General features: G+C 40.4%; 57 protein-coding genes and 1 tRNA gene (2 of these 58 only partly in view). 11 read left to right on the top strand and 47 right to left on the bottom strand.

The features are described from left to right. On the bottom strand, positions 1-579 hold the 5' portion of the coding sequence (locus tag MSC25_RS08355) for a TetR/AcrR family transcriptional regulator (protein ID WP_248443156.1). Its footprint begins 15 nt before the window's first position; only the first 579 of its 594 coding nucleotides appear in the window; its start codon is at positions 577-579; its stop codon lies off the left edge, out of view. 161 nt (positions 580-740) lie between these two features. Between MSC25_RS08355 and MSC25_RS08350 the strand changes: the two genes are divergently transcribed. Continuing rightward, on the top strand, positions 741-1,826 hold the full coding sequence (locus MSC25_RS08350; RefSeq protein ID WP_248443155.1) for an MBL fold metallo-hydrolase: 1,086 nt from the start codon (positions 741-743) through the stop codon (positions 1,824-1,826). 55 nt (positions 1,827-1,881) lie between these two features. On the opposite strand, the gene MSC25_RS08345 is transcribed toward MSC25_RS08350, so the two are convergent. Then, a complete protein-coding gene (locus MSC25_RS08345) occupies positions 1,882-2,031 on the bottom strand; it encodes a hypothetical protein (protein WP_024033773.1) in 150 nt (49 codons plus the stop codon). Between the two features lie 155 nt (positions 2,032-2,186). Here MSC25_RS08345 and MSC25_RS08340 point away from each other — a divergent pair, with 155 nt between their 5' ends. Next, the gene (locus MSC25_RS08340; protein ID WP_248443154.1) at positions 2,187-3,809 is read left to right on the top strand and encodes a M28 family metallopeptidase; all 1,623 of its coding nucleotides are present in this window, start codon (positions 2,187-2,189) and stop codon (positions 3,807-3,809) included. 52 nt (positions 3,810-3,861) lie between these two features. Here MSC25_RS08340 and MSC25_RS08335 read toward each other — a convergent pair whose 3' ends face one another. The 25 genes from MSC25_RS08335 to MSC25_RS08215 all read right to left on the bottom strand — a co-directional run bounded on the left by MSC25_RS08335 (position 3,862) and on the right by MSC25_RS08215 (position 28,583). Further along, the gene (locus MSC25_RS08335; protein WP_248443153.1) at positions 3,862-4,806 is read right to left on the bottom strand and encodes an EAL-associated domain-containing protein; all 945 of its coding nucleotides are present in this window, start codon (positions 4,804-4,806) and stop codon (positions 3,862-3,864) included. 232 nt (positions 4,807-5,038) lie between these two features. Further along, positions 5,039-5,245, bottom strand: coding sequence for an EF-hand domain-containing protein (locus tag MSC25_RS08330; RefSeq protein ID WP_029772194.1), 207 nt, complete (start codon positions 5,243-5,245; stop codon positions 5,039-5,041). Between the two features lie 73 nt (positions 5,246-5,318). Further along, positions 5,319-5,522, bottom strand: coding sequence for a hypothetical protein (locus tag MSC25_RS08325; RefSeq protein WP_024033777.1), 204 nt, complete (start codon positions 5,520-5,522; stop codon positions 5,319-5,321). A 420-nt stretch (positions 5,523-5,942) separates the two neighbouring features. Then, a complete protein-coding gene (locus tag MSC25_RS08320) occupies positions 5,943-6,155 on the bottom strand; it encodes a calmodulin-like protein (RefSeq protein ID WP_004585903.1) in 213 nt (70 codons plus the stop codon). Positions 6,156-6,696: 541 nt separating this feature from the next. After that, entirely contained in the window at positions 6,697-6,912 is a 216-nt protein-coding gene (locus MSC25_RS08315; protein ID WP_024033778.1) for a TIGR02450 family Trp-rich protein, read from the bottom strand. Between the two features lie 101 nt (positions 6,913-7,013). Further along, entirely contained in the window at positions 7,014-7,364 is a 351-nt protein-coding gene (locus MSC25_RS08310; RefSeq protein WP_248443152.1) for a cupredoxin domain-containing protein, read from the bottom strand. Between the two features lie 10 nt (positions 7,365-7,374). Beyond that, on the bottom strand, positions 7,375-9,618 hold the full coding sequence (locus MSC25_RS08305) for a heavy metal translocating P-type ATPase (RefSeq protein WP_248443150.1): 2,244 nt from the start codon (positions 9,616-9,618) through the stop codon (positions 7,375-7,377). Then, entirely contained in the window at positions 9,615-10,052 is a 438-nt protein-coding gene (locus MSC25_RS08300) for a MerR family transcriptional regulator (protein WP_024033781.1), read from the bottom strand. Before MSC25_RS08300 ends, MSC25_RS08305 begins: the two co-directional genes overlap by 4 nt. Positions 10,053-10,202: 150 nt before the next feature. Beyond that, the gene (locus MSC25_RS08295; RefSeq protein WP_054982209.1) at positions 10,203-10,700 is read right to left on the bottom strand and encodes a DUF2059 domain-containing protein; all 498 of its coding nucleotides are present in this window, start codon (positions 10,698-10,700) and stop codon (positions 10,203-10,205) included. 291 nt (positions 10,701-10,991) lie between these two features. Next, a complete protein-coding gene (locus MSC25_RS08290; protein WP_004585897.1) occupies positions 10,992-11,324 on the bottom strand; it encodes a Na+/H+ antiporter subunit G in 333 nt (110 codons plus the stop codon). Positions 11,325-11,333: 9 nt separating this feature from the next. After that, positions 11,334-11,603: a K+/H+ antiporter subunit F gene (locus tag MSC25_RS08285; protein WP_004585896.1), complete on the bottom strand. Its 270-nt coding sequence runs from the start codon at positions 11,601-11,603 to the stop codon at positions 11,334-11,336. Beyond that, entirely contained in the window at positions 11,597-12,133 is a 537-nt protein-coding gene (locus tag MSC25_RS08280; protein ID WP_248443148.1) for a Na+/H+ antiporter subunit E, read from the bottom strand. Before MSC25_RS08280 ends, MSC25_RS08285 begins: the two co-directional genes overlap by 7 nt. Further along, a complete protein-coding gene (locus tag MSC25_RS08275; RefSeq protein ID WP_248443147.1) occupies positions 12,133-13,650 on the bottom strand; it encodes a monovalent cation/H+ antiporter subunit D in 1,518 nt (505 codons plus the stop codon). Before MSC25_RS08275 ends, MSC25_RS08280 begins: the two co-directional genes overlap by 1 nt. After that, positions 13,647-14,000, bottom strand: coding sequence for a Na+/H+ antiporter subunit C (locus tag MSC25_RS08270; protein ID WP_024033785.1), 354 nt, complete (start codon positions 13,998-14,000; stop codon positions 13,647-13,649). Before MSC25_RS08270 ends, MSC25_RS08275 begins: the two co-directional genes overlap by 4 nt. Beyond that, positions 14,000-16,792 carry a monovalent cation/H+ antiporter subunit A gene (locus tag MSC25_RS08265; protein WP_024033786.1) on the bottom strand — a complete coding sequence of 931 codons (2,793 nt, stop codon included), beginning with the start codon at positions 16,790-16,792 and terminating at the stop codon, positions 14,000-14,002. The genes MSC25_RS08270 and MSC25_RS08265 overlap by 1 nt, the downstream gene beginning before the upstream one ends. 154 nt (positions 16,793-16,946) lie before the next feature. Further along, the gene (locus MSC25_RS08260; RefSeq protein ID WP_248443145.1) at positions 16,947-18,080 is read right to left on the bottom strand and encodes a hypothetical protein; all 1,134 of its coding nucleotides are present in this window, start codon (positions 18,078-18,080) and stop codon (positions 16,947-16,949) included. Beyond that, entirely contained in the window at positions 18,064-18,942 is an 879-nt protein-coding gene (nlpI, locus tag MSC25_RS08255) for a lipoprotein NlpI (RefSeq protein WP_029773956.1), read from the bottom strand. Before nlpI ends, MSC25_RS08260 begins: the two co-directional genes overlap by 17 nt. A 140-nt stretch (positions 18,943-19,082) precedes the next feature. Further along, a complete protein-coding gene (gene pnp, locus MSC25_RS08250; protein ID WP_004585889.1) occupies positions 19,083-21,209 on the bottom strand; it encodes a polyribonucleotide nucleotidyltransferase in 2,127 nt (708 codons plus the stop codon). A gap of 500 nt (positions 21,210-21,709) precedes the next feature. Further along, positions 21,710-21,979, bottom strand: coding sequence for a 30S ribosomal protein S15 (rpsO, locus tag MSC25_RS08245; RefSeq protein ID WP_004585888.1), 270 nt, complete (start codon positions 21,977-21,979; stop codon positions 21,710-21,712). Positions 21,980-22,088: 109 nt separating this feature from the next. After that, complete coding sequence (gene truB, locus MSC25_RS08240) at positions 22,089-23,033, bottom strand: tRNA pseudouridine(55) synthase TruB (protein ID WP_248443143.1); 945 nt, start codon at positions 23,031-23,033, stop codon at positions 22,089-22,091. Further along, the gene (gene rbfA, locus MSC25_RS08235) at positions 23,033-23,440 is read right to left on the bottom strand and encodes a 30S ribosome-binding factor RbfA (protein WP_004585886.1); all 408 of its coding nucleotides are present in this window, start codon (positions 23,438-23,440) and stop codon (positions 23,033-23,035) included. The genes truB and rbfA overlap by 1 nt, the downstream gene beginning before the upstream one ends. A gap of 109 nt (positions 23,441-23,549) precedes the next feature. Continuing rightward, on the bottom strand, positions 23,550-26,207 hold the full coding sequence (infB, locus tag MSC25_RS08230; RefSeq protein WP_004585885.1) for a translation initiation factor IF-2: 2,658 nt from the start codon (positions 26,205-26,207) through the stop codon (positions 23,550-23,552). A 25-nt stretch (positions 26,208-26,232) separates the two neighbouring features. Next, positions 26,233-27,732: a transcription termination factor NusA gene (nusA, locus tag MSC25_RS08225; RefSeq protein WP_004585884.1), complete on the bottom strand. Its 1,500-nt coding sequence runs from the start codon at positions 27,730-27,732 to the stop codon at positions 26,233-26,235. Positions 27,733-27,770: 38 nt separating this feature from the next. After that, positions 27,771-28,226, bottom strand: coding sequence for a ribosome maturation factor RimP (rimP, locus tag MSC25_RS08220; RefSeq protein ID WP_004585883.1), 456 nt, complete (start codon positions 28,224-28,226; stop codon positions 27,771-27,773). A 280-nt stretch (positions 28,227-28,506) separates the two neighbouring features. Then, a tRNA-Met gene (locus tag MSC25_RS08215) sits at positions 28,507-28,583 on the bottom strand. 376 nt (positions 28,584-28,959) lie between these two features. On the opposite strand from MSC25_RS08215, the gene MSC25_RS08210 reads away from it, so the two are divergent. Continuing rightward, on the top strand, positions 28,960-29,421 hold the full coding sequence (locus MSC25_RS08210; RefSeq protein WP_121637199.1) for a globin: 462 nt from the start codon (positions 28,960-28,962) through the stop codon (positions 29,419-29,421). Positions 29,422-29,511: 90 nt separating this feature from the next. After that, positions 29,512-31,068, top strand: a complete 1,557-nt coding sequence (locus MSC25_RS08205) for a cryptochrome/photolyase family protein (RefSeq protein ID WP_248443141.1) — start codon at positions 29,512-29,514, stop codon at positions 31,066-31,068. 58 nt (positions 31,069-31,126) lie between these two features. Here the strand turns inward: MSC25_RS08205 and MSC25_RS08200 are convergent, their stop codons facing one another. The 10 genes from MSC25_RS08200 to MSC25_RS08160 all read right to left on the bottom strand — a co-directional run bounded on the left by MSC25_RS08200 (position 31,127) and on the right by MSC25_RS08160 (position 40,884). Then, the gene (locus MSC25_RS08200) at positions 31,127-31,573 is read right to left on the bottom strand and encodes an Hsp20 family protein (protein ID WP_004585880.1); all 447 of its coding nucleotides are present in this window, start codon (positions 31,571-31,573) and stop codon (positions 31,127-31,129) included. A 246-nt stretch (positions 31,574-31,819) separates the two neighbouring features. Next, on the bottom strand, positions 31,820-32,350 hold the full coding sequence (locus tag MSC25_RS08195) for a peroxiredoxin-like family protein (RefSeq protein ID WP_248443140.1): 531 nt from the start codon (positions 32,348-32,350) through the stop codon (positions 31,820-31,822). Between the two features lie 258 nt (positions 32,351-32,608). Further along, positions 32,609-33,277, bottom strand: a complete 669-nt coding sequence (locus tag MSC25_RS20330) for a sigma 54-interacting transcriptional regulator (protein WP_348983532.1) — start codon at positions 33,275-33,277, stop codon at positions 32,609-32,611. Continuing rightward, positions 33,207-34,004, bottom strand: coding sequence for a sigma 54-interacting transcriptional regulator (locus tag MSC25_RS20325; RefSeq protein WP_348983531.1), 798 nt, complete (start codon positions 34,002-34,004; stop codon positions 33,207-33,209). Before MSC25_RS20325 ends, MSC25_RS20330 begins: the two co-directional genes overlap by 71 nt. An 11-nt stretch (positions 34,005-34,015) precedes the next feature. Further along, entirely contained in the window at positions 34,016-34,387 is a 372-nt protein-coding gene (locus tag MSC25_RS08185; protein ID WP_138577442.1) for an Hpt domain-containing protein, read from the bottom strand. Positions 34,388-34,474: 87 nt separating this feature from the next. Further along, positions 34,475-35,296: an EAL domain-containing protein gene (locus tag MSC25_RS08180; protein ID WP_248443138.1), complete on the bottom strand. Its 822-nt coding sequence runs from the start codon at positions 35,294-35,296 to the stop codon at positions 34,475-34,477. Positions 35,297-35,594: 298 nt separating this feature from the next. Next, positions 35,595-35,885, bottom strand: coding sequence for a hypothetical protein (locus tag MSC25_RS08175; RefSeq protein ID WP_024033795.1), 291 nt, complete (start codon positions 35,883-35,885; stop codon positions 35,595-35,597). 540 nt (positions 35,886-36,425) lie between these two features. Continuing rightward, on the bottom strand, positions 36,426-39,245 hold the full coding sequence (locus MSC25_RS08170; RefSeq protein ID WP_248443136.1) for a PAS domain-containing hybrid sensor histidine kinase/response regulator: 2,820 nt from the start codon (positions 39,243-39,245) through the stop codon (positions 36,426-36,428). After that, positions 39,238-39,834 (bottom strand): isochorismatase family cysteine hydrolase, encoded by a 597-nt coding sequence (locus MSC25_RS08165; protein WP_004585874.1) that lies wholly within the window; start codon positions 39,832-39,834, stop codon positions 39,238-39,240. Before MSC25_RS08165 ends, MSC25_RS08170 begins: the two co-directional genes overlap by 8 nt. 21 nt (positions 39,835-39,855) lie before the next feature. After that, positions 39,856-40,884 (bottom strand): response regulator, encoded by a 1,029-nt coding sequence (locus MSC25_RS08160; protein ID WP_248443134.1) that lies wholly within the window; start codon positions 40,882-40,884, stop codon positions 39,856-39,858. Between the two features lie 264 nt (positions 40,885-41,148). Here MSC25_RS08160 and MSC25_RS08155 point away from each other — a divergent pair, with 264 nt between their 5' ends. The 3 genes from MSC25_RS08155 to MSC25_RS08145 all read left to right on the top strand — a co-directional run bounded on the left by MSC25_RS08155 (position 41,149) and on the right by MSC25_RS08145 (position 44,116). Next, positions 41,149-41,412, top strand: a complete 264-nt coding sequence (locus tag MSC25_RS08155; RefSeq protein WP_248443133.1) for a GrxA family glutaredoxin — start codon at positions 41,149-41,151, stop codon at positions 41,410-41,412. 162 nt (positions 41,413-41,574) lie between these two features. After that, positions 41,575-43,392, top strand: coding sequence for a DEAD/DEAH box helicase (locus MSC25_RS08150; protein WP_004587284.1), 1,818 nt, complete (start codon positions 41,575-41,577; stop codon positions 43,390-43,392). Positions 43,393-43,780: 388 nt separating this feature from the next. Further along, the gene (locus MSC25_RS08145) at positions 43,781-44,116 is read left to right on the top strand and encodes a hypothetical protein (RefSeq protein WP_232510934.1); all 336 of its coding nucleotides are present in this window, start codon (positions 43,781-43,783) and stop codon (positions 44,114-44,116) included. A gap of 80 nt (positions 44,117-44,196) precedes the next feature. Here MSC25_RS08145 and MSC25_RS08140 read toward each other — a convergent pair whose 3' ends face one another. From MSC25_RS08140 to prmB, 8 genes are all read right to left on the bottom strand, one after another. After that, positions 44,197-45,753, bottom strand: coding sequence for an AbgT family transporter (locus MSC25_RS08140; RefSeq protein WP_248443132.1), 1,557 nt, complete (start codon positions 45,751-45,753; stop codon positions 44,197-44,199). Positions 45,754-45,904: 151 nt separating this feature from the next. Continuing rightward, positions 45,905-46,180, bottom strand: a complete 276-nt coding sequence (locus MSC25_RS08135) for a YfcL family protein (RefSeq protein WP_004587288.1) — start codon at positions 46,178-46,180, stop codon at positions 45,905-45,907. A gap of 4 nt (positions 46,181-46,184) precedes the next feature. Further along, positions 46,185-47,315, bottom strand: coding sequence for an ATP-NAD kinase family protein (locus MSC25_RS08130; RefSeq protein ID WP_029773968.1), 1,131 nt, complete (start codon positions 47,313-47,315; stop codon positions 46,185-46,187). Next, complete coding sequence (locus tag MSC25_RS08125; RefSeq protein ID WP_248443131.1) at positions 47,305-47,859, bottom strand: elongation factor P hydroxylase; 555 nt, start codon at positions 47,857-47,859, stop codon at positions 47,305-47,307. Before MSC25_RS08125 ends, MSC25_RS08130 begins: the two co-directional genes overlap by 11 nt. A gap of 101 nt (positions 47,860-47,960) precedes the next feature. Beyond that, positions 47,961-48,608 (bottom strand): glutathione S-transferase family protein, encoded by a 648-nt coding sequence (locus tag MSC25_RS08120; protein ID WP_248443130.1) that lies wholly within the window; start codon positions 48,606-48,608, stop codon positions 47,961-47,963. 117 nt (positions 48,609-48,725) lie between these two features. Then, the gene (locus MSC25_RS08115) at positions 48,726-49,103 is read right to left on the bottom strand and encodes a DUF4112 domain-containing protein (RefSeq protein WP_004587292.1); all 378 of its coding nucleotides are present in this window, start codon (positions 49,101-49,103) and stop codon (positions 48,726-48,728) included. 118 nt (positions 49,104-49,221) lie between these two features. Next, positions 49,222-50,319: a chorismate synthase gene (gene aroC, locus MSC25_RS08110; protein WP_024031890.1), complete on the bottom strand. Its 1,098-nt coding sequence runs from the start codon at positions 50,317-50,319 to the stop codon at positions 49,222-49,224. A 58-nt stretch (positions 50,320-50,377) separates the two neighbouring features. Beyond that, positions 50,378-51,313, bottom strand: coding sequence for a 50S ribosomal protein L3 N(5)-glutamine methyltransferase (gene prmB / locus MSC25_RS08105; protein WP_004587294.1), 936 nt, complete (start codon positions 51,311-51,313; stop codon positions 50,378-50,380). Positions 51,314-51,464: 151 nt separating this feature from the next. Between prmB and smrB the strand changes: the two genes are divergently transcribed. Continuing rightward, entirely contained in the window at positions 51,465-52,022 is a 558-nt protein-coding gene (gene smrB / locus MSC25_RS08100; protein ID WP_024031888.1) for an endonuclease SmrB, read from the top strand. Positions 52,023-52,037: 15 nt separating this feature from the next. Continuing rightward, positions 52,038-52,970 (top strand): AEC family transporter, encoded by a 933-nt coding sequence (locus tag MSC25_RS08095; protein WP_248443129.1) that lies wholly within the window; start codon positions 52,038-52,040, stop codon positions 52,968-52,970. A 5-nt stretch (positions 52,971-52,975) separates the two neighbouring features. Here MSC25_RS08095 and MSC25_RS08090 read toward each other — a convergent pair whose 3' ends face one another. Continuing rightward, complete coding sequence (locus MSC25_RS08090) at positions 52,976-53,326, bottom strand: RidA family protein (RefSeq protein WP_121637188.1); 351 nt, start codon at positions 53,324-53,326, stop codon at positions 52,976-52,978. A gap of 15 nt (positions 53,327-53,341) precedes the next feature. Beyond that, positions 53,342-53,812, bottom strand: coding sequence for a phosphohistidine phosphatase SixA (gene sixA / locus MSC25_RS08085; RefSeq protein WP_004587298.1), 471 nt, complete (start codon positions 53,810-53,812; stop codon positions 53,342-53,344). Between the two features lie 183 nt (positions 53,813-53,995). Here sixA and MSC25_RS08080 point away from each other — a divergent pair, with 183 nt between their 5' ends. Together MSC25_RS08080 and MSC25_RS08075 are read left to right on the top strand one after the other, a co-directional pair. Then, the gene (locus tag MSC25_RS08080; RefSeq protein WP_096739928.1) at positions 53,996-56,719 is read left to right on the top strand and encodes an insulinase family protein; all 2,724 of its coding nucleotides are present in this window, start codon (positions 53,996-53,998) and stop codon (positions 56,717-56,719) included. A gap of 55 nt (positions 56,720-56,774) precedes the next feature. Next, a protein-coding gene (locus MSC25_RS08075) for an EAL domain-containing protein (protein ID WP_248443128.1) crosses the window boundary here: on the top strand, positions 56,775-57,671 show its beginning. The gene runs 1,362 nt beyond the window's last position; 897 of the gene's 2,259 nt are visible here — the first part of the coding sequence; the start codon lies at positions 56,775-56,777; the stop codon falls past the right edge of the window.

Here is a 57,671-nt window from a genome sequence, read left to right as displayed (position 1 = left end):
AGCCAGAAATAAGCTGACTGTTTGTTCAATTACTTTATTATTTTGCTGCTCTGTTATTGTTTCAAACCCATAAAGTAGCGGATAAAACACAAACGATTTTAATTGATACACAAACTGTTTAGCAGCTATATTTAGCTCATCACCTTTTAAAATACCTGCTGTTCTAGCTTGCTCTAAAAAATCTTCTAAATAAGTCATACACCCCATAGTATTATTACTTAAAGACTTTGCTAGCTGCGGCTCTTGTAGCATTTGCATAAAGGCAATTTTAGCTAAACGTAAAAAATCAGGCGATGTAAGCATAGCCACTTCTTGCTCGGCAATAGCAGTAAGCTGCAAATCAATTGGTTGATTTTTATTAAAGTAAATAACATCACCATGATTAATTTTAGCCAGCATAGTCGTTAAAATAGCCTGAAATAGCTCTTCTTTTGTCGCAAAGTGATTATAAACAGTTCGCTTAGAAGCCTCCGCTTTTGCAGCAACTTGATCCATACTAGTGTGCTCTACACCTTTTTCAAAAAACAGATGCTCTGCTGCTTGAAGAATATTTATGCGTTTTTTTTCTGATAATTTCATAATGGGTTCTGCAATTGTTAATAGCTACATTTTAACTAAACAATAAAAAAATGCACTGTATAGTTTACTTTTCATCAAAACAATAAAAAATGCACTGTATAGTTTACTTTTCATCAAAACAATGAAAAACTACACTCATTAGTTTACTTTAAGGTTTAACGATGACATTTATAAAATGGGTAGTTGTGATCATCGCCATCATTGTTTTTGGAGGTTGTAGCGTGAATAAACAGATAGTTGCGCAAGGTGTTAATGAAGCACCTAATGTAGATAACTACGAAAATGGTAGATTTCATAACCATCAACAGGTTGAGCCGAATAGCTTTAAGAAAACACTCGGAATTTTAGGGCGTTACATAACAGAAAAGCGTACCAACATTACACCTAAAAAGCCCATTGCAATTAAAAGTGTTACAGCAAAAATGCTTAACTCCCTTGCAAATAATACTGTGCATGTCATTAAACTTGGCCACTCTAGCGTGCTTTTAAAAGTGCATGGCGAATACTGGTTACTCGATCCGGTATTTAGTGAGCGCGCATCTCCTTTTTCTTTTGTAGGGCCAAAGCGCTTTTCTAAATTACCTATTAGTATTAGCGAACTGCCACCAATCGATAAGGTGCTTATTTCGCACAACCATTACGATCACCTTGATAAATCAGCTATTAAAAAGCTGTCTGCAAAAACTAAGCAGTTTTATGTGCCACTTGGTGTAGATACCGATTTAGTTAAGTGGGGAGTGAATGAAAACAAAATTAGCACATTTAACTGGTGGCAGGAGTTACAAACCGAACATGCATTAGTTGCCTTTACTCCTACCCAGCATTTTTCGGGCCGTGGATTAAGTGATGCAAACAACACACTTTGGGGTTCGTGGGTTATTAAAACCTCCCAGCAAAGTGTTTATTTTAGTGGTGATTCGGGTTATTTCGCAGGCTTTAAAGAAATTGGTAACAAGTACGGTCCTTTTGATTTAACCCTAATTGAGACAGGCGCCTACGACAAAAATTGGGCCGATATACACATGACACCAGAGCAATCGGTTCAAGCTCATATTGATTTACAAGGTAAAACTTTAGTGCCTATTCATAACGGTACGTTTGACTTGGCGTTTCATGCTTGGGTTGACCCATTTGAACGAGTAACGGCTGCAAGCAACATAAATAACGTAACATTGAGTACACCCGAGTTTGGACAAATATTTACCCCTACCGACGCTGCAATAACCCATAAATGGTGGAAAAACTAATTTGGTAGGTGTTTTAAAGGTATTTATTACAAGGTGTTAATTAAATAAGCGGCTATTAAGCCGCTTTTTTTATACTAATTGTACCTAACACTACAAAAGATGCAGCTAAAGCAAAAAACATCGCTTGCTGTGCGAGCAAAGCTGCTGCAAAAAATGCTACGCCGCTGCCTATAAACAGGTATCCGCTTTTTTTAGATTGGCTCATTGTGTGTGCTCCATTTATTGTTGTCGATTATTTATACACCCTACACCGGCAATTTTCAATTTTTGAAAAATAGAACTGGCAAGATGATAAATATTCGACTCACATCAGTGCTTCCTTTATATTAAAAGCCAATTTTTAAAACTATTCAGAAAACTATGGCCTCTACTTTTTTTAAAAGCGCTAGCCTAAGCCTGCTAGTCGCTCTCTTTGGTTGCTCTGAACCTGCAAGCGAGCATTCTTCTTTAGAAAATACGCCCGGCGTAAGCCTAAATAACGTTAAACAGCATATAAAAACGCTAGCCTCTGATGACTTTCAAGGTCGCGGCCCACTTACACATGGTGAAGTAAAAACAGTGGGTTACTTGAGCGAGCAATACGAAGCTATGGGTTTAACTGGGGCGTATAATGGTAAGTTTTTACAGCCGGTAAAAATGGCAATGGTCACGGCCAATCAAAATATGCAATTGCAGGTGGGCGACTTAAAGTTTAAAGCAGGTAACGATTTTACCGCCCGTACAGAGCAATTACAGCCAGTAATAGATGTACGAAACTCTGACATTGTATTTGTGGGCTACGGTATTAATGCCCCCGAATACAACTGGAACGATTACGAAAACATTAATGTTGAAGGTAAAACCGTTATTGTATTGGTAAACGACCCAGGCTTTGCTACACAAAACGATGCGTTATTTACAGGTAATGCTATGACCTACTACGGCCGCTGGACTTACAAATACGAAGAAGCCGCACGCCAAGGTGCCAAAGCGGTATTTATTGTGCACGAAACTGCCCCTGCGGCTTACCCTTGGGGCGTGGTTGAAAGCTCAAACACAGGGACTAAATACACCCTGATGGACAATAACCTAAACGCTTCTAAGCTCCCAGTTATGGGCTGGCTAACACTTAATACTACTGAGCAAATTTTTAATGCCGCACAGCTTAACTATCAAAATTTAAAACAAAAGGCTTTAAGTGATGACTTTAAAGCCACAGCGCTTAATTTAACAGCCAACCTTTCATTTAAAAACGAAGTATCGCATGCCAAATCACATAACGTAGTTGCGCAAATTACAGGAAGCGACGCCCCTAATGAGTACGTGGTAATAGGTGCTCATTGGGATCATTTTGGTACCAAGCAAACCGACAGCGGCCCTAAAATTTATAACGGCGCAGTGGATAATGCCTCTGGCACAGCGGCCACACTTGAAATTGCCCGCATTATGAATCAAATCCACCAGCAAACACCGTTTAAACGCTCTATTTTATTTGCTAATTTTACCGCAGAAGAAACTGGCCTCATTGGCTCGCAAGAGTTTGCAACCGGTGGCGTTGTGCCCACTAAACAAATGGTCGGGCTATTAAATATTGACGGAATGAACGTGCTAGATGGCACCGATTACATTTTGCAATACGGTAACGATTTATCCACCCTAGAAAACTACCTAGCAAACGCGGCAAAAGCGCAAGGTCGCGTTGTTAAAATGGACCCTCGCCCGCAAAACGGTTTGTTTTTTAGATCAGATCATTTTTCTTTAGCTAAGCAAGGTGTGCCGAGTTTATTATTTATGAGCCTTGGCGATACCGACCCTGATTACATTGCGCATAAATACCATAAAGAAGCCGACGATTTCTCGCCGCAGTGGTCATTAGGTGGCGTAAAGCAAGACATAGAGCTTATTGTTGATATAGCCACGCAGCTTGCTAACAATGGCGATTGGCCTACATGGACGAGTGACTCAGACTTTAAAGCAAAGCGCGAGCAAGATAAGCCGCATTAGCAGGTAAAGTTTAAAGCTAAATAATAATCATACCAATCGCATTAAAATCCTCCTACTTGGAGGATTTTAATTTTGAGCGCGCCCGCATTAGTAAGGTTTCGGCTTTTGCTCCTAAATACACATAAATAGCCAAGGCTATTAAAAGCCCTACCACCGCAAGCATCATCGCAATGGCCGGTAATAAGTATTCAGCCTGCCCCAACGCTGCCTTAAACATGGTTAATAGCGCCTCAATAGATATTGCAATTAGCACGGTAGATATAAACCGGGTAATTGTGCGCCGTGTAGAAGAGTGCCTAAATATATCCTTATGCATTAAAATCTCTTCTTCGAGAATGGTCTTTCCTAAATCAAACACGGCCAACGCTAAAGTAATATATATAATAATGCTAAAGGGCTCGAGGGGATCAGACGCTGAGTCAAAGTGGGTTAATAATGCATATATATCGTTAAATACTATGCTCAGTAAAAAGAGTACCAAAGTAAATAAACACGCCACAATCACCCCATAACCCGCTTTAAAATAAGGCGAAATACCGGCACGCGCGCTGTCTCCCATTACAAACTCAATTAACTGGGTTAAGCATACGTCTAACACTAAATAATGCTGCTGGTTAATTGGCTTTTTTAGCTCTTTAATAGCCGAAATACATAAATGATTAGTTGCGATAGAAATATACGGATCGGTAAAGCACACCGAATCGGTTTGTTTAGATTGTAAAAAGTAAGGGCGCTCACTTAAATCTTGCTGATTACCTTGCTCGGCTAATTTTTTATAGGCACGCTTAAAGCAAACGTTATTGCCTTGCTGAAGCCCAGATTCGTTTAAACAATATTGCAGCTCTAAAAAGGGATATTGCTTTACTAAAAAACGTGTATCTCGACTTTTGTTAAGCCCATCTTCAATACTCATTAAAATAGAGTCAAGCAAGCTGTGTATTACTTGCTCATACTCATGGTAGCGCTCAACACTACTTATATAACTCATTCGCGCCATAATTGTGTACTCACTCAGTTGCTATAGCGTTAACTAAGCAAGTTTAAAACCAAGTATAAAAAATGTTTACATTCATAAGGTTAAGATTTTAACTTGTGCTCATTTGCACCTATTTGGTGAAAAAGCCGTTATGCCTGCGCCATGCACAAAAAAAGCAGCTAAGTAAATGTTACTTAACTGCTTTGTGAGTATGACCTGATAAATTTTAAGCGCGTAAAACTACGCCATAAAATTATTGTACTTTAGAAAACTCTTGCTGTGAAAGCTCACCATTTTTATCTGTATCGAGCTTATCAAACAACCGTGCTAACTGTGCGTTGGCTTGTGCTTCTGTTTTGCTAATTACGCCATCACCATTGGCATCAAAACTGTTAAAGTCGACCGCGGCAAACGCCGCTGATGAAGAGGCAAGGGCTAGAAGTGCGATAAATTTTTTCATAATCATTTCCTTAGGCTAAGTGCTTGGCAAAGGGGAAGAAATCCTTTTCTGAGATCCATAAAGGGAGAATCGGTTATTTGTATTCAAAAAAATCGTTTTCGGTTAGGCCATTTCGGCTTTGCATATTTAATTGCTGCATTATTTGTTCTGCTGATTGATCACTTTGGTTTGTTAAACCACCTTCGCCTTGCATAGGTGTTTTAAACTCTGTATTTGCCAATACCACCGATGATGACACCAAGGTGATAAGTACAAGTGTTGTTTTCAGCTTAGTCATAATGTAATCCTTCAATAATATGCATTACCTGTATAAATTTGCACTGAGGTGGTTACAATTCACTTCCTTGTTATTCTTTTTAATAGGCTCCCTTGCCTATTTAGGTTGTCTTTGGCAACTCAGAATTATGCTTACACCACAGCGCATTAATCGTCTACGCTTGTAAAACCTCTGCTTTAAAAAGTTTACCGTTTGTTGGTGTCAAACTTTGCAAATGTGCCAGAAAATACCAGCGCTATTGCAAGCAAAGTTGGGTATCGCTTTTACATAACGATTCCTTCGCTATGTGTTTATAATAAAGTGCCCTGTGTATTACACTATCCTTGTTATTCTTTATGGTAAGCTCCCTTGCCTACTTAGGTTGTCTTTGGCAACTCAGAATTAACGTGCCACTGGGCGTTAACTACTCAAAGCACTCACTTATGCTTTGTCGAACTCACTCTTAGATAGCTCGTTGTTTTTGTCAGTATCAAGTTTTGTAAACTGACTCATTAATTCAGCATCAGCAGATGCTTCTAACGGGCTTAATGTGCCACTACCATCTTTATCGAGTGTGTCAAAATCTGTTACTGCAAAAGCCGCTGATGAAGAGGCTAAAGCCATTAATACCAATGTTGATTGTGCCTTTTTCATAATGAAATCCTTCATAGGGTTAGGGGAGTAGCCAATTGGCGTTACCCACGTTTTGCTTAATACAGCTTAACTATTACAATTTCAGTGCCATGTTTTATTTTTACTTAATAAACAATAAGTTACATTTTTAGTTTATGAAAAGGTTAAGTTACAAGAGGTGTTTTTGTTGCTTTTTAGCAACAGCTAGATGAGCCACTTAAAATAAAACAATAGAATCAACAGCTTATGATTTATAAAAAAGCCACACATGAGCTAAAAGTTAACTAAAAACATAATGTGGGGAAGTTTAAGAATAAACTAAAGCTGAACAACTTAATTAAAACAATTAAACGTCATAAAACATAAAACATAACCAATTGAAATGTATTGATATTTATAAAATTTTTAGCGTTTATTTTTTAAAAGCATGGCAAGCCTGTAAAAAACAGGCATTTGTTGCCAAATGGCGAATTTAGTAAAAGACAGGGGTTTTAAAAAGGGTGCGCATTGCATTTAGTTGGGCATAACAAATTGGCGTTTTTAAAGTATAAAAACAATTTAACTACTTCCAGCCTTGACGCCATTTTTGTGTGTCTTTTAAATCTCGCCAGCGTATTGAGTACTGATTTTTAGAAAATACCGACTCGGTAATGCATTCAATTACATTACCCTCTTCATCGTATTCTACTTCTACAATGATAAAGTGTTTTTCTTTGTTGATAGCTGGAGTGGCAGTCCACTTACTGTTTAGTAATTTTTTAGGGTTTAAGTTATTCATTAAATAATCTAGTGTGCTTAATTAACACTAATACGACATAACCCGTTGTTTAGCTCAACATAAAGTTAGACCGTATTAATGTTACTTCATCAACTCACTGGTTACTCAGCGATTAACTTACCTTTATACATTTTCATTTGGCAATGAAAGTCGTACTCACCTGCTTTAAGTGCAGGCAAAGTGATTTTATTATCTCCCATTGCAAGGCTTTCACTTACATCAAGCTGCGGGAACACCATAGTTTCGGCGCACGGTGCACTGTCTTTTCTATCAAATGTAAGCGTTACTTTTTTATTAGCCGCCACCTTTATATGACTTGGTTGATAAACGCAGTTATCTACCACTATGGTTTGCGTATTATCATTACTGTGTATTTGCTTTGGCTTATAAAGCCAAAACCAATAAATAATGGCTACTATTAATACTGCACCAAGTAAATTTATCATTAACATTATCGACTCCTTAGCGCTTATTGGGTTTATAAAAACGTAAGCGATTAGCATTGGTGACTACTGTCAGTGATGAAAGCGCCATAGCTGCGCCCGCTACTACTGGGTTTAGTAGTACACCAATAAACGGATACAACACACCAGCTGCAATAGGGATGCCCGCAACATTATAAATAAATGCACCAAACAAGTTTTGTTTAATGTTTTTAATTGTTGCGCTGCTAATGGCAATAGCATCGGCAAGGCCATGCAGTGAGCCACGCATTAAGGTAATATCGGCGCTTTCTATGGCTACATCTGTACCTGTGCCAATTGCAAAACCGACATCTGCTTTAGCAAGCGCGGGGGCATCATTGATCCCATCACCCGTCATGCCTACAATCTCGCCTTGCTGTTGACGTTTAGTAACTTCGTTTACTTTATCTTCTGGCAACACTTCTGCGATAAAATCATCAATACCGACTTTTTTAGCCACAGCGTGTGCGGTCGCTTTATTATCGCCAGTGAGCATTACTAGATGAATACCTTCATTTTGCAGGCGCTTAATTGCCTGTACTGAGTCTTCTTTTAGCGGGTCCGCCACCGCAATTAAGGCCATAAGTTGGTTATTACAGGCAAAGTACATCGGGGTTTTTGCATCATTTGCAAAGCTGTGCGCTTGCTCAGCAGCGTCATCAACTGCAATCTCGTATTTATCCATAAGCGCTTTATTGCCAAATAACAGTGTTTGCTCATTCACCGTTCCACTTACACCTTTACCGGTAATGGCATCAAAGTCGGTAACTTTACTCAAGGTTACGCTTTGTTTTTTAGCGTACTGTGTAATCGCCTCCGCAAGTGGGTGCTCAGAGCTACTCTCGAGGCTTGCAACTAATTGCATTACGTTATTTTCATCTGCGTTATTAAACGTTACAACATCTGTTACCTGTGGTGCACCTTGGGTGATGGTGCCGGTTTTATCTAAAATCATGGTAGTAATTTTAGAGGTAGTTTGCAGTGACTCGCCATTGCGAATTAATATGCCAAACTCGGCGGCTTTACCTATTCCCACCATTACCGACATAGGCGTTGCTAAACCCAGCGCACACGGGCATGCAATAATCAGCACGGTGGTTAACGCCACCACTGCATAAGCAATTGAAGGGGCTGGGCCAAAATTCAACCATGCAAGGGCTGCTAGTATCGCAATTATCATTACTGTGGGGACAAAAATGCCCGATATAACATCGGCTAATCGCCCTATTGAAGGCTTAGAGTTTTGTGCGCGTTTTACCATATTAATGATATTGGCAAGGGTTGTTTCTTGGCCTATATGTGTGGCTTCAAATAATAATGTACCACTTTTATTAATGCTGCCAGCAACCACTTTATCACCAGCTTGTTTACTCACAGGCATAGGCTCACCCGTGAGCATAGATTCATCTAATCTGCTGCTACCTTCGAGCACATCACCATCTACCGGGATTTTTTCGCCTGGGCGTACCCTTACATGATCGCCCTTTTGCACATCACTAATGTCTATATCTTGCTCTGCGCCATCGCGTATTACACGGGCTGTTTTTGCTTGTAAGCCAATTAAACGCTTAATAGCCTGCGAAGTACGTCCACGCGCTTTCACTTCAAAAGCTAGGCCTAAACTAATTAACCCAATTATCATTGAAGAAGCTTCAAAATAAACGTGCCTTGCAACCTCAGGTAGTAAGCTAGGCGCAAGTACAACAAACATTGAATATAACCACGCAGTGCCAGTTCCCAAAGCAATAAGCGTATCCATGTTAGCACCATGATTTTTAAATGACTGCCAAGCACCTTTATAAAATTGCTTACCTGCTACAGCCATAACGACAAACGTGATAATACCGACCACACCCCATGCAATTCGCTGGTTAGTGGTTGTCACGCTCATATCAAAAATAAGCCCATAAATCATAAGCGGTACGCCCACACTTAAAGCCAGCATCATATTGCGCATTAGCTTTTTGTAATGTGCCTCGTCTGACTTGGCTTTTTCATCAAGCGCATCTTGCTCTGATGTGTTATCCATAGGTTTTGCGCCATAACCTATATTTTCAACGGCGCTAATTAATGTGCTTTGCTGCGCGCTGCCCTCTACTCGTACCGTGCGATCTGCAAAGTTCATTTCGACATTGTTTGCGCCTTGCACACTATTGAGGGCTTTTTCTATTTTGGCTACACAACTGCCACAATTAGCACCTTCAATAATAAAGTTTTGCTCTGTTGTTTTACTGCTACTCATTGCACATCTCCGCTTTTATTTGGCTCAACAAGTGGGTCAACAAACGTCTCTATTAAGCTACACACATCACTTGCAACAGCGCCGTCTGCCGATGTTTCCCACTGTTTTAACGCCGCTTGCATACGCACTCGTAATTTAAGGGTTTCTTGAAACAAGGCTTCGGTTTCTTCTAAACGTTTTGCAATAATTTGCCGTGTAAGTGGGCATGGGCAATGCCCTTGTTCTGACTCGCCAATGATATGCTGTATATCTTTTAGGGAAAACCCGAGCTTTCGGGCGCTTATAATAAACTGTAAACGTTGGCGGTCTGCTTTTGTATATTGTTGATAACCATTACTTTGGCTACGTATGGGCGTTAAAAGGCCTATTCGTGTGTAATGACGAACTGTATCAGGCGTTACACCCATTAACTTCGCTAATTGCTTAACATACATAATTTAGCCCCCTTAGATTTTAGAGCTCAATTGTAAACCTATGTGTGACACACAGGTCAATAGAGGGGAGCATTAAAGCATAATTTAAATTTACTGGAGCTGATAAAATAAAAGCGCGCTAATGAGCGCGCTTAAAAAGAGGCAGAGAGATTAATTTTCTTGTTGGCGAGAGGCTTTTAGCTCTTCACTTAGCTCACCGGCTATTTGCTGAATTTTTGGCATTGCATCTTGCACTAGGCTTTGCGACATTTGCATAGACTCTTGCATTACTACTGGCATTTTTTGGAGAATTTTTTGCCCTGTTTCAGTTTTATAAAACGCCAGCATGTCGGCAATTTCTTGCTCGTTAAAATGTTTGTCGTAAACGTTAACCATCATCGGCTGCATTTTTTTCCAGCTCATTTCGGTTTTAAGTACGTTGGTCATATCTGCATAGTATTTATCAAAAATAGCTTGCTCAGAGGGCTTAACACCCATTTGTGCAGACATGTTTTTCATCATGCCTTCAACTTGCCCGTACATAGAGTCAACCATAGCATCCATGTTCATCACGTTTATCAGCTCATCTATTTTTTGCTGCTTAGTTGCCTCGTCAGCCAATACGCTGCCAGAAAATATAAGTAACGAAAGTAATAGTGCCTTAGCCATTGTCATATCCTTAAATATAAAAAGTAAGACCATACTCACATGATTAATATCAATCCGCAATAATACTTACTCATTTTGCGGGGCTAAACGGGTTGCTACTTACGTTAAAAAATGCTCATTCAGAACAACTAAATAGCTAATTTTTTACTAAATTATCAACACGTTTTACCAGCCTCAGAATAAATTACTTAATTATGCGAACGGGTATAAAATAGTTTGTAAATGTGTAAACCCATACTAAAAAGGCCAAATAAAACATGTTTATTTGGCCTTTTTATCAGTGCACTGGGGCTAATCGTCTTCTACGTTATCGAGCCCTTTTGTGCCTTCTTTTGCTTTAAGCTTATGATGAATCGCTGATTTTATTAACATATACCCACTAATAGGGGCAGTGATTAATAAAAACACGGTAATTAAAATCTCTTTTACGCTTATGGTGTGCACCGACGTTGCAAAAAACACCATTGCAGCAATTAATATGCTGGCCATACCCAATGTTGTTGCTTTAGTTGGGCCGTGTAAGCGCATGTAAAAATCAGGTAATTTAATTAAGCCCAGCGATCCTATTAAAATAAATAGCCCACCAAAAAGTAGTAATATTGATACAACCCACTCGCTTATCATTTTAATATCCTATTCAATTAAGTCGCCGCGTAGTAAATACTTACACACTGCAACAGTACTTATAAAGCCAAGCATCGCGATTAATAACGCGGCTTCAAAGTACAAACCAGTGCCCATACTAATACTGTATAAAATAATTAACGCGATAACATTAATGTACATAGTATCTAGGGCTAAAACTCTATCAGGCACTGAGGGGCCAATAATTAATCGCCATAGGTTTAATAGTAACGATAAACCAATCATGGCAAATACAATAAGTAATACAGTATCTAACATTGAAATATCTCCTTTAGGGGAGCTTCGTAGCGCTGTTTAATTTGTTTAATAAGTGCCTCTTCATCTTTTAAATCAAGCACATGTATAAGTAAATAGCGCTGTTTAGGCTTTTCGCCTTCCTCTAGTGACTCAGGAATAGGATATACCTCGGCACTTACTGTACCAGGTGTAAGAGATACACAACTGGCAAGAATTGTAATGGGCATATCGTGTATTAAATCTATAGGCACTTTAACAAAAGCAGGGCGTAACTTTTTAGCTGGGCCAACGATTAATAAGGCTACCTGTAAATTAGCAACCACTATATCGTAAAGTACAATGAGTAATTGTTTTAGTGCCAAACCTGGTTTTAGTATTAAAGGTTGCGGATCACGTAATGAAACACTTAATAGCGGTATAAATATCGCAAAAAACGAAGCTAATACTATATGCCCTGCGGATACACTATTATTAAGCAACAACCAAATTAAAAATAAAAACAAACTACGAAACGGCGTTGGCAACCAACGATAACGGGCTTGTAACCTCATTACTCACCTCCCTTCATAACTGCATTAATGCCACCACTTATGTCATGCAATTGCGTAGCAGCACTAACCATGTATTCACTTATTGGTCCACCAAAAACAACTAACAAAGGTGAGCACGCAAGTAGCCCTACAATTATCATCACCTGTAATGGGTGAGCATTTTCGCCCTCTGCGCTTTCTGTTTTATTGCCTTTTCTTTCCCAAAAAATACTTGTACCAGCACGAGAAAGTGCTACTAATAAAACAAAACTAGCAATTAAATAGACAGGCCAAAATAGTAAGGCTTGCTCGCTATTTAAGGTTGTTTTGAGGATCCAAACTTTTCCAACAAATCCAGATAGCGGCGGCATACCTACTACGGTTAATGCAGCAATTACAAAGCATGCTCCCAATAAGTAAGGTTGGTTTACGGCTCGTCCGGCAACCAGTCTATCCCCTACTTTGCCCCTTTGTGTGGCAATTAAATCAGCTAATAAAAACAGAGCAGCGCTGACTAAGGTGGAGTGCACTAAATAATAAAGCAGTGCAGCTGTTGCAGTTACGTTTTGCAGTGCAATTAGAGCGACTAACGTGCCCACTGATACAACAACTAAATTTGCCGTTAACTTACGTAAATCTTGCGCAGCCATTACGCCAATTGCACCAACCACTATAGTAGCAATGGCTAAGCCCCATAACCATGATTGCGCCATATGTTCAAGCTCACCGGCTTGCTCACCAAAAATAACGGTATAAACGCGCAGCATGGCGTATACACCCACCTTGGTCATAATAGCAAATAAAGCGGCAACCACAGGCTTTGCACTGGCATAAGTATTTGGTAGCCACAAGTGCAAAGGGAGCAATGCGGCTTTTAAAGCAAATACAACTAACAGCAGTAAGCCGCCGGCCTTCGCCAAATAGACGTCATCGCCCGTTAACAGGGCTACTTTTTGCGTCATATCAGCGATGTTTAATGTACCCAGTACGCCGTATAAAATACCTAAACCAATTAAAAATACGCTCGAGCCAACCAAATTTAATATGACGTATTGGAGCGCTGCACGGGTATTTTGTTTATCTCCGGCATGCATAAGTAGTGAGTATGAGGCAATCAACAACACCTCAAAAAATACAAATACATTAAATAAGTCACCCGTTAAAAATGCCCCATTAACACCTAATATTAAAAAATGAACTAATGGATGAAAAAAGTTTCCTTTTGCATCATCGCCGGCACAGCCATATAAAATGACTCCCATTCCTAAAAAGGATGTAAGTGCAACCAATAAAGTAGAAAGCATATCGGCAACAAGCACTATGCCAAAAGGAGCAGACCAATTACCAATAGCGTATACATTGATACCACTGTTATATATATGGATTAACAGCAATGCACTAACAATAAATGTGATCACCGCCATAATTGATGAGGCAATACGGCGAATACGTAAACTTTTACCACAGGGTGGCAAAAGCAATATTACCGCTGCCAACATAGGTAATAAAATAGGCAAAGAGGTTAAATGTTGAATCATTTTTGCTCCTTGCTATCGGCTACACTTTTGATGATTTGCCCATCAACATGATCGCTCCCTAAATCGGCTCTACCACGTATAGCTAAAATAACCACAAACGCAGTCATTGCAAACCCTATCACTATTGCAGTAAGTACTAGTGCTTGAGGTAAAGGGTCGGCATATTCAGCCCCTGTACCAAGCACAACCGCTTTATTTATGGTTAAGCGACCCGCAGAAAACAAAAATAAGTTAACGGCATAGGAAATCATAGTAAGGCCAAGCACTACCGGAAACGTACGGGCTCTTAGCAGTAAAAACACACCACAACTAACTAATACACCAACGCAAGATGCGTACAATAGCTCCATTAAATATTTACCTCTTTTTTCTGGGTATCTGCTGTCATGTTGCCAAGGCTTGCTAATATCATTAACGTGGCTCCAACCACTGTTAAATAAACGCCTAAATCAAACACAATTGCGCTTGCAAGTTCTGTTTTGCCAATAAATGGGATATCGAAATAATCAAACCACGTAGTTAAAAACGGCCGTTCAAAGAACCAGCTACCAACTCCAGTAAACAAGGCAATACCGATACCTGATGCAATAATTTTCCGGTAGTTGACTGCAAAGCGCTCGCTTATCCAAGCTGAGCCATGAGCCATGTACTGCAATATAAAGGCAATTGATGTTACTAAACCTGCAATAAAGCCGCCGCCAGGTAAGTTATGACCACGTAAGAAAATATAAGCCGATACTAATAATGCAAGCGGTAATAAGCTATGCGAAATACTGGCAAGTAGTATAGGGTGGCGCTCGCGAGCCCATGGGCGCCCTTCGCCATCACTTGCTGGCATGAACAATGGAATACGAGAAAGCACTTTAAATATACCCAACGCTGCAATACCCAATACGGTTATTTCGCCTAGGGTGTCAAAGCCCCTAAAATCAACCAAAATAACGTTTACTACATTGGTACCGCCACCTCCTGTTTTGGCATTGGCTATGAAAAAATCTGATATCGATTCGAGTGGCCGTGTAAGTAATGCATAACATATACTTGCCACCACAACACCTAATGTTGAGGCTATCCCTAAATCTCTGAGTACTCGTAACGAGCTAGACTCTTTAGGCGTATGTTGTGGTAAGAAAAACAACGCCAACATTAATAAAATAACGGTTGCTACTTCTACCGTTAATTGCGTAAGCGCTAAGTCGGGCGCAGAAAAACGCGTAAACGCCACCGACACCATAAGTCCTACAATAGAAATCATTAGTAACGCAACTACGCGTGAGCGATGCCAAATAACGGTAGCAAAAGCACCTATAATCAGTAGTCCTGCACCTATTGCGTTATGCACATCAACCGGAATACGCGGCATACTGCCCGCTAATTGTTGCATTTCAAATAATGGCCAACCGGCACATAACAATACCACCGCCAGCATTACAAAAATGTAGCGTTGCAATGAGCCGTTTTCGATAGTGTTTACCCTGCTTTGGCACCAATTAATAACTTTAAGCACAATTAGCTCAAAGGTTTTTTTAGCATTAAGTGGCGGTAATGATGCTTGAAATTGAAATAGGTATTTACGATTTATATAAATAAACAAACCACCCACTACTGCCATGGCGCTCATTAATAGCGGTAAGTTAAAACCATGCCATATAGCCAGTTCGTACTCTGGTACCTTTTGACCAAGTACAGCCAAAGACGCAGCAGATAAAATGCCATCGACTGAAAAGTGCGGGAACAAACCAACCAGCACACACAGCACAACCAGTACTTCAATAGGGAGTCGCATGTAACGCGGAGCCTCATGCGGCTGGCGTGGTAAATCAATTGGTTCGCCATTAAAAAATACATCGTGAATAAAACGCGACGAATAAGCCACCGATAACGCCCCTGCAATAGTGGCTAACACCGGGATTAACCACGACATAGAGCCAAGCACTTGCTGATGTAAGGTTTCGGCAAAAAACATTTCTTTAGATAAAAAGCCGTTAAGCAATGGCACACCCGCCATTGAAGCAGCCGCAACCATGGCAAGTGTGGCCGTATACGGTAAATACCGCCACATACCATTAAGCTTACGCATATCACGAGTGCCAGTTTCATGGTCAATTATACCTGCTGCCATAAATAGCGAGGCTTTAAACGTGGCATGATTAATAATATGGAATATTGCCGCCACAGTAGAGAGCTCAGTATCTAGGCCCAATAACAGGGTAATTAACCCTAAATGGCTAATGGTTGAGTACGCTAACAGGCCCTTTAAATCGTGTTTAAATAAGGCGATATAAGCGCCAAATAAAAGCGTTGTTAAACCGGTTAAACCAACCAGTAAAAACCAAGTATCTGTACCTGAAAGTACTGGGTGAAAACGCGCTAATAAAAATATACCTGCTTTTACCATAGTCGCAGAGTGTAAATACGCGCTAACAGGGGTTGGGGCTGCCATAGCGTGAGGTAGCCAAAAATGAAATGGAAACTGTGCCGATTTAGTAAATGCACCTAGCAAAACTAATACCAGTGCTGTTTCGTATAAATCATGTGATTGAACAATTGCCTTGCTAGCTAAAATTACATCTAGGTCGTAACTGCCAACGATATCGGCCACTAACATTAAACCTGCCAGCAATGCTAAGCCACCAGCACCGGTAACAGCTAGCGCCATGCGAGCGCCCTTTCGTGCTTCTGTTTTATGCCACCAATAGCTAATTAATAAAAACGAGCTAATGCTGGTCAGTTCCCAAAACAGCCAAAGCTGAATAACATTGTTAGACATAACAATGCCCAGCATTGCGGTCATAAACAGCAATAAGTAACTATAGAGCTTAGCTAAGGAGTCGTTTTTACTCAGATAATAACGTGCGTAGGTAATTACCAGTATGCCTATGCCTAAAATCATAAACATAAACAGTAAGCTCAAGCCATCAAGACGAAATGATAAGTCCAGTCCAACAGCGGGGATCCACGTTACAGCATAACGAATCGTTTCACCTGCTAAAATAGCGGGGGTGTGGTATAGCGTAATACCTAATGCTGCTAAAGGGGCAAGTACAGTGACAGCTGCAGCTTGCGTACGGGATAGTTTGCCGGTGCATGAAGAAATAACACTGCCAATTAAGGATAACAAAGGTATCCAGAGCAAAGTCATAATGTAGGGCCTTTTATAATCATAAGTTTATCCTTACGTTTTATACATCACGAAAAGATGCTTTTACTGTCTGTTTTTAAACGACATTAATACGTACAGTTATACTTATAAACGGCCATTTTGTCTATAGATAGCAAGCCTAATCGATTTAAATTTAATCAAGCTGAGCGGTTTTAGCAGCATTGATTTGATCAACCCACAAAGCCCTGTACCGCTTTGATAAACCTAGTTGTTGATACTGCATAATTGACCATTGCTTAGTTGGCTTATATGCCACGCCGCCTTGCTGGCAACTTAAGCTTTTGTGCCATCCATTTGGCGCAGCCTCACCTTGCGAAATATATAAATTTGGGGCTACGTATCCTTGGCGTTTACACAACCAGCGCTGTTTAGAAATAGGCAGCGTATATTCATCTTCAAAACCACTAAAGTGCATTAGCTCATGCAAAAATACATTATAGTTTGCTTGGGTACTTAGCTGCATTTTTTTACCTGTTACATTGGCGCTGCCGCTCGTACCCATAATTACAGTGTAGTCATAGCCGTTAGTAGACTGCGCTTTTAAGTGCGCGTTTTGCCATAAGCAATTAGCCATGTCCGAGGTGGGAGCGCAGTCAATTGCGCCCCCAGCGTAAACCGGTTTACTTAAGCAATACGCCCCGCTTTGCGGCTCAGGTTTTTTATTATACTGCGCGGCAAAACTTGATAACTTAAACAAGGCTTCTCTATTTACACCTAATAGCAGCACATTGTAACTACAGCTATTGTTAATCGGCGGGCGTGAATTTAACGCTGCAAAACCAAGTTGATGTAAAAAGGAAGGCGAAACTTGCTCATAGTCACTCCCTTTGTGCAGCGCTAAATGGTTAAATACTGCGCCTTTAGGCAGTAAGTTTTGAGCTAACAATAGTTGAAGGTCATTCCAGCGACCTTGCTTTAAAAGAGCATGCGCGAGTTGTTGGCGCTTGTTGTGCCCAACATGCTCTATACTTTGTAGCCAAAATAACTTTGCTTGCTCGTTTTTGCTTGCATTAATCAGCTTTAAAGAATAATTGTACTGAGCTGATGGGATATTTTTACGCGCTAAAAAGCCTAAGGTCAGCTCGGGAAGATGCGCAATATTATTTGCAAAGTAACGGGGAAATTGCCAATAACTTTGCAGCGGATTAGCCTGAGCGTGAAGTACATGCCAAAAGCTAATGCTGCTTAACTGGTTACTAGAGCCTGCAATAAGCAGGCTAAATAGCAAACCAATCAGATAACACAGGTATTTAACTAGCGTCTGCACCAGCCATAAGCTCAAGCTCTAAACGTGCATATTTGTATTCAATAAACTCATGCACATTAGTGGATAATGCCAACCTAAAGTAATCAGCAGCTAAAAACTGCTCACCGGCTGCTTGATGCATTTTGGCTAAATAAAAGTACGCCTCGCACAAGCGCTGTGCGTATTCTTGCTCTGACTTAACGCCCTCGCTAATACCCGATAAAAACGTATGCTCACTCATATCGCCGGTATAAAGCGAAATTAGCTGATACGCCCATTGCGATTCATCAAGGGCTGCAGCATTTGTTTTAAGAGCCGCTAATGCTTGTTGTTTATCCTCTTGCGACTGTGCAAGGTAAAGCCATAAAACACGGTAAGGATCGTTGGGTGAACGCGCTAAAAACTCATCAAAGTCACTTTGCGCTAGATTTGCTCTTTCACCATAATACAGTGCAATGCCACGGTTTAAATAAGCGTATTCATGCTCTTCATTAAGCTCAAGGGCTGAGTCAAAAAACTCATACGCTTTTTCGTATTGCTGCATTAAAGTGTGCTGAATACCTAAAAAGTTATACACCTCAGCTAAATCAGGCTTTAGTTTTATAGCGCGGTTAAAATCAATGCGCGATAACGTGGTCATTCCTAAGCTATCAAATAATACCCCACGGTCATAATAAAGCTTAGCTTGTTGCTCGGTACTTAAATCGGCTCGATTTAATAGCTCAGAGTAACGTGCAATCGCAATTTCACTTCTAAAGTCAGATGCAAGGGGTGCAGTAAAAGGCACATTAACAATCGGCGTAGGTTTTGATTCAGTCGTGGTTTGGCAAGCGCTTAAAGACAAAATAGCAAAAGATGCCAAAGCTAAATGTTTGAGTATCATTAAAATCCTTAATACCAAGATATATCGCAATAAAAATAAGACAGACCTTGTCTAATAAGGTTTCATTAAAGCATAAAAAAAGGGGCTAAACAGCCCCTTTTTTATTATCCCGCGTATATTAACGGGTTAAAGTTTAGCAATTATGCGTCTTTTGACTCATCAGCTGCAGGTGCTGCTGATTCCATTGCTTCTTTAATGCTTAGACGTACACGGCCTTGGCGGTCTACTTCTAGTACTTTAACTTTAACTTCTTGACCTTCACTTAAGTGGTCAGTTACGTTGTTAACACGCTCTGTGCTGATTTGAGAAATATGCACTAGGCCATCTTTACCAGGAAGAATGTTTACAAACGCACCAAAGTCAACAATACGTACAACTTTACCAGTGTAGATAGTACCTACTTCTAGTTCTGCTGTTAATTGCTCAATACGTGTAATTGCGTTTTGCGCGCTTTCACCGTCTGTTGCAGCAATCTTAATTGTACCGTCGTCTTCAATTTCAATTGTTGTGCCTGTCTCTTCAGTAAGTTGACGGATTGTAGCGCCACCTTTACCAATTACTTCAGCAATCTTCTTAGCAGGAATTTGCATAGTGTAGATGCGAGGAGCAAACATTGATAATTCTTCAGAAGGAGCAGAAATCGCTTCATCCATCACACCTAAAATGTGTAAACGTGCAGCTTTTGCTTGTTTAAGCGCAATTTGCATGATTTCTTGTGTGATACCTTCAATCTTGATATCCATTTGTAGTGCAGTGATACCGTTAGTAGTACCTGCTACTTTAAAGTCCATGTCACCTAAGTGATCTTCATCACCTAAGATATCTGAAAGAACAACAAACTTCTCATCTTCTTTCACAAGACCCATCGCGATACCCGCAACAGACGCTTTAATTGGTACACCCGCGTTCATAAGAGCTAGTGACGTACCACAAACAGATGCCATTGAAGACGAACCGTTAGATTCAGTGATTTCAGATACAACACGAATTGAGTAAGGGAACTCAGTAAGTGTAGGCATTACAGCAGAAATACCACGCTTAGCTAGGTTACCGTGACCAATTTCACGACGCTTAGGAGAACCTACAAAACCAGTTTCACCTACACAGAATGGAGGGAAGTTGTAGTTAAGCATGAAGTGGTTTTTGTGAGTACCCGTTAAATCATCGATTAACTGTGAATCACGTTCTGTACCAAGTGTAGCGGTAACTAATGCTTGAGTTTCACCACGAGTAAAAATTGCAGAACCGTGAGTACGTGGTAATACACCTGTCATTACGTCTAGTGCACGGATCATGTCTGGTTCGCGACCATCGATACGTTTTTCACCAGCAGTGATGCGGCCACGTACAATTTTCTTCTCTAAAGAACCAAATACTTTACCTACTTCTTGCTTATCAAGTGTTTCATCTTCAGCAAGCTCGCTTGTAAGCGCTTCAATTACAGCGTCTTTTGCTGCAGTTAATGCTTCTTTACGCGCTACTTTATCGGTAATACGGTAAGCTTCACCTACTTTATCAGCAGCAAGTTCAGCTACTTTTTCTTCAAGCGATACGTTTTTCTCAGGTGCAGACCAATCCCATGTAGGCTTGCCCGCTTCTGCTTTAAATTCGTTAATTGCGTTGATAATAGCTTGAGATTGCTCATGGCCGTATACAACCGCACCTAGCATTACGTCTTCAGCTAGTACGTCAGCTTCTGATTCAACCATTAGTACTGCGTTATCAGTACCTGCAACTACTAAATCAAGTTGGCTTTCTTCAAGCTCTTTTAGTGTTGGGTTAAGTACGTACTCACCGTTGATGTAACCAACGCGTGACGCACCAATTGGGCCGCTAAATGGGATACCAGAGATAGCAAGTGCTGCTGATGTACCAATCATCGCAACCATATCTGGTTGGATTTCAGGGTTTACAGAAACAACGGTTGCAATAACTTGTACTTCGTTTACGAAACCATTTGGGAAAAGTGGACGAATTGGACGGTCAATAAGACGTGCAATAAGTGTTTCGCCATCGTTAGGACGACCTTCACGCTTTAAGAAACCACCCGGGATACGACCCGCAGCGTACATACGCTCTTGGTAGTTAACTGTTAGTGGGAAAAAGTCTTGACCAGGTTGAGCTTCACGCTTACCAACGACAGTAACTAATACTGACGTGTCGCCGATGCTTGCTAATACTGCGCCGTCAGCTTGACGTGCGATTGCACCTGTTTCTAGGGTAACTGTGTGTTGACCTAGTTGAAATTCTTTAATAATTGCTTGCACTTAAAATATTCCTTAAATGTTTTTATATTTCATTAATAAGTGTCATTAAAAGGGCCAATTACAGTACATAATTGTATTCAGTTGGAAATCAATTAAGTACTACAATTGGCAAAATTTTTAATGACTGCAGATAACCTATTTATCTACGCGCATAGTATATACCAAAGCGACGTAAAATTGCGAGCCTACCCAAAGATAAAACGTAATCGCTTTTGCCACATTATTTTTTAATTGTTTTATAGAAAGGCGTTTAATTAAGCGTGTAATTTTTAGCTATTAAAAACCTTTAGATAGCTAGGTGAATAATTCGCTATTAAATTGTTCTTAAAGATAATTTTAACGCAGTGGTTGCAAGCGTTGCCTAGCCTTATTTATTAAGTGCTAGCACAAGGTTGGTGTTATTTATATTAAAGGGAGGTTAAATTAACGATGGGGTGTGAAGCGTTAAATTTAGGCACAAAAAAAGGAGCTATAAAGCTCCTTTTCTCGTAATCAAGTTCTTAGCGACGTAGGCCAAGCTCTTGGATTAACGCAGTATAACGCGAGATATCTTTACCTTTAAGGTAATCAAGCAATTTACGGCGAGTACTTACTTTACGAAGCAGACCACGACGTGAGTGGAAGTCATGCTTGTGGTCAGCAAAGTGACCTTGAAGCTTGTTGATATCAAAAGTAAGTAAAGCTACTTGTACTTCAGGTGAACCAGTGTCGCCTTCAGCACGTGCAAATTTAGCAATGATATCGATTTTTTCTTGATTGCTTAGTGACATAATAACTCCAAAAGTTAAATTTAATAGGTGCTTTAGCCGATCACTAATTCAGCCAAAACGATTAAGCGGGCGTATTCTACCAACTATGAGAATAACTACAAGTTAAAGTTTACTCGGGTTGCTGATTAGACAAGCCACGCTTTGATTTTAAATGCCCGTCAGGGTTGCGCTCACCGGTGCCAATAAACACACCATCAGCAAGAACTTTAATTGCCCCTTCGGGTAAATCAGTGCCTAGTACTAATGCTTGGCCATGGCTAAACGAAACGCCCTGCTCTTTGCTAATTTCTACAACGGGTAAATCAACCAATGCACTATCCATTGGCAATAGTAATTCATCAAGGTATGTAGAAGGGGCAACCTCTTCTTCTTTAGCCTTGGCTAATAAGGTTTCAAGGTGCTCAAGCGATACCATTTTATCTTTAGGGTAATGGCCAACCGCTGAGCGATGCAGCATAATAACATGTGCGCCACAGCCTAGGTTTTCGCCTAAATCATCAACAATGGTACGAATGTACGTCCCTTTAGATACATGGGCGGTCATTTGTACTTCGTTGTTTGCTTCATCAAACTCATCAAGCGTTAAGCTAAACACGTTTATTTTTCGGCATTTACGCGGTACTTCAATGCCTTCACGCGCGTATTTATATAAAGGCTTACCTTCATATTTAAGCGCTGAGTACATTGATGGATACTGATCTGATTCGCCTAAAAACTTTTCAATTTCTGCAGCTAACTGTTCAGTGGTAACGTTTACATCACGGGTTTCAACCACTTCGCCATCTGAATCAGAGGTAGTTGTGCGCTCACCTAGCTTTGCTCTTACCACATAGGTTTTATCTGTATCGAGCAAAAATTGGGTAAACTTGGTCGCTTCACCAAAGCAAATAGGCAGCATGCCAGTGGCCAGTGGGTCTAGCGCACCGGTATGGCCAGCTTTTTGGGCAAAATAAATACCTTTAGCTTGCTGTAGGGCTTTGTTCGATGAAATGCCTTGAGGTTTGTTTAACAACAAAATACCATCAATCGGACGGCCTTTACTGCGTCTTGCCATTAGTCTTTAGTGCCTTCTTCGCTATCAGTTTCATCATCAACATGTTTAGCGTTATCTTCGCGAATAACCGAGTCCACTAAGTTTGAGATACGCATCCCTTCCATTAGTGAGTTATCTACTACAAATTTAAGCTCAGGCATTATACGAGCACGAATACGCTTACCCAGTAACGAGCGGATATAGCCCGTTGCTTCGTTAAGTATTTTTGCGCTTTCTTTTGCTTTGTTTTCATCTTCGGTATTAAACACCGTAATAAAAACTTTTGCGTAAGATAAATCGCGCGATACTTCTACCGCAGACACTGTCACCATGCCTAAGCGCGGATCTTTAATTTCGCGTTGTAAAATTACAGCAATTTCCTTTTGAATTTGCTGAGCAACACGATCAGTGCGAGAAAATTCTCTCATGATTGTTTTCCTAAAATCATAACTTACTGAATTAAAATAATAAGTTAATTAAATAATGGATACAGAAATGGGGGCAAAGCCCCCATTTACAATCTTAGTTTACGAGCAATTAAAGTGTACGTTGTACTTCAACTGTTTCGAATACTTCGATTTGGTCACCAACGCGAACATCGTTGTAGTTCTTAACGCCGATACCACATTCCATGCCGTTACGAACATCTTGAACGTCATCTTTAAAGCGACGTAGTGACTCAAGCTCACCTTCGTAAATAACCACGTTATCACGTAGTACACGAATTGGTGCGCTGCGTTTAATAGTACCTTCAGTAACCATACAACCAGCAATTGCGCCAATTTTTGGAGACTTAAACACGTCACGTACTTCAGCAAGACCAATAATCTCTTGCTTAAACTCAGGAGCAAGCATACCAGACATGGCTTGCTTAACTTCTTCGATTAGCGCGTAGATTACGCTGTAGTAGCGAAGGTCTAAGTTTTCAGTATCAATCACTTTACGTGCAGATGCATCGGCACGAACGTTGAAGCCAACTACGATTGCGTTAGATGCAGCAGCAAGTGTTGCATCAGTTTCGGTGATACCACCTACGCCAGAACCAACAATCTTCACTTTTACTTCATCAGTAGAAAGCTTAGTTAGTGAGTCTGAAATTGCTTCGATTGAACCTTGAACGTCTGCTTTAAGTACCACGTTAACTTCTGATACATCGCCTTCAGCCATGTTAGTAAACATGTTTTCAAGCTTCGCTTTTTGCTGACGAGCCAATTTAACGTCGCGGAATTTACCTTGACGGTATAAAGCAACTTCACGCGCTTTACGCTCATCTTTAACAACAGTCGCTTCATCACCTGCAGCCGGAATACCAGATAGACCTAAAATCTCAACAGGAATAGAAGGACCCGCTGATTTAATGTCTTTACCGTTTTCGTCTTTCATTGCACGAACACGGCCGTATTCAAGACCACACAGTACGATATCACCTTGGTTAAGGGTACCTGATTGAACTAAGATAGAAGCAACCGGACCACGTCCTTTATCAAGACGAGATTCAATTACAACACCTGCTGCCATGCCTTCTGATGGAGCACGAAGCTCTAAAAGCTCAGATTGCATAAGAACAGCTTCAAGTAAGTCATCAATACCTAAGCCTGTTTTAGCTGAGATATGAACGTACTGCGTATCGCCGCCCCAATCTTCAGGGATAACGTCTAACTGAGCTAGCTCGTTTTTAACGCGATCTGGATCTGCGCCTTCTTTATCCATTTTGTTTACAGCAATGATTAAAGGAACGCCAGCTGCGCGAGCATGCTGTACCGCTTCTTTAGTTTGTGGCATTACACCATCGTCAGCTGCAACCACTAGGATTACGATATCTGTCGCTTTAGCACCACGTGCACGCATTGATGTAAACGCGGCGTGACCCGGTGTATCTAAGAAAGTGATCATGTTGCCGTTAGTTTCAACGTGGTATGCACCAATGTGCTGTGTAATACCACCGGCTTCGCCTGATGCAACTTTAGCTGAACGAATGTAATCAAGCGTTGATGTTTTACCATGGTCAACGTGACCCATTACAGTTACTACTGGCGCACGCGGCTCAGACTTACCATCTTCATGACGGTCATTTAGTACTGTTTGCTCTAATTCGTTTTCTTTAACGATGATAACTTTGTGACCCATTTCTTCAGCAACAAGTTGTGCTGTTTCTTGGTCAATCACTTGGTTAATGGTAACCATGTCACCCATTTTCATCATTGTTTTAACAACTTCAGCGCCTTTAACAGCCATGCGTGATGCAAGCTCAGCTACTGTAATTGTTTCGCTAATACGCACTTCATTTTTAACATCTGCAGTTGGTTTTTGGAAACCATGTTGCAATGACGTAGGTGCTTTTAGCTTGCCTTTACGGCCTTTAGCGCCTGCAAATTTATCTTTTGCTGGGGCTTTTTTCTTTTTCTTCGCGCGGCGTGAACCTTGCTCATCACGTGCATCGGCAACATCTTCTGCCTCACGTGCATAAGTAGAAGTCGTAAGATGGTGATCCGCGGTTTCTTCGCGTTTCTTACGTTCTTCTTCTTCTTTTTTCCAGCGAGCTTCATTTTCTTCAGCTAGCTTTCTTGCCTCTTCTGCTTGACGTTTCGCTTCTTCTTCAGCTTTCTTCAATGCGGCCTCTTCTGCTTCTTTCTGCAGACGCTCAGCTTCGATGCGATCTTTCTCAGACTTAGCACTTTGCTCTGGGGTCATCTGCTGTTGTTTAGCTTTACGCTCTGCATCTGCTTTGCGTTTAGCTTCTTCTTTGGCTTTACGATCAGCGTCTTCTTTTGCTTTACGTTCTGCCTCTTGTTTCGCTTTTAATTCAGCGGCTTCTTGTGCAGCTTTTTGCTGCTCTTCGATACGCGCTTTTTCTTCAGCGGCTAGACGTTGCTGTTCTTGCTCTTGCTCCATTGCGCTCTTTTTCACGTAAGTACGTGTTTTGCGAACTTCAACTTGAACAGCTTTTGCCTTACCCGTAGAGCCCGTTACACTTAATGTGCTTTTGCTCTTACGTTGTAAAGTCATACGTGCTGGGCCATCTGAACCAGTACCACCGTGCGATTTGCTTAAGTGATCAAGTAACTGTGCTTTTTCAGCTTCAGTTACATTATCACCTGCTTTTTTAGTGATACCCGCTTGTGAAAATTGCTGAAGCAATTTATCAACAGTTGTACCTATATCGCCGGCTAGTTTTTCAACATTTACTTCTGCCATAGTGTGTAATACCTCCGTTAATAAATTACTCGTCTGCGAACCAACAAATATTACGTGCAGCCATAATTAGCTCACCTGCTTTTTCAGGTGTTAGCTCTGTAATATCTACCAATTCATCAATACCTTGCTCAGCTAAGTCTTCAAGTGTAATTACACCCTTGCTTGCCATAACAAATGCTAGATGACGCTCTAAGCCTTCAAGCGCAAGTAAGTCTTCAGCAGGCTCTACACCTTCTAAGCTTTCTTCCGTTTTAAGCGCTTTAGTGGTTAATGCATCTTTTGCACGTGAGCGCAGTAAATCAACCGTTTCTTCATCTAGGCCGTCGATTTCTAAAAACTCAGAAGCAGGCACATATGCTACTTCTTCAAGTGTTGAGAAACCTTCGTTGATAAGTAATGATGCAAATTCATCATCAATATCTAAGTTTTCAGTAAATAAGTTAATTAACTTATCTGACTCTGCTTCGTTTTTAGCGCGCATGTCTTCAACAGTCATTACGTTTAGTTCCCAGCCAGTTAATTGGCTTGCTAAACGAACATTTTGACCATTGCGACCAATTGCTTGTGCTAGGTTATCAGCTTCTACAGCGATATCCATTGAATGAGTGTCTTCATCCATTACGATTGAAGCTACTTCAGCCGGTGCCATTGCGTTAATAACAAACTGCGCTGGGTTGTCATCGTAAAGTACGATATCAACACGCTCGCCACCAAGTTCTGATGATACAGCTTGAACACGTGCACCACGCATACCAACACACGCACCTACTGGGTCAATACGCTTGTCGTTAGATTTAACGGCGATTTTAGCGCGTGAACCCGGATCGCGTGCTGCAGCACGAAGCTCAATCATTTCTTCGCCAATCTCTGGCACCTCAATGCGGAATAATTCCATCAGCATTTCTGGTTTTGAACGCGTTACAAATAACTGTGCGCCGCGAGCTTCAGGTTTAACTTCGTAAAGAAGACCACGGATACGATCTCCTGGACGGAAGTTTTCACGTGGCAGCATATCGTCACGGTAAATAACCGCTTCTGCGTTGTTACCTAAATCAAGTACGATTGCATCACGTGTTGCTTTTTTAACGACACCTGTTACTAGCTCGCCTTCTTGATCTTTATAAGCTTCTACAACTAAAGCGCGCTCAGCTTCACGTACTTTTTGTACGATAACTTGCTTTGCCATTTGTGTAGTTATGCGGTCGAATTTGATAGATTCAATCTGTTCTTCAACATAATCACCCAGTTGCAAGTCAGGTTCTTCAACTTGAGCTGCTTCTAATGTGATTTCGCTGTAAGGGTTTTCTAAAGAACCATCTTCTTGAACTTCTGCAATCTGCCAACGACGGAACGTGTCGTAATCACCGGTTTTACGGTCGATTGATACACGTACTTCAATTTCGCCATCGTGTTTTTTCTTTGTCGCTGTTGCTAGAGCGAACTCTAACGCTTCAAAAATCTTTTCTTTTGGAACCGCTTTCTCATTGGAAACGGCTTCAGCAACCAATAATATCTCTTTTGCCATGGGTAATGCCTCGCTTGCCCTATTCCTTCGCACTCGAATTAAAACTTTGCGATGATGTTCGCACGTTCGATATTGCTAAGCATGATTAAGTGCTCTTCGCCATCGCTTTTAAGTGTGATCATATCACTGCTAACTGCTACTAAGTCGCCTTTAAAATTACGGCGACCGTCTTGTGGAAGCTTAGTACGCACGCGTACTTCCTCTCCTTGCGCCTTCTCGTAGTGATCTTGTTTGAATAATGGACGATCAACACCAGGAGACGATACTTCCAAATCATATTCGTTTGTAATTGGGTCTTCGACGTCTAAAATCGCACTAATTTGGCGACTCGCATCCGCACAATTATCAACAGATATTCCATCCTCATGGTCAATATAAACCCTTAAGGTAGAATGGCGGCCTGCTTGTACAAACTCAAGACCATGTAATTCAAAGCCTAACATTTCTACTGCAGGCGTAAGCATGGTTAATAAATCTTGCTCAAGTTTTGTCACGAAAATCCTCCATACAAACAAAAAAAGGGCTTATAGCCCTAAAATACTGAGTTTAAGTTTTGATTTAATGACAAAGCCATAAATCAATGGTGCAGATACAACAACGCCCCGAACCAAGCGGGGCGTCACACCAATAAAGCATAAAACTGTGTGGCCTCAGGCCAAGCTTGGCAGCGGGTCATTACACTGACCAAATTAAACTACATTAGCTTAAACGCAAAACGCGCATTACTTAGAATGCGCGATATAGAATTAGTAAGGATATACCTACTATAAAAATTGGTTGCGGGAGCCGGATTTGAACCGACGACCTTCGGGTTATGAGCCCGACGAGCTACCAGGCTGCTCCATCCCGCGCCAATAGATATTAAACCTAAAATTCAATATCGCTGTTAGTGGTTAATCAACCGCTAAACAATGGCGGCTATTATAAGGATATACGGGGTAATTAGCAACCATAATAACTAATAAGTTTGATAAAATCAGTGAACCCCCATTTTAAGCTTCACCAGTATGTACTATGATTATGCAGACGTTAAAATGGTAATCGTAACGTCACTAATATGTACGTAAAAAGCCGTATATTCATAAATAAAATATCTAAAATTCATAAAACTGATACAATTTTGTGCTTTTTACGTTTAGATTACGTGCGATATTTGAGCAACGCACTATACTAAAAGCTCACCGATGTGGATAAAAATAAAAATTACAAAATTTAATGAGATTGCTAATGAATACTTATCAGCCACAGTTAATTAAAAGTTTGCATATAGTTAAGCCAAACTTTCATGCGTTTACCGCGCGCTTTCATGCAAAGCTTGAAGAGTCAAATATAACAATGCAGTACCCAAGTGCCGCTTATTTTAACGAAAAAAGTTATATTTTATATTGTGTTTTAGAACGTATAGTTAGGCATTTAGATAACCCATCTTCAGTTGCCCCATTTTTAACCTTTCACTTGCAATACTTAAAAAAGATGGGCGTTACACCAAAAGAAATATCGCTACTGTGCGATGCCTTTTACGATACCTTAAACGAGCACTTAGGGCGTTTATTCACCGCACAAACACAATTTGCTTGGCAAAAAGCGCTTCGTTATTTTGAAAGTTTTGCTAATACAACCTTGTTTAACAAAACAAATGTTATTTCGCTTGAGCAAAAAATCACTCAACTTCGCTCAAGTAAGCTTTAAGTAACACAAGCTCCAGCTTTTATACACGTATGAGCAAACTACCTAGATCCACGTTGTCGCTTTTTACGTACAACTAAATTTAGGTGGTTTATGGCTCATTATAAAGTGTTGCGCCTAATTTTAGGTGATCAACTTAATGCTTCGCATTCGTGGTTTAAAGAAAAAGAGCCTGATACGCTTTATTTAATTGCCGAGTTAAAACAAGAAACCAATTACGTTAAGCACCATGTGCAAAAGTTATGTGCTTTTTTTTATGCGATGGAGCGTTTTGCTACAGCTTTACAAAGCGCGGATTACAGCACACTGCACCTCACCCTAGATGATACCCACCAAGACAAAACCTTGCCTGTTTTACTCACGCGCATAGCCAAACAGTATCGTTGCAGTGAAATACATTATCAATACCCTGATGAATTTCGCCTCAAAGCACAGCTAAGTAAATTTAAAAAAGAGTCTGATCTTCTTGTTAAAGCCTATGACACCGAGCATTTTATGCTGCCATTTGAGCGTATTAACGAGCGGTTTGAAAAAAACAAACATGTGACTATGGAGCACTTTTATCGCGCTATGCGCAAGCAATACACTATTCTTATGGATGGGAGTAGCCCGCAAGGAGGTCAATGGAACTTTGATAGTAATAACAGAAACAAATTTAAAAAAGCAGATTTAAACGCTATCCCCCCGCCAAAATTATTTAATAACGATGTAAGCTCTATCATTCGCAGACTTAAAAAACATAACGTAAATTACTTTGGTGAAATAAATCCTCAGCAGCTGCCATGGCCGCTCACTCGCAAACAAGCCAAAACGTGTTTAGAGTATTTTTGTACCCACCTACTAAAAAATTTCGGCCAGTTTCAAGATGCAATGACCGACCAAGTTACAAATAACGCCAGCTTGTACCATAGCCGTTTATCATTTGCTTTAAACGCCAAGTTAATCCACCCGCTGTACGTTATTAGGCGTGTAATTGACGAATTTAATGCTCATCCCGACACAATTTCGATTTCTCAAGTAGAGGGCTTTGTTAGGCAGATCCTAGGATGGCGTGAATATGTTCGCTGTATATATTGGGCAAACATGCCCGACTATGCACAAAAAAACCAATTACAGGCTAACCAGTCGTTACCGGAGTACTTTTGGCAGGGTAATGTAAAAATGAACTGTTTAAGCCACGCATTAACGCAGAGCTTAGACACCGCATACGCTCATCATATTCAAAGATTAATGATCATTGGTAATTTTTGCTTATTAACAGGCATCGACCCTAATGAAGTCGACCAGTGGTATTTAGGGGTTTATATTGATGCCATTGAATGGGTTGAAATGCCTAACACCCGTGGCATGAGCCAATTTGCAGATGATGCTATTATCGCCACTAAACCCTATGCAGCCAGTGGTAATTACATCAATAAAATGAGCGATTACTGCAAAAACTGTCATTATGATGTTAAGCAAAAAGTAGGTGAGAAGGCGTGTCCTTACAACAGCTTATATTGGCAATTTATGGATAAACACCGCGCATTACTTGAAAAAAACCCACGCATTGGCATGGTTTATAGAAACTGGGATAAACAAACACCCCAACTTCAACAGCAGACCTTAGCCCAAGCAAATTATTATTTAACGCATATAAACGAGTTATAAAAACGAAAAAGCCGCCTCAGTTGAGGCGGCTACAATCAGGGAAAATGTTTATTAGCGATTATTTACCTTCGATTAGGTTTCCACCGCCAATTTCAATTTTACGAGGTTTAAGTGCTTCTGGGATTTCGCGCTCCAGGTCAATGCTAAGCAGACCGTTGGCTAAATCGGCACCGAGTACTTTTACATGATCCCCAAGTTGAAACTTACGCTCAAAGTTACGTTCCGCAATACCTTGATGAATAAACTTGCGCTCTTCATTTTCATCTTTGTTTGGTTTAGTGCCTGCAACTTTTAAAGTGTTGTTCTCTGACTCAATGGTGAGTTCATTTTCACTAAAACCAGCAACGGCCATAGTGATTCTGTATTTGTCTTTATCTAGTGCTTCGATATTGTAAGGAGGAAAGCTAGGCTGCTTGTCTGTACGAGCTGCCGCATCCATTAAAGATGCTAAATGATCAAAGCCGATGAATGAACGATAAAGTGGTGATAAGTCTACTGTACGCATAATAATATCCTCATATTTAAGCGATATAATGTTGTTACTTTTCGTTTGAACAAGTACAACATAATTAAATTAATAATATAAATTTCAATAACTTCTGTATTTTTTGGGACCCATCAGGCGTCCTCACTAAACTATTTATGGGCAGTAAAATAGTTTTCAAGTAATTAAATTAAAAAAGTGAAAAAAAATCAAAAAGGGCACAAAAAAGTGCCCTCTTCGTATATTCATCAAATTACTCAATACACGTTACTTAATAAAAGTACCGCGAATTGGGTAGTCGTTTTCGCGTGAAAATTTAATACCGCCTAGCACCTGCTTAAGGCTTGGGCGAACAAATGGACTATTTGATTTATCAAGCATCTGTACTTGGTTGTCTTCGTTTAATACAATAATACAAGGCTCAGCAAATGGGTGATCTGTTTCAGCATCACTGCGCGGTTCACTAATGTATAAGCCTAAATCAGTCATTTGCTCAATGGTTAAATTGTAATAAAGAGGGAAATTTACGTCTATTTTTTCAAGATGCTTTTTAAGCTGCTCTTCGCTATCGCCACTTACTGCTACAACTTCTACACCTGCGCTGGCAAAATCGTCATGCATTGTTGCAAGCTCGTTGAGTTGCTCGGTACATTTAGGGCAATGCTGGCCTCTGTACACCACTATCATTTTCCAAGGTTTGTTGCTTACGCGGTCAACTAAATTCACGTCATTGTTATCTAAATCGCTTACCACTAAAGGCTGAATTACACTCGCTGGCTGTAAATTAACGTTACTCATTATGATCTCCTTTTACTATTAAACTTAGGGTGTAGTAATAGAGCTTAGGGTATCTTTGTTTATTTCAACCATGAAAATGTAACTGAGAACGAAATGGCAGGCGACTCGCTTTTATTAAGTAGCCTTGTTTAATGTGATTAGGAGAATTATAAGCTGTAAGCAGAATAATAAAATGTTAGATAAAACAGGCACCTTGCTCTTTTTAAGTAGCATTAGCACAGTATAAACACCAAGCAGGTGTAAGTAAGAAACGTAAAGCTAACTCCAACCTTTTATTTTTCTGTAAATAGTCGAGGCGCTTACGCCTAAATAGGCCGCAGCAAGTGGAATGTTATCATCGCATACGGCTATTGCCGACTCTATTGCCCTTTTTTCAACCTGCCACAGGGGCTCTATGTCGTGTACGCCCATAAGCGAGTTAGTTTGTATTTGCTCCGCAGATTGAGACGAGCTGCTGTTTTTGATTGGAATAGCAGAATTAACACCAAATGAGCTTGGCAACATATCTAACTCAACTACCTCACCCTCGTTGATAACAACGATATTTTCGATAACATTTTGCAGCTCACGGATATTACCTGGCCAATCGTAGTTACAAAAAAGGTTTTCAACTTCTTTTGAAAAGCGATGGAATAACTTAGCGTTACTTTCACTTTTTTGCTTTAAAATATGCTTTGCAAGCAATATTATATCGCCAGCTCGCTCGCGTAGCGGAGGTAACTTTACAGGAATAACATTAAGCCTATAGTATAAATCTTCTCTAAAACGCCCTTCGGCAACTTCAACTACAGGGCTTCTATTTGTTGCACACACTAGCCTTACATTACTGTGTAAAACCTCGCTACTACCTACCCGATTAAACGCACCCGTTTGTAAAAAAACGCAATAACTTAGCCTGTAGGTTGAGCTCCATTTCACACAGCTCATCTAAAAATAAAGTACCGCCGTTTGCAACTTCTACAGCCCCTTTCCTGTCACTTAGCGCTCCGCTAAAGGCCCCTTTTACATGGCCAAAAAACTCTGACTCAAATAACTCTCCTGGAATAGCAGCACAGTTAATTGCAATAAACGGCCCTTCACTTCGTGGGCTAGTGTCGTGCAAAGTTTGCGCACACACCTCTTTACCTGTGCCACTCTCACCGGTAATAAAAACACATGCTTTGCTTCGCGCTGCACTATCTAAAAGCCTAAACACCGTTTGCATTGCTAACGATTCACCAATAAACCCGGAAGTGTTTTGCGCTTTTTGTTCTTGAATTTTAACTGCAGGAGGAGCTTTTTGCGAAAGCGCGCTATCTACGGCGCTCACTAAGCGCTGGCCTGAAAACGGTTTTTCTAAAAAATCAAAACCACCTAAACGCATTGCCTCTACTGCAACATCAATAGAGCTATTTGAGGTGATCATGACTACGTTAGCGGGCTTTTCTTGCTTTTTAACAAACTGCAGCACTTCTAAGCCACTAATATCAGGTAAACAAACATCTTGGACAATGACATCAGGCATCATCTCTTTTATACCTACCAAGGCCGAGTAGCCATCGGTAAAGTGTTTACATTCGTGCCCTGCTTGCTCTAATTGACTCGCATAAAGAGCCCCGCTTGCAATGCTGTCTTCTACTATATAAACCAGTGATTTTTTTTGAGAATCGTTCATGGCAGAGCCTTTTAAGTAATATTATTAGCAATAACTTGGTATGCAGCGTGGGTTTTTTCTAGATTATGTTGAACGATCTGAGCAGCGTGAATATTTTCTTCAATGGTAACGGGGGGGTAATCATGTAATTGACTGGCAAGGGCTGCCAAAGTTAATGCGCCATATAGCGCCGCAGAATTTTTAAGTACGTGCATTATATCTTTAATATTATCTTCATCTTGCTCATCAATTGCATTTTTAAGACGAACTCGCATTTCTTCTAATTCATTAATAAATAAGTTTACCAGCCTTACTAAAGTGAGTGAGCCAACATCTTGCTCTAATTGCGCTAGCACATGAGCTTGAGTGATGGTGTTATCAATATATTCTTCAGGTATTGGCATATTAGGCCTTTATTTATTATTGTGATACAAAGCTTTTATACTTTTAGAGTAAGTCGTTTTTCGCATTTTGCAAATCTAAACATTAAGTTAAGTGTACATTTTTACCCATGTCGCCGTATTATTAGCTAAACTGCTTGGTCTTCCGAGTAAGTAACCTTGCGCTACATCACACCCTAGCTGCTCTAATATTTGTAATTGCTCGCGCTGTTCAATCCCCTCAGCAATGGTCTCTAACCCGAGTCTTTGCGCCATAGCAATAATTGCGCTACACAGGGTAAAGTCTTCATTGTTCGTTGTAATGCCACTTATAAAGCTGCGATCTATTTTTAGCCCATCAATATTAAACTGCCGTAAAAGGCCTAAAGAGGCATAGCCCGTTCCAAAATCGTCTAGCCAAATTTTTACCCCTTCTTTATGAAAATGCTCAAATGTTTTAGCAATACGCTGCGGACTTTTTATTAATGCTGTTTCTGTTAATTCTACTTTTATAGCTGCGGGGTCTATTTGATACTTATCAAGTAAGCTCATTACTTTAGAAAACACATCCCCTTCAATAATTTGTACCGGCGAAATATTCAATGAAATAGTTATATCATTCATACCTATTTTTCTCATTTGGCTTAAATCGCTTAGGGTTTGCTTAAAAATCCAATCACCTAAATCTAAAATCATACCTGACTGTTCTACATGCGGAATAAATTCATCTGGGCCAACAACACCATAGCGTGAAGATTCGCAGCGCACTAATGATTCAAATCCAACTAATTGCCCACTTGTTAAAGATACAAGCGGCTGGTACACCATATTAAAACAATGGTTTTTTATTGCATGAGCCATAATTTGCTCAAGTTCATGCCAGCGTGCAATGTTGACCGTATTGATAGGCTCTAAACTTTTAAAAGCATTCATAAATTTCTCCACAAATAAGGGCTCACCGTAAGCTTGTTACATAAATTGCAAATTGCAGACCAAAACGACCCGTCAAAATAAAAAATAAACACATAAAATTCAATTAGTTAAAAGCGGGCTGTTAGTCTAAAATTATTGATAGGTATATTTGCATTTTGCAAATCACACTGACACGCAAGCTGATTTAAAGTGGGAGCAGGAGTAAGCGATGGTTTGGGTATAAAGTGGCTTTAAAAATAAAAAGGCTGACCTAATTGCTTAGAGTCAGCCGAAATAAATACTAAAGGAGAAGTATTGTTTAGTTGTTTAAACCTTGTGTGCCTGATTGGGCAGATTGCTCATCTATGTTTTGAGCGTAGTTTAATGTGTTGCTTTCAATAGTGGCATTATCTAAATCACTATTACTAAATTTATTGGTGAACATCTCGGTATTACCTTTATTAACAGGTTCAATAGTAACGGTGCCTCGCAGTGCTGTTGCACCAACAATAACAGCTGCAACAATAATAATAGACAGCACCATTAACTCTGGAGTAAGAACAAAAGACATTTTTTTTGGCTGCTGTTTAACTTTAGTATTAGTTTGCATAATGGACACCCTTAAAATTTATTTAACTACTTAGCAAATTTATATCAATGATAACTTCGCTCTACTTGGTGTTTATATTGCGAAAGCCATGCCATAATAAATTTAATGATGATAAAAAATTTAAGTCTTTATAAATCAATGGGTAAATGAATTACTTTGATAGGGAGAATAAAAAATAGCTGAGCGGATATTTGCATTATGAGATTTCAATTTCATTTTGATTTGCAAAATGCAAACCAATTTAAAAATAACCATTAAGAACCAACCTACACAACCTAATCAATTAAAAAGGATTAGTATTTCAGCATTATTTACAGTTTTGCTTAATACATTAAGGCTTTTTAGGCAGTAAAAGTAATTGACTACGCATTACTCAATGCCATCGCTTTTTTTGAGAAAACAGTCAATTTTAACCTTTTGAGGTTAAATTTTTGCTAAACCCACTATTTATGTTGGTTTACTTAACAACTAAAAACTTTAATCATAAATACCTTAAGGCCATCTATAACTATTAACCTAAAAGCACGGTTGCATTGCTTGTTACTTTAATAATGACCAAATTTCGTTAATGCGCTCTAACTTAGAGTGTTTAGCGTCATTAAGTTTTGGTAAGTATTGATTTAAGAGCAAATTGAGTTTTTCGCTAATAATTGGTTTAGCTAAATAGTCATTCATTCCTGCTTTAATAAAACGCTCTTTATCTCCATGAATCGCATTCGCTGTTAACGCTATAATAGGGGTGACAATAGCTAACTCTCTGATTTTTTTAGTGGCAGAAATACCGTCTAAAATTGGCATTTGAATATCCATAAATATTAAATCTATTGTTTGCGTTTTAACTTTTTCAATCGCCTCTTGCCCATTACTGGCTATTTTAACTAAGCACCCTTGCTGCTCTAAAAATTGCTGAATCACAATTTGGTTATTTTTATTGTCTTCAACCACGAGTACGTGCGTACCTTTAAATGGCTGAGCATTAATAGTGGCTGTGTTTAGTGTGGTTTCTTTTTTATTAGTAAAAATAATATCAAGATGAAAAAGCTCTTCCTCAAGCGCAGCAATCGCTCTGGGCAAATGCGAAGGCTTAAAAGGCCCATTAAACATCAACATACCAGAGCTCGGCGCCTCTGTTTTTTGGTTTTTACCCAGTAGGTCTATGAGTAATAAACACGGTTTATTTAGGCTCTTATAACTTTTTAAAAATTGTTGCGCTGCGTCTAAATCGGCTTTATTAGTGGTAACAATAGCTTCGGGCGTATCGATACTGTCTAGCTTTTCGATGTTTTCAAGGCGTGAAAAATCTATCGAATGGCGAGTAAGCATATGCTCTATCGCCTTGTTTAATGGCAAGTTTTTACTTATCACACACACATAGGGCTTTTTAGTTCTGGCAGAAAAGCCTTCTCTTTGCACCTGCTCGCTTGTATCTATTAATAAAGGGTAATTCACAATAAACTCACTCCCTTTACCAAACTGCGAGTTAACCGTAATACTGCCCCCTGCAGCATCACATATTTGCTTACATATGGCTAAGCCTAAGCCACTTCCGCCATATTCCCGAGTGATAGAGTTATCCGATTGTATAAACGGCTTAAACATACTCTCGAGCTTGTTTTGCGCAATCCCTATTCCTGTATCTTTAAAGCTAAGCTGCAGGGTAAATTTATTATTTTCAAACTCAACACACTGTGCTGTCACTATAAGTGAACCCTTTTGAGTAAACTTAATGGCATTGGAGAGTAAATTTATTGCAATTTGCCTTATACGACCATGATCGCCCACCACCTGCGCAGGAACATCAGGGTGCAGATCAAAAATAAGTTCGAGGCCTTTTTGCACGGCGCTTTCACTTACAATATCAATAGCCTCTTCTAAGCAAATATCGAGGCTAAATGGCTGATTATCTATTGAGATTGCTTGCGCTTCAAAGCGTGAGTAGGTCAGCACATCATCTAAAATACTCAATAATGCATCTGAACTTGTTTTAATCATTTGGGTGTAACGTTTTTGATCTGTTGTGAGCCCAGTGTCGTGTAAGATATCTGCACAGCCAATCACTGCATTTAAAGGTGTGCGTATTTCATGGCTTATATTGGCCATAAAGCGACTTTTAGACTCAGCCAACGATTCAGCCTGGTGCTTAGCATCTAAGAGTATTTGTTCAGCTATCACACGTTCTTGAATATCAACCACGGTCGCCGCTATAGACGTTAAGTGTGTGCCATTAAATGAAGTAATGGGTGTGAGGGTCATTTCAACCCAATTTGGCTCATTAAGCGCATTGGTTAACCTAATATCTAAACGTTTAACTTCTCGGTTGCCACTACTGTAGCCTGTAAGTGCAGTATTTAGCTTTTCCACATCCTCGCCCATTACAAAATTAGCAATGGGTAAGCCAAGGTGTTTATTTATGTCTGTTTGGAAAAAATCTTGCCATGCTTTGTTCATAAACAATAACCCGCCCTGCGCATCTAACCTCAATACAATATCAGGGATGTTATCGACCACAGAGTGGTAGTTATATTCTATTTCTGCTATGGCTTGTTCAGCTTTTACACGCTGGGTAATGTTGGTTTCTATGGCTATAAAATGCTTAACATTACCGTCATCATCCTTTACAGGGGTAGCATCAATAGCAACCCAGTATTCGTTTTTATTTTTATCATAATTAACGGTTTCTATTTGAAAAGGCTCGGCATTTTTAATCGCTTTAGCCATTAACTGGCGCGACTCTAGGCTGGTTTTAGGCCCTTGCAACAGTTTACCGGGGCTAAGCCCGATGACTTCTTCACATTTATAACTAGTAAGCGTTTCAAAGCTTTTATTAACCCATTCTATTTTGCCAAATCGGTCGGTAATTATAACTAAATTATTGGTGTGGCTTGCCACTAAAGAAAGTCGCTTAGCGTACTCTTGTTGCTGGGTGAGTAAGTATTGGTAGTCTTTATGTCGTTGAATGTCGTGTAATGAGCCAATAAACCCGCCGCTATCGTCGCAGGCCAAGCGCATTTCAAACCAGTTAGTAAGGCCGTCATTATTTTTTACTTGCAGCTCTATACTGGCACTAAAAACGCCTTCAAAAATAGACTCAATATACGCTGACAGCTTTAACGAGTCTTTGGTCTCTAACAGCGATGTGATTTTTTTACCTATTAGCATGGCCGGCGTAAAACCCAACTTATTAAGCCATGCTTCGTTCACGTAGCTAAACACTAAATGTTTATCACATTCAAATACACATTCATCAAGTAAGGCAAGTAACTTAGTTTGCCTGCGGGTATTTGCAGAAAGCTGCTCTATTAGCGCGTAATGAACTTGTACTTGTAGCTCGTCTTTTTCTTCCATATGCGCCTCATTCATTTACTAATTCTGTATGGCTGCACACCTTGGCATAAAGCGGAAAAACCTCTTCACAGTAAAATGATTGCTCAAACGGCGTTCTGCTTGATGTACAGTCATTAAGTACCGTCACATTAAAGCCAAGCTCTACCGCTGAACGCGCCGTAGAGTCAATGCAAATAGAGGTCACCGTGCCTGCTAAAACAATGTTAGTGATGCCATTTTTATTAAGCACATTTGCAAGCTCTGTATGAGTAAACGCATTTAACCCGCGTTTACCGGGTATTTGCATAATACGTTTGCCATATTTATCAAATTCTTTAATGCCTTGAGCACCATAAGAGTCGGCTTTAAAAGCCCCTACTTCGGCAATCACTTTTAAAATACCAATTGGGTTTTTAAGCTCGCTATAATCTTGTGTAAAGTGAATAGGCGTACTGAGCACTAATGCAAATTTATCTATGTATTTGTCAAGCAGCGCTAACGTGTTATTTACCACGCCGGTTACTCTTGATGACTCTTCAACCACTTGGTATAAAATGCCATCAGGCGAAAAGTAATCATTTTGAAAACCAATGAGCAGCAAAGCTGTTTTTGATAAATCGTTCATAACGTCCTCCTAAACGGGCCTTTAGGCAGCTTGCCAAGGCTTAATAAACTCTTCTAATACAGCTTTTGTTACCGGTTTTTGAAGATAGTGCGTCACCCCTTTTTCGAACAACTGAGCAATTTGTTGCTCCTCAGTAATGCCCGTTAAAATAACTTTTGGCGTGTTATCGTTTGGGGTGTTTTGTTTAATGAGCTGCTGAGCTACATCACTGCCAAACATACCTGGCATACGCTCATCTAACAGCAGTAAATCGAAAGGTTCTTGCTGGGCAATAAGTAAGGCACTTGAGCCATTTTCTGCACAGGTTACTGCGCAGCCAAGCATTTCAAGCATGACTTTGGTCGCAACTTGGCTTGGCAAGCTGTCATCAGCAACCAATACAGATAATTTGCTGTGGGTATTTAAATTATTAACCGCATTTACTAAGTCAGTATCAAAAAACGGCCACGCCAATACAGGTTGAGAAATAGCGTGATGGCTTTGCAGCTCACTGAGCGCATCAAATGCGCAAATTTTTATACTCTGAGACGCCCCATTATTTAAAAAATCACTCGCAAGTTGCTCTGCAGATAGGTGACGCACATCTTCAATTTTTAAAGCGTTGGTGTGGTTGCTGTCGGCGAGTTTTAAACCATAGTTTTGCGCACTAAAATTAACTAGGTAATGAATGCTTTGCTCTAAGTCGTCTTTATTATTGGCTGCGCTAATAAACTCTTTGTTTGTATCTACCGCTGAAATTGGCTCACGGGTTGCAAGTAAACCGTGTATATCAATGGTGTGCATTTCAGGATTCGAATCTACCCAGTAATTTAAATTAATGCCCTGTAAATTGGCCTCTACTGTTAGCAAAAAATGGCTTTTAGCGGCTTTTAGTGAAGGCAAAATAAACGCTTCACACTGGATAATCATTTGCTCAGGAGACACCTGTAAACAAATATAATTACACTGTAATTTGTTGATGAGTGTAATTGCCACATTTGTGTTGTCTGCTTTGCAAAAGCGGGCAATTACCCCTTGAATAATTTCTAAAACATGACTGTTATTACTCATCATCGTTCCTAATAAGAATAGCTCTGTAGTTAAATATCAATTTACATGCCACTTGCAGCGTCTTTACTAATACGATGAATTCATTAGATTTAAAAATTACACATCCTTTGCATAAATGCGCTTTTGCAAATTGCAATTCAAAATGCATGGCAAATGAGTAATTAAGCGAGTTAACAGTAAAACAGAATTAACCAATCGATTTTTTGCGCTTTAAATTATTAATTAATCGTTTAATATGAACCCAACTAAATTGAGGAGAGTATTATGCTTACAGTAATTTTTGGCCGCGAAGGCTGCCCATTTTGTGTACGTGCTAAAGACGTTGCCGAACAACTATCAAATGAGCGTGATGATTTTAAGTTTCGTTACATCGATATTATCAAAGAAGGCATTAGCAAAGAGGATTTAGAAAAGTCTGCAGGAAAACCATGCCCAACTGTGCCACAAATTTTTGTAGATCAAACTCACATTGGTGGTTTTACTGAATTTGAAGCTTACGCAAAAGAAAATCTAGGCCTATATAAATAACGCTTTGTATATAGCTTGTTAACCAGTTTAAAAAATCAAATATTTAAACTGGTTAAATTTCGACCAACATCAACCACATACAAATTAGTTGTAATTTATACAAGCAATTGCCTCGTATTTCCTATACAATGCGCGCCTCTTTAAATTCGTTGAGGCGTATTAATGTCAGAACCAGTCACGTTTGAATCTCTAAATCTTTCTCCTGCAATTTTAAAGGCAGTTGAAGAGTTGGGTTACAAGACACCATCTGAAATCCAAGCTCAATGTATACCGTTATTGCTAGAAAGAAAGGACGTACTGGGACTAGCACAAACGGGTACAGGTAAAACTGCAGCATTTGCACTGCCGTTACTAAACAATATTGACCCGTCTGTGAAACAGCCACAGATCCTTGTACTCACACCTACACGTGAGCTTGCGATCCAAGTTGCTGAGGCATTTGAACAATATGCAAAAGGTACTCGTGGTGTTGAAGTATTAGCACTGTACGGTGGCCAAAGCTACAGCATTCAATTAAGCGCACTTCGTCGTGGCGCACAAATTATTGTTGCTACTCCGGGTCGATTAATCGATCACATAAACCGTGGCACTATCAAGTTTGATGCTTTACAAGCACTTGTACTTGATGAAGCCGATGAAATGTTACGTATGGGCTTTATCGATGATGTTGAAAACATCATGGAAAAAACACCGCGCGAAAAGCAAACATGTCTTTTCTCTGCGACCATGCCTAAGCAAATTCAAAACATCAGCAGCAAATATATGAATAACCCTGAACAGGTTCATATTTCTGCGCGTAACTCAACTGTATCATCTGTTGAGCAAGTGTTTTGGAATGCACACGTACATAAAAACAAAGCCATTGTTCGTTTCTTAGAAGCAGAGCAATACGAAGGTGCTATTGTTTTCGTACGTACACGTAACGACACTGTGCAACTTGCTGAGTTACTAGAGCGCGAAGGTTTCTCTGCTGCGCCACTTAATGGTGACATGAACCAGCAAGCACGTGAACGCACGGTAGATCGCTTAAAAAGCGGTATGCTAAACGTTGTTATTGCAACAGACGTAGCAGCACGTGGTCTTGATGTAGACCGTTTAAGCTTAGTTATCAACTACGATATCCCACAAGACTCAGAAGCCTACGTTCACCGTATCGGCCGTACAGGTCGTGCTGGTCGTACTGGTAAAGCAATATTATTTGTTAAGCATAACGAACGTTATTTACTTAAAAATATCATTCGTCATACTAAGTCTGAAATTGCACAAGTTGAGCTACCTACAGCTAAAGTAGTTGAAGAAAAACGTATTAATGCGTTAAAAGAAAAGCTTACGCTTGCTCTTGAAAACAAAGACATTACGTTCTTCAATGAAGTTGCTGCTAGCATGGCACAAAAACTAGACTTATCTTTAGAAGACCTAGCGGGTGCATTACTGTGTTTAGCACAGCAACAGTCGCCAATTAAAGTTGAAGAAGTTAAGATTCAACCTCGCAACGAGCGTAATACACGTAACGAGCGTGGCGATCGTAATGACCGTCGTCGTAACGAACGTGGTGACCGCCCTGAGCGTAAACCTCGCGAGCGTAACAGCCGCGATGCAGGCCCTATGGATACTTACCGTATCGAAGTGGGTCGTGAGCACGGTGTACAGGTTAAAAACATTGTTGGCGCGATTGCTAACGAAGCTGATATCTCAAGCAAGTTTATTGGTGACATTCGTCTACACGACAGTCACAGTACGGTACAATTACCGCAAAACATGCCTAAAGATGTACTTGATCACTTCCAAAAAGTGTTTATTTGTAAACGCCCAATGGGTATGACACTAACACAAGATCAAGGCCCAGCTGAGCCACGTGGTGAACGCGCTGAGCGCCCAAGTGGTGATAAAAAGCGTAGCTTTAACAAAGACAACCAACGTGGTGATAAGCGTGGCGGTCCTCGTAAAGAACGTCGCCCTGTGAGCTTCACATCTAACTAAGCTTTATAGCTTACGTTATAAAAAAACCTTGCCACGAAAGTGCCAAGGTTTTTTTGTTTTAAAGCCACTGCTTTTGTAAAAAATAAAAATTCTGTAAACTAAGAAAAAACTATAATTCACGGATGAATTAAAATTGAAAAAATATTATGACAACTTGCTCTTTGCAGCAATAATAAGCTTTCCAATACTGAGCATTGCCATGCTTATGTTAATGGATTTTACCGATCCGCCATTTATCGAAAATAAAATTTATGAGGCTATTTTTTATATAGCGCTGCCTATTTTTTGCGGGGCATCATTTATCTATCTCCAAGTACTTGTAATCAAAAAATATAGACGTTGCAGTGACTATAGAGAGCACCTTAAAGATAGCTTTTCAGATACAAAAATGAAGTTATCATTAATCTTCACCTACCCATTACTCCCTTTGTTAATCTATGCAACTCTCTATTTTTTACTCTCTGCCCCCATTGAGTTATGGGCTTACTACACGCAAGGCGATTATTGGTATAAGGAATATATCCTCACTGATGTACAAGAATGTGGGTCTGATTATGAAGATAGTTGTACTCGTTTATACTTTAAAGACCCTACAACTAACAAAACACACGACTTTAGATGGTACGACGATAAGTCTACAATAATGAATAACAAAAACGATTATGTGTATATTGTTGGTGAGGCCAGTTTGTTTGGCTATATAGTGAGAGAATTAGAAAGGTAATTAACACTACTTTTTACATTGCAGCAATTTTATATAAAAACCTCACTCAAGTGAGTGAGGTTCATAAATTAAAGTTTAAGTTAAGGTAACGCCGGATAAACGTAACTCGCATCTAACCCTAACGGAATACCGAGTGCCCAATACCCTAGCAAGAAAATACTCCAGCCAATCATAAACGCGATTGAGTAAGGGATCATAAGCGAGATGAGCGTGCCTATACCGGTATCTTTTACGTACTTTTGGCAGTACACCACAACCAATGGGAAATACGGCATAAGTGGGGTAATAATGTTTGAGCTAGAGTCTCCGATTCTGTAAGCCGCTTGGGTTAAATCGGGTGATATACCTAGCTGCATTAACATTGGTACAAAAATAGGCCCCAGTAATGCCCATTTTGCTGAGCTTGAGCCAACGAACAAGTTTACAAAGCCGGTTAAAAATATAATACCCACAACTGTTACCGCACTGGGCAACTCCATTGCTTTTAAAAGCTGCGCCCCTTCAATGGCCATTAATGCCCCTAAGTTAGACTTGGAAAACGCAGCAATAAACAACGCACAAAAGAACGCCATTACAATGTAATAAGCCATGCCACTCATCGCGGTACTCATCGCATCTATCATATCTTTTGAGGTTTTAAAGGTACCAACGGTAAAACCATACACGGCACCGGGTATCCAAAATAATAAAAAGATTAAAGGCACGATAGATTGCATCAGGGGCGATCTAAAATTAGTTAGTGAGCCATCAGCACTGCGCATTGCTGAATCGGCAGGAGCGGATACAAACGCAAGCAAAGCAAGTCCTGCAATCATTACGCTACTGGCTATAAAAAAAGCGCGTTTTTCATCACTTTTAGCTTCATCAAACGCGGGTAAGTTTTGGGTGTCTTCATTAAGTGCTGTGTTTTTTAACCGAGGCTCTATTATTTTGTCAGTGATATACCAGCCTAATAACACAATAAATAAACTCGAGGCAGAAGTGAACGCCCAGTTATTAAGGGGGTTAATCGACATATCGGGGTTAATAATTTGCGCTGCACTTTGGGTAAAGCTTTGCAGTAATGGGTCTATTCCTGATGGAATAAAGTTAGCGCCAAACCCACCACTCACACCAGCAAATGCGGCTGCAATACCCGCTAATGGGTGTCGCCCTGCGGCAAAGAAAATAACACCCGCTAATGGGATCACTAATACGTAGCCAGCATCGGTTGCTGTATGGCTTACAATAGCTACCAAAATGACTGAAGGGGTTAGCAGTTGCCTTGGGGTAACGTTAAGCATTAGCTTAAGGCCTGTATTGATATAACCTGAGTGCTCAGCCACTCCCACACCTAACATGGCAACCAGTACCACCCCTAGCGGTGCAAAGCCTGTAAAGGTTTTTACCATGGAAGATAAAAATGAGGCGAGTGAGTCGCCCTCTAATAGGTTATTTACAACAATGGCTTGGCCTGTCCGTGGGTCTAACGCGTCAAAGCTCACCCCCGACAGTAACCACGAGCACAACCAAATAAGTAACATAGCGAATAAGAAAATAATCGCTGGATCGGGAAGTTTGTTACCAACTCGCTCCACAAAGTTTAAAAAACGCGCGATTAACCCAGTAGGTACCGCAGCTTGATTATTATTGTTCATTTAAAGCTCCCAAAATAGGTTTAAGTAACAATATACTATTAATGTGTAACAGTAAATTAACCAATAAATCTATTATGGGCACAAATAGAGCATAAAAAAACGCGGCTTCATTATCGTCGCCGCGTTTTTATAATTGTGAACTAAACATCGGTTAAGCGAGGGCTTTCACTTCTTCCCAGAGCCTAACAACCAAGGTTTTATCTTCTTCGTTTAGCTCGCCATTGCGGTATGCTTTTACTAAGCTTTGTTCCACGGTTTCGTTGAGCTCATCAATAGAAATTGTCAGCTCTTCTACTTCTGCATAGCCTACTGCAAGGTCGTAATGTCCGCGCAAGTAACCACCAGCGAACAACTCATCATCTGTTGCTTTAATTACTAAATCATCAAAGTATTGCTGCGCAGCATCAATATAATTCACTAAACTCATTGTGTTACTTCTCCTGGTTTTCATAACCGACAGCATACATAATATGGTCGTTATAGCCGGTGGTTACTTTAATGTAACCTGTTAATTCATCATCTAAAGCGCTGTCGCCGGTGTCACAAATAAGTGGACGCCCGTTCAACGCGTGTAATTTGGTTTTAGTTGCCACCACAATAATGTTTTCTTTGCCAATGGTGCGAATAAGCTCAGGGCTTAGCTGCTGATTCCCTCGACCAAAAATATGGCCTTGCCCGCCTATTAATGTAATAACTAATTGAGTAGCTTGCCCGTGCGTGTACTCAAGTAGCTGTTTAGCAGTTAAGTCTTGCGCAACTAGGGTTTGATCTTTAATTAAATCTACGCCTAATAAAGTATTATCTAGCCCCATTTCTTGCATTATTGCTTCAACAGTTGAGCCACTACCCATAATGTAATAGGTGTCTTCATCCATTTCGCTCACCACATGCGCTGCAATGTCGGCAAGTACTAATTCGTCTGTTTCTTTACCACCATTTTTAACCGCTTGTACATAACGTACTTCGCTTGGTATTTGCATTTCACCGTAGCGCTTAGCTTTTACGGTGCCTTGCCTAAACGCCTCTTCATCAATATCCATTACATCGGCATCTGCAAGTGTAACTAGCTCGCCTTTTACTAGCATTTCTACTACGCGCCCTGCTGCTTTAGGTGTAATTGCATATACGCCAGAGTGAATTTTACAGCCAGCTGGTATACCCAGCACTGGTACGGTATCTTCTATGGCATGACAAATATTGCGCGCAGTACCATCACCACCAGCAAATAGGACTAAATCTACGCCTAAATTTTTAAGTAGTTTAGCGCTAGCCTCTGTATCATCGGCGCTTGTTACGGTATTGGCGGTATAAATTACTTCAACATTAAAGCCTAGTGCGCGTGCTGCTTTTTCGCCCATATCGCCATTTACAGTATAAATTGTTAACTGCTCTTTATAGGGTACAAGTACTTCTAGGGCAGCCTGTGTGCGGCTGTTAGCTTTGGCTTGCGCACCCAGCTCAATTGCCTTTGCAGCAGTGTTTTCGCCATCACTGCCTTTTAAAGCAACGCTGCCACCAAGTCCTGCAACAGGGTTAATAATTAAGCCTAACTTAAACTGCATTTTGTAACTCCTGAGGGTGGTGCCAATTAAATTGTTGAGCGGTTAACGGCCACGGTGTTTTATAAAAATCACTTAACGCTTTTAATAATGCATGGGTACGTGCGTTAACTCCCTGCTCTAATAACATTAATACTTGCTGGTGTACTCGCGCCTGAAAATCAAACCGGCAAGTTTGCTCACCGTTCAAGTTATCTACCGACACATTAAAATCAAAGCCAGCAGCGGTGCTGAGCAGCCACTCTATGGCTTGTGGTTTTATTTCTACGTTTTCAAATTCAGCTTGCTGGTGTTTATCTCGCCCATCTGGGCAGTACCAATACCCATAATCTTCAAGCTCTCTGCGTTTATTGCCAGCCACTAACCAATGCGCTATTTCATGTAGGGCACTGGCGTAAAAGCCGTGGGCAAATACAATTTGATTAAAACTATGGGTATTATTGGCAGGTAGATAAACAGGCTCATCATCGCCTTTTACTAAGCGAGTGTTATGGCTTTGATAAAAAACACTATCGAAAATAGATATAAGATCGGCTATATGATGCATAAAAACTGATTAATTCGTCTCGGTTACAGCGCAAAATTAGCGCACTAAAAACGAGACGAATTGTACGGGCTTTTACCTTTAAAGTAAAAGTGATGAGCGAGTTATACCTCTACTCCCGCCTCATCGCACTGCACTATATCGGTTTCTGTAAGTGCTTGGGTTATCCACTTTTGCAAAACAGGGCAACGCATCACAAAATCACAATACTGCTGCGCCGCTGGGGATAAGGTAATCTGATACGTTTTTAAACGAAGTACAATGGGGGCGTACATCGCATCGGCAATACTAAAGTCGCCAAAAAACCATTCATTAGGAAACATATCTTGCTGCTGGGAAAATATCTCATCAATACGTTGAATATCTTTTAGTGCAGCACTTGATAGCGTTACTTTACGTGTGGCTCTTATATTCATCGGCATTTCGTTTCTCAGTGCCATAAAGCCGGCATGCATTTCAGCGCTTAATGCGCGCGCTGTAGCTCGCTGAGTAATATATTTAGGCCACCCTGCTCCCGATAAATGGGCATCGTTAATATATTCACAAATTGCGAGCGAGTCCCACACTTGCAAATCACCATCAATTAACGCCGGCACTTTTTGAACGTGGAAGTGTTGTTTTAGTTCGTCGTAAAAGTCACTGGTGTCGAGCACAAGCTGGGTTTCGTCAAACGGAATATCAAATTTACTCATTAAATACCATGCGCGTAATGACCAGCTAGAATAGTTTTTATTACCGATAAATAATTGCATTTTGTATATACCAAAGTGAATAGGTTTCCCTACCTTACTAGGTGATTAAACAACCAACAACACTTTGTTTTTTATTCTTAATGCTAAATTTAAAGCCTCTAAAAAACAGTATTACTATCAATTAGCTAACTGCGCATTTAAATGTTTTTTTAATAAACGGGTATTGCGGGTGTTGGCTTTAAAAAAAGCATCAAATATATCGCCAAAAAATGGAACTAAGCCGCCTACAAAATCAATCAGCATATTAATGATCATCTTCGTTTTTATGCGTTTACTTACGCCCAAACGCTGCGCCTCTACCAGTACATAGCTTGATAAAATAAGCCCTGCGGCATCCCCTATAACGGGTATTAAACCAATCACAGCCTCTAGGCCAATATTAAATTTAGTAAAAGGAATGCCAATGCTGCTGTCTGTAAGCTTACTAAAGCGCTCTAGCCTTGCTATAGCAGCTTGGGTTTCAAGGTGTGTGTTATCGTGCTTATTATCGCTCATGATTACTCTCCTCCTTAAAACAGTATATAGCGCAAACTTGAACAACCCCTGAAAGGCTTAAAAGCAAATTACAGGCACAAAAAAACGCGGTACTCCGCGCTTTTTTAAATATTAACGGTTAAACAGAGCCGTTAATTGGTCCATGTTCGTGGTTAACATGTGGGTTTTGCCCGCGCTGGCGCAGTAAATGGTCCATTAAGGTAATGGCCATCATTGCCTCAGCAATAGGAATCGCACGAATACCAACGCACGGATCGTGACGCCCTTTGGTGATCATCTCCACTGCTTCGTTTTCAGTATTAATGCTTTTACCTGGAATAGTGATACTTGATGTAGGCTTAAGCGCAATAGAGGCAATAATATCTTGCCCTGTAGAAATACCAGCAAGTACGCCACCCGCGTGGTTTGAGGTAAAACCTTCAGGGGTTAACTCATCGCGATGCTCTGAGCCCTTTTGCTCTACTACATCAAAGCCATCACCAATTTCAACGCCTTTAACGGCGTTAATGCTCATTAGTGAATGCGCAATTTCAGCATCTAATCGGTCAAATACAGGTTCGCCTAACCCTACAGGTACATTGCTCGCCACTACCTTAACTTTAGCGCCTACAGAGTCACCTTGCTTTTTAAGGTCTCGCATGTACTCATCAAGCGCTTCTAGCTTACTTGCATCAGGGAAAAAGAATAAGTTGTTTTCAACTTCATCCCAGTCGTAACTTTCGGCTTTTATTGGCCCAAGTTGGCTTAAACATGCTTTTACTTCAATACCATGAAACTGCTTTAAGTATTTTTTAGCAATTGCGCCTGCCGCTACACGAATTGCGGTTTCACGCGCAGAAGAGCGACCACCGCCGCGATAATCGCGCAGGCCGTATTTGTGCCAGTAAGTGTAATCGCCATGACCTGGGCGAAACACATCTTTAATTTTACCGTAGTCTTTTGAGCGTTGATCGGTATTTTCGATAAGTAAACCAATGCTTGTGCCTGTGGTTTTACCTTCAAAAACACCTGAAAGAATTTTTATCTGATCGTCTTCTCGGCGCTGCGTTGTATAGCGGCTTTGCCCAGGTTTACGACGGTCTAAATCAATTTGTAAGTCAGCCTCTGTGATCTCAAGGCCTGCGGGAGTACCATCTACAACACCGCCTAGGGCAACGCCGTGGCTCTCACCAAAGGTGGACACTTTAAACAACTGCCCTATGCTATTACCTGCCATTAACTTTCCTCATTCCTAATGACTACAAAAGTTGCCGAGCATACGCTCGGCCTAAAATTTATTTTGCAAAATACGTATCAAGCTGCGCTTTGCTTATTACAAATACACCTAAGCCGCCTTGCTCAAACTCAACCCACTCAAATGGTGCGCCCGGATACAAAGCATCCATATGTACCATAGAGTTACCAACTTCTACAAATAACAAACCGTTATCAGTTAGATGATTGCTAGCATGCTCTAAAATAGTACGTGTAACGTCTAAGCCATCATGCCCAGATGCTAAACCAAGCTCAGGCTCATGATGAAATTCTCGTGGTAAATCAGCCATGTCCTCAGCATCAACATACGGTGGGTTGGCTACTATTAGGTCATACTTTTGCCCTGGCACTCCACTAAATACATCTGACTGAATAGGCAGTACGCGGTCACTTAGCATATAGTCGTTTATGTTTATATCTGCTACTTCAAGCGCTTCATACGAAATATCAACCGCATCTACTTGCGCCGTTTCAAACGCCTGAGCAAGCGCAATAGCAATACAAGCAGAGCCTGTGCATAAATCTAAAATACGGTTAACGCTTTGCGGCTGTTCAAGCCACGGTGAAAACTTATTAGCAATAAGTTCAGCAAACGGCGAGCGCGGAATAAGCACACGCTCATCAACATAAAATGGCATGCCCGCAAACCAAGCAATGTTTGTTAAATAAGGAACCGGCGTGCAGTCGTTTATACGCTCTGCGATTAACCCTGCTAGGCGGTTTTTTTCTGTGCTTGTTAACCGCGCATGCATTAACTCTTTGGGGGCATCAATAGGTAAACTTAGTGCAGGAAGTAATAAGCTAACTGCTTCATCCCACGCGTTATCTGTGCCATGTCCAAAAAATATTCCACTACTTGCAAATTGGCTTGTAGTCCAGCGTAACCAGTCATGTAACGTTGACAGTTCTGCAACAGCTTCATCAAGTGTTGCTTCTTCTATTTGTAAATCACTCATATTTTTTACCTGTTTTAGCTAACTGACTGTTTTGAGTCTTTGCGACGATTGCATTGCCTAACTGTGCTGAGCAAATTACAATTGCCCCTCACCTTTATATTGTACCGCCTTTTGCGCTGCGTTTTTACGTTTTTTTGTTTAGGTAAAATTTATGAAAAAAGACATCTCATCACAATCGTCCCTAAGCAATGACGACATTGACCTTTTTCGCCAAACAATTACAGGCGCTAAGGTGTTTAAACAAGATACCCATAGGTTTGATACAAAACCTAAGGTGTCACAAGCGAAGCAATTTGCCCAGCAAAAAAAGCAGGTTGAGTCTGAATTTTTCTTCTCTGACGAATATATTCCCGATATAGACACAAATAGCACCATTAATTACGTGCAAAATGGCCACGACTCTTTTTTAGCAAAACAGTTGCGACGCGGCGACTTTGCGCCCGATTTAACACTCGACCTGCACGGGCTTAATAAAGAACGTGCAAAAGATGAACTCGCGGGGCTTATTCACGAGTGCAAAAAACAGCATTATTACTGCGCGTGCATAGTGCATGGCATTGGCGAGCGTGTTTTAAAACACAAAGTACCGCAGTATTTGGTACAGCACCCCGATGTAATTGCCATGCATCAAGCACCGTTAGAATACGGCGGACGCGGTGCCGTGCTGATTTTAATTGATTTACCACAAAGTGATGAGTTTAGACGCTAATTAAAGGAATAATACGTGCAAATTTTTTCGATTATTTTTCCCTTAATTTTTATTGTCGCACTGGGCTACACCTGTTGTTATTTTAAGTTTTTTAATCAGCAGCATATTGCCGGCTTAAGTAAATTTACTTTTTATATGAGCTTACCCGCCTTTTTAATGCTCAATATGTCGCAAATAAATTTGCATCAAAGTATTAGCCTCGAAGCATTTTTAAGCTTTTATATTCCTGTATTAGCGGTATTTGCTTTGGGCATACTTATTGATAGGTACTATTTAACTAAACAAGCCAATGCTGGAAATTATCAACAGCATAGTGTTTTTGGTCTTGCCGGTAGTTATTCAAATATGGTGTTAGTGGGTATACCCATTGTTATTGCTTCACTTGGCAAAGACATGATTGCTATCGCCTTTATGATCATCACATTTCATAGCACGCTGCTTTTTGCGTTAACTTATTTAATAGGCGCGAAAGGAAACACAGCTGACTTCTCGTGGGCAAAATTTGCTAAAAACATGGTCCTTAACCCTATTGTGTTAAGTATTGGCTGTGGATTACTTTTAAATGTGTCGGGAATTACATTATTTGCTAATTTAGCCAATGCCTTAGAGCTACTCGCCAGCCCTGCTATTGCATGTGCTTTATTTGTGTTAGGCGCTAATTTGGTGTTTTATAAGGTGGCAGCAAATTGGCAGCCGGCCCTTATTTCTTCACTGTTAAAAATACTGATTTTGCCTGCTGCTGTGTGTGTAGCAGCTACGTGGGTGTTTGTACTAGATACGCAAATTCGTAACGTACTGGTATTGCTAAGCGCCTCGCCGGTTGGCGTTAATGCGTATTTAATTGCAAGCCAATTAAATACGCATCAAGTTACGCTCGCCGGTGCAGTGGTGCTTTCAACGGTGCTTAGTGTAGTAAGCTTTTCGTTTTGGCTTGCTATGCTTTTATAAAACGCTTATTTAAGTGCGGCCACTACCGAAATTTCGACCAATAGCGCATCGCGCGCCATTTTAGCTTCAACACAGGCGCGTGCTGGTGCATAGCCTTCTGGCACCCACGCATCCCATACAGCATTCATATCGGCAAAATATTCCATGCTCTTAACGTAAATAGTTGCGCTTAGCATATGCTTTTTAGAACTCCCCGCCTGCTCAAGTAAGGCCTCGACTTTGTCGAGCATAGTTTGCGTTTGCTCTTTAATGTTTTGCTCTGCATCGCTGCATACTTGTCCGCATAAATAAACGGTTCCATTATGTTTAACTATACGGCTCATGCGCGCACCCGTTTCAAGGCGTTCTATACTCATTGTTATCTCTTTTCTCTATATGTTGGCAGGCGCGTTAATATTTACATATTCACTGCGCTGTGAGGTTTCGTCATACTGAATTACAGCAACCGCTGCGGTGTTAAAAATTGGCATATTACCCGGGCTGAGCTGATCAACTATATAACTCACTATGGGCATATGGGCGACCACCAACCAGGTATTACACTGAGGATGCATGGCAATAAGTGTTTCTAAATAATCAGCTGCTATTTGTGGCTTCCCCTCGGGGATTATGTCGCTACAGGTTTCACTAAATTTAAATACATTGTTTTTTTCAACTTCTTTAGCCGTTTGCTGCGCGCGCGAGTAAGGACTTACCAATAACGCATCAACAGAAAAGTGTTTGTGTAGCCATAAGCCCATTTTTTCTGCTTCTGCATGGCCTTTCGGTGTTAGGTTTCTTGCTGCGTCGTTAGCTTGCATCGGTGTCGCTTCGCCGTGGCGCATAATTAAGATTGTTTTCATAAAAAATCAACCGATTAATGAATATAAAACAGTAGCCAGTTTGCCCATTTGTCCGCTATATTAACTATTATTCCAAAGAATAATTCTCTCATGATATTCAGGTAAATCTTTTCGCTATTTTTTCGCTGTCCTGAAGCTATCATCTGTTGTTAACAAGTAAACGTCTAGTTTCAGGAGCATCATTTGAATATCAGCCGCAATGATAACAGAGCATACCGCGCCATTACACTCGACAATGGGCTAAAAGTATTATTAGTGCAAGATAAAGATTCAACTAAAGCCGCTGCTTCTATGGCGGTTAACGCGGGCCATTTTGATGACCCCCTTGACAGGCAAGGCCTTGCACACTTTTTAGAGCATATGCTTTTTTTAGGCACCGACCAATACCCTGATTCTGGAAGCTTTAATAATTTTGTGTCTCAATCGGGCGGGAACACCAACGCCTGGACCGGCACTGAGCACACGTGCTATTACTTTGATATTAATAACCAAGCCATTGAAAAAGCACTTGCGCAATTTAGCCGTTTTTTTATTGCCCCATTATTAAACCCAGCTGAAACCGAAAAAGAACGTAATGCCATAGAGGCTGAGTTTAAATTAAAAATAAAAGATGATGGGCGTCGTATTTATCAGGCTCATAAAGAAACCGTAAACCCAGCCCACCCCTTTGCTAAATTTTCGGTGGGTAATTTACATACTCTCGCCGATAGAGAGCGCTGCATTAGTGACGAGTTAAGAGATTTTTTTAATAAGCACTATCAAGCGCAGTGGATGACACTGGTAATTTGTGCCAACGAACCGCTTGATACACTCGCGCAGTGGACGCATCGTTATTTTAGTGGCATTAATGGCCATAAAGGTGCGCTTAAAGCCCCTATTGAGGAGCCATTATATCGCGCGCAAGATATTGGCAAAGTACTGCACATTGAACCACACAAGCACATGCAAAAACTCATTATTAGTTTTGCTATGCCAAATATCGATGACTTTTATCGCCACAAAACCGTCAGCTTTATAGCCCATTTACTCGGCTACGAAGGCGCAGGCTCGTTGTACTCAATTTTAAAAGAGCAAGGGTGGATTAACGCACTTTCTGCCGGCGGCGGTATAAATGGCAGTAACTTTAAAGATTTTAACATTAGCATGGCGCTTACCGATGAAGGCATTGAATACTTTGAAGACATAATAGAAATTGTGTTTGAGTATATTTGCCTAATCAACGATAACACCGACAAACTACCGCGCCTGTATCAAGATAAAAAAAACCTGTTACAAATTGCGTTTGATAACCAAGAAAAATCGCGCTTAATAGATTGGGTAAGTAACCTAAGCATTAATATGCAACACTACGACGAAGCTAACTATGTGCAAGGCGATTACTTAATGGAGGGCTTTAATAAAGCCACTCACGAAATGGCGATGCAATGGCTTACCCCGCATAATATGCGCTTAGTACTTATTCATCCAGGCGTAGAGGCAGAGCACACCACCGCGTGGTACAACACCCCTTACAAAGTTGAGCCAATTTCGCCGCATTGGCTGGAGTCGCTTGCGCATATAAATAAACCGCTGAGCACTATGCTGCTGCCCACAGCAAACCCCTATTTAACAAAAGAAGTGGTGCTATACGAAGTCGAAAAACCTCAAACCAAGCCTTTACTGTTAGTTAAAGAGCCTGGGTTTGACTTTTGGTTTAAACAAGACAACACCTTTAGAGTGGCCAAAGGTCATTTTTATTTAGCAATGGACTCGCACTTTGCAGTAAAAGATGTAAAGCACATGGCATTAACGCGCCTTTTTAGTGACTTATTTATGGACAGTGTTGGCGAGCAATTTTACCCCGCAGAATTGGCAGGTTTAAGTTATCATTTAACCTCTCATCAAGGCGGGCTTACGTTGCACACTGCTGGGCTATCGACTAGTCAGCTAGAGTTGGTGGAGCAATTACTTGATGCGCTGTTTAATGTTGATATTTGCGCACGCCGCTTTGCCGAATACAAAAAGCAACTGGTAAGGCACTGGCGCAACAGCAACCAAAATAAACCGGTGAGTGAATTATTTAGCGTGTTAGGTGCCAAAATAATGCCATGGAACCCACAACCCGATGAGTTAGCCACTGCACTTAAAAATACATGTTTTCAGCAATTTAACGAATTTAGAGCCGATTTTTTTAAAGCCTTACATGTTGAGTCGTTTTTACACGGTAATTGGCAACAAACAGACGCGAAGGTATTTCATAAAAAAGTGGCAGAGCATTTAAAAAACGCCACGGCTATTGAGGATTTAACACGCCCGCTGCACGAGATAGACCAAGTGACTCGCTGCGAACTTGAACTGCCATGCAGTGATAACGCCATGGTCATTTACTACCAAGCACAAAGTGCAGAAGTGGATGAAAAAGTTAAATTAATGGCACTTAATCATATAATTAACCAAGACTATTTTAACGAGCTGAGAACCACACAACAGCTAGGTTACTTAGTTGGCTCTGGCTATGCACCATTTAACACCCGCGCCGGTATTGCTTTTTATATTCAATCACCAAAATTTGAAGCTCAGACTCTACTGCACAGGCATAATCATTTTGTAAGCCAGTTTATTGCTAACCTAGACTCCCTGGATGAAACAACATGGCAGCAGCATAAACAAGGTTTGACAACTCATATTGCTGAAAAAGATAAAAACTTACGGTTACGCTCACAGCGCTTTTGGCTTGCAATAGGCAATAAAGATCATGACTTTCATATGCAAAAACGCCTCCTAGAGGCACTGCACGCCCTCAGCCTAGAAGAAATGAAAAGCTATGCCATAGCTACTTTTTCAAAAGATAGGCCAAGGTATGAGTTATTAAGTAGCGCAAAAGTAAATAAATCGCAAAAAATGCCGCTTTGCTCGCAATCTCTTTGACTCTGCAAGTGGCATGATTTAAATTATCATTTGTTAATTAGTAGTAATAAAACAAATGATAAAAATAACAACAATAAAATGTGTTTTTTACTGGTTGCTGCTAAGCCTAGCACCCGCAGCGGTTGCCTTTGAACACGCCTTTAATATAAATACCAACACCGTTTTAATTATTGCCAGTGCCCTACTTGCGCTGGCTTTGCCATACCTATTATTTGTAATTTATAAATTAAAGCGCTCTCGGTTACAGCACAGCCTCTCGGAAAAACGCTTAAAAAGCACGGTTGAAGGCAGTGGCGATACGCTTTGGGATTGGAATATAAAAACAGGCGAAGTTATTCGTATTAACGATAAATACATGATGGATTCAACAACGTTAATGGGTTTTCCGCCAAATAAAAGCTTGATCCACCCACACGATATTGCCTCAGTAGAGCATTTATTAAAAAAACACTTTGCTCAAAAGTCTGCTTTTTTTGAAGCCACTTACCGTATTAAAGACACCTTTGGCCACTGGCACTGGGTATTAGACCGCGGAAAAATAATAGAAAAAGATGCCAACTTAGCGCCACTGAGAATGACCGGCACAGTGCGCGATATTTCAGTGTTAAAATCAACACAAGAGCGCCTTAATTTATTTGCTAAGTGTGTAGAATCACTCACTGATGCACTTGCTATATATGATAAAAACTTTAACTTAGTTGATATTAACCCCAGCTTTTTAACGCTTTTTGGTGGCGTTAGAGAGCAATATCTCAAAAAGCCTTTTAACTTACCTGGTTACGATAAAAGCTACACAGAAAACATTAAAAATATAGTGCGAGAGCGGGAGCGAATTCAACAAGAGGTAAAACTGCGCAATAGTGAGCGAGTGTTACTGCCCATAGAGATTTCTATTGATGAGATAAAAAACGATCAACACCAAATAACAAACTATGTAGTGGTTTATTCAGAT

The sequence above is a fragment of the Pseudoalteromonas sp. 1CM17D genome, assembly GCF_023161805.1.
In the GTDB taxonomy this organism is placed as follows: domain Bacteria; phylum Pseudomonadota; class Gammaproteobacteria; order Enterobacterales; family Alteromonadaceae; genus Pseudoalteromonas; species Pseudoalteromonas atlantica.
This window is presented reverse-complemented; position numbering and strand designations above follow the sequence as displayed.

Bases quoted from the DNA above. Each gene is read 5' to 3' on its own strand.
- MSC25_RS08350 (WP_248443155.1), top strand. From the start codon at position 741: ATGACATTTATAAAATGGGTAGTTGTGATCATCGCCATCATTGTTTTT.
- MSC25_RS08345 (WP_024033773.1), bottom strand. From the start codon at position 2,031: ATGAGCCAATCTAAAAAAAGCGGATACCTGTTTATAGGCAGCGGCGTA.
- MSC25_RS08340 (WP_248443154.1), top strand. From the start codon at position 2,187: ATGGCCTCTACTTTTTTTAAAAGCGCTAGCCTAAGCCTGCTAGTCGCT.
- MSC25_RS08335 (WP_248443153.1), bottom strand. From the start codon at position 4,806: ATGGCGCGAATGAGTTATATAAGTAGTGTTGAGCGCTACCATGAGTAT.
- MSC25_RS08330 (WP_029772194.1), bottom strand. From the start codon at position 5,245: ATGAAAAAATTTATCGCACTTCTAGCCCTTGCCTCTTCATCAGCGGCG.
- MSC25_RS08325 (WP_024033777.1), bottom strand. From the start codon at position 5,522: ATGACTAAGCTGAAAACAACACTTGTACTTATCACCTTGGTGTCATCA.
- MSC25_RS08320 (WP_004585903.1), bottom strand. From the start codon at position 6,155: ATGAAAAAGGCACAATCAACATTGGTATTAATGGCTTTAGCCTCTTCA.
- MSC25_RS08315 (WP_024033778.1), bottom strand. From the start codon at position 6,912: ATGAATAACTTAAACCCTAAAAAATTACTAAACAGTAAGTGGACTGCC.
- MSC25_RS08310 (WP_248443152.1), bottom strand. From the start codon at position 7,364: ATGTTAATGATAAATTTACTTGGTGCAGTATTAATAGTAGCCATTATT.
- MSC25_RS08305 (WP_248443150.1), bottom strand. From the start codon at position 9,618: ATGAGTAGCAGTAAAACAACAGAGCAAAACTTTATTATTGAAGGTGCT.
- MSC25_RS08300 (WP_024033781.1), bottom strand. From the start codon at position 10,052: ATGTATGTTAAGCAATTAGCGAAGTTAATGGGTGTAACGCCTGATACA.
- MSC25_RS08295 (WP_054982209.1), bottom strand. From the start codon at position 10,700: ATGGCTAAGGCACTATTACTTTCGTTACTTATATTTTCTGGCAGCGTA.
- MSC25_RS08290 (WP_004585897.1), bottom strand. From the start codon at position 11,324: ATGATAAGCGAGTGGGTTGTATCAATATTACTACTTTTTGGTGGGCTA.
- MSC25_RS08285 (WP_004585896.1), bottom strand. From the start codon at position 11,603: ATGTTAGATACTGTATTACTTATTGTATTTGCCATGATTGGTTTATCG.
- MSC25_RS08280 (WP_248443148.1), bottom strand. From the start codon at position 12,133: ATGAGGTTACAAGCCCGTTATCGTTGGTTGCCAACGCCGTTTCGTAGT.
- MSC25_RS08275 (WP_248443147.1), bottom strand. From the start codon at position 13,650: ATGATTCAACATTTAACCTCTTTGCCTATTTTATTACCTATGTTGGCA.
- MSC25_RS08270 (WP_024033785.1), bottom strand. From the start codon at position 14,000: ATGGAGCTATTGTACGCATCTTGCGTTGGTGTATTAGTTAGTTGTGGT.
- MSC25_RS08265 (WP_024033786.1), bottom strand. From the start codon at position 16,792: ATGACTTTGCTCTGGATACCTTTGTTATCCTTAATTGGCAGTGTTATT.
- nlpI (WP_029773956.1), bottom strand. From the start codon at position 18,942: ATGATACTCAAACATTTAGCTTTGGCATCTTTTGCTATTTTGTCTTTA.
- rpsO (WP_004585888.1), bottom strand. From the start codon at position 21,979: ATGTCACTAAGCAATCAAGAAAAAATCGATATCATTGCTAAATTTGCA.
- truB (WP_248443143.1), bottom strand. From the start codon at position 23,033: ATGGCAAGACGCAGTAAAGGCCGTCCGATTGATGGTATTTTGTTGTTA.
- rbfA (WP_004585886.1), bottom strand. From the start codon at position 23,440: ATGAGAGAATTTTCTCGCACTGATCGTGTTGCTCAGCAAATTCAAAAG.
- infB (WP_004585885.1), bottom strand. From the start codon at position 26,207: ATGGCAGAAGTAAATGTTGAAAAACTAGCCGGCGATATAGGTACAACT.
- nusA (WP_004585884.1), bottom strand. From the start codon at position 27,732: ATGGCAAAAGAGATATTATTGGTTGCTGAAGCCGTTTCCAATGAGAAA.
- MSC25_RS08210 (WP_121637199.1), top strand. From the start codon at position 28,960: ATGAATACTTATCAGCCACAGTTAATTAAAAGTTTGCATATAGTTAAG.
- MSC25_RS08205 (WP_248443141.1), top strand. From the start codon at position 29,512: ATGGCTCATTATAAAGTGTTGCGCCTAATTTTAGGTGATCAACTTAAT.
- MSC25_RS08200 (WP_004585880.1), bottom strand. From the start codon at position 31,573: ATGCGTACAGTAGACTTATCACCACTTTATCGTTCATTCATCGGCTTT.
- MSC25_RS08195 (WP_248443140.1), bottom strand. From the start codon at position 32,350: ATGAGTAACGTTAATTTACAGCCAGCGAGTGTAATTCAGCCTTTAGTG.
- MSC25_RS20330 (WP_348983532.1), bottom strand. From the start codon at position 33,277: ATGAGCTGTGTGAAATGGAGCTCAACCTACAGGCTAAGTTATTGCGTT.
- MSC25_RS20325 (WP_348983531.1), bottom strand. From the start codon at position 34,004: ATGAACGATTCTCAAAAAAAATCACTGGTTTATATAGTAGAAGACAGC.
- MSC25_RS08185 (WP_138577442.1), bottom strand. From the start codon at position 34,387: ATGCCAATACCTGAAGAATATATTGATAACACCATCACTCAAGCTCAT.
- MSC25_RS08180 (WP_248443138.1), bottom strand. From the start codon at position 35,296: ATGAATGCTTTTAAAAGTTTAGAGCCTATCAATACGGTCAACATTGCA.
- MSC25_RS08175 (WP_024033795.1), bottom strand. From the start codon at position 35,885: ATGCAAACTAATACTAAAGTTAAACAGCAGCCAAAAAAAATGTCTTTT.
- MSC25_RS08170 (WP_248443136.1), bottom strand. From the start codon at position 39,245: ATGAATGAGGCGCATATGGAAGAAAAAGACGAGCTACAAGTACAAGTT.
- MSC25_RS08165 (WP_004585874.1), bottom strand. From the start codon at position 39,834: ATGAACGATTTATCAAAAACAGCTTTGCTGCTCATTGGTTTTCAAAAT.
- MSC25_RS08160 (WP_248443134.1), bottom strand. From the start codon at position 40,884: ATGAGTAATAACAGTCATGTTTTAGAAATTATTCAAGGGGTAATTGCC.
- MSC25_RS08155 (WP_248443133.1), top strand. From the start codon at position 41,149: ATGCTTACAGTAATTTTTGGCCGCGAAGGCTGCCCATTTTGTGTACGT.
- MSC25_RS08150 (WP_004587284.1), top strand. From the start codon at position 41,575: ATGTCAGAACCAGTCACGTTTGAATCTCTAAATCTTTCTCCTGCAATT.
- MSC25_RS08145 (WP_232510934.1), top strand. From the start codon at position 43,781: ATGAAGTTATCATTAATCTTCACCTACCCATTACTCCCTTTGTTAATC.
- MSC25_RS08140 (WP_248443132.1), bottom strand. From the start codon at position 45,753: ATGAACAATAATAATCAAGCTGCGGTACCTACTGGGTTAATCGCGCGT.
- MSC25_RS08135 (WP_004587288.1), bottom strand. From the start codon at position 46,180: ATGAGTTTAGTGAATTATATTGATGCTGCGCAGCAATACTTTGATGAT.
- MSC25_RS08130 (WP_029773968.1), bottom strand. From the start codon at position 47,315: ATGCAGTTTAAGTTAGGCTTAATTATTAACCCTGTTGCAGGACTTGGT.
- MSC25_RS08125 (WP_248443131.1), bottom strand. From the start codon at position 47,859: ATGCATCATATAGCCGATCTTATATCTATTTTCGATAGTGTTTTTTAT.
- MSC25_RS08120 (WP_248443130.1), bottom strand. From the start codon at position 48,608: ATGCAATTATTTATCGGTAATAAAAACTATTCTAGCTGGTCATTACGC.
- MSC25_RS08115 (WP_004587292.1), bottom strand. From the start codon at position 49,103: ATGAGCGATAATAAGCACGATAACACACACCTTGAAACCCAAGCTGCT.
- aroC (WP_024031890.1), bottom strand. From the start codon at position 50,319: ATGGCAGGTAATAGCATAGGGCAGTTGTTTAAAGTGTCCACCTTTGGT.
- prmB (WP_004587294.1), bottom strand. From the start codon at position 51,313: ATGAGTGATTTACAAATAGAAGAAGCAACACTTGATGAAGCTGTTGCA.
- smrB (WP_024031888.1), top strand. From the start codon at position 51,465: ATGAAAAAAGACATCTCATCACAATCGTCCCTAAGCAATGACGACATT.
- MSC25_RS08090 (WP_121637188.1), bottom strand. From the start codon at position 53,326: ATGAGTATAGAACGCCTTGAAACGGGTGCGCGCATGAGCCGTATAGTT.
- sixA (WP_004587298.1), bottom strand. From the start codon at position 53,812: ATGAAAACAATCTTAATTATGCGCCACGGCGAAGCGACACCGATGCAA.